The organism is Serratia sp. A07, assembly GCF_058725505.1.
On the sequence record NZ_JBZXDO010000006.1, the window covers coordinates 1 to 56825 of the forward strand.

The 56825-nt window shown below is 61.6% G+C and carries 53 protein-coding genes and 1 pseudogene (1 of these 54 running past the window's edge); 19 read left to right on the top strand and 35 right to left on the bottom strand.

The window, feature by feature from the left end:
• Together AC4PR2_RS08315 and AC4PR2_RS08320 are read right to left on the bottom strand one after the other, a co-directional pair.
• On the bottom strand, nt 1-3122 hold a 3122-nt coding region (locus AC4PR2_RS08315; RefSeq protein WP_492175014.1), incomplete at its 3' end, for a PAAR domain-containing protein.
• Nucleotides 3123-3153: 31 nt separating this feature from the next.
• A complete protein-coding gene (locus AC4PR2_RS08320; RefSeq protein WP_033634486.1) occupies nt 3154-3585 on the bottom strand; it encodes a DcrB-related protein in 432 nt (143 codons plus the stop codon).
• A 232-nt stretch (nt 3586-3817) separates the two neighbouring features.
• Between AC4PR2_RS08320 and AC4PR2_RS08325 the strand changes: the two genes are divergently transcribed.
• On the top strand, nt 3818-4819 hold the full coding sequence (locus AC4PR2_RS08325; RefSeq protein WP_319856939.1) for an alpha/beta fold hydrolase: 1002 nt from the start codon (nt 3818-3820) through the stop codon (nt 4817-4819).
• A 69-nt stretch (nt 4820-4888) separates the two neighbouring features.
• Entirely contained in the window at nt 4889-5539 is a 651-nt protein-coding gene (locus tag AC4PR2_RS08330; RefSeq protein WP_319856937.1) for a dihydrofolate reductase family protein, read from the top strand.
• 42 nt (nt 5540-5581) lie between these two features.
• Here AC4PR2_RS08330 and AC4PR2_RS08335 read toward each other — a convergent pair whose 3' ends face one another.
• Nucleotides 5582-6778, bottom strand: coding sequence for a M10 family metallopeptidase C-terminal domain-containing protein (locus AC4PR2_RS08335; protein ID WP_492175015.1), 1197 nt, complete (start codon nt 6776-6778; stop codon nt 5582-5584).
• 12 nt (nt 6779-6790) lie between these two features.
• A complete protein-coding gene (locus AC4PR2_RS08340; RefSeq protein ID WP_492175017.1) occupies nt 6791-7198 on the bottom strand; it encodes a hypothetical protein in 408 nt (135 codons plus the stop codon).
• Nucleotides 7199-7609: 411 nt separating this feature from the next.
• Between AC4PR2_RS08340 and AC4PR2_RS08345 the strand changes: the two genes are divergently transcribed.
• A complete protein-coding gene (locus AC4PR2_RS08345) occupies nt 7610-7963 on the top strand; it encodes an AprI/Inh family metalloprotease inhibitor (RefSeq protein WP_060419020.1) in 354 nt (117 codons plus the stop codon).
• A gap of 4 nt (nt 7964-7967) precedes the next feature.
• Here AC4PR2_RS08345 and AC4PR2_RS08350 read toward each other — a convergent pair whose 3' ends face one another.
• Together AC4PR2_RS08350 and AC4PR2_RS08355 are read right to left on the bottom strand one after the other, a co-directional pair.
• Nucleotides 7968-8489 carry a chromate transporter gene (locus tag AC4PR2_RS08350; RefSeq protein WP_033634482.1) on the bottom strand — a complete coding sequence of 174 codons (522 nt, stop codon included), beginning with the start codon at nt 8487-8489 and terminating at the stop codon, nt 7968-7970.
• Complete coding sequence (locus AC4PR2_RS08355) at nt 8486-9052, bottom strand: chromate transporter (protein ID WP_033634481.1); 567 nt, start codon at nt 9050-9052, stop codon at nt 8486-8488. Before AC4PR2_RS08355 ends, AC4PR2_RS08350 begins: the two co-directional genes overlap by 4 nt.
• Nucleotides 9053-9155: 103 nt before the next feature.
• On the opposite strand from AC4PR2_RS08355, the pseudogene AC4PR2_RS08360 reads away from it, so the two are divergent.
• Nucleotides 9156-10065, top strand: a pseudogene (locus AC4PR2_RS08360) (LysR family transcriptional regulator).
• Between the two features lie 290 nt (nt 10066-10355).
• A complete protein-coding gene (locus AC4PR2_RS08365) occupies nt 10356-11525 on the top strand; it encodes a cupin domain-containing protein (RefSeq protein ID WP_197808488.1) in 1170 nt (389 codons plus the stop codon).
• A gap of 42 nt (nt 11526-11567) precedes the next feature.
• On the opposite strand, the gene AC4PR2_RS08370 is transcribed toward AC4PR2_RS08365, so the two are convergent.
• Nucleotides 11568-12488, bottom strand: coding sequence for an alpha/beta hydrolase (locus AC4PR2_RS08370; RefSeq protein ID WP_443014477.1), 921 nt, complete (start codon nt 12486-12488; stop codon nt 11568-11570).
• A 151-nt stretch (nt 12489-12639) separates the two neighbouring features.
• Between AC4PR2_RS08370 and AC4PR2_RS08375 the strand changes: the two genes are divergently transcribed.
• Nucleotides 12640-13551 (top strand): LysR family transcriptional regulator, encoded by a 912-nt coding sequence (locus AC4PR2_RS08375; RefSeq protein WP_149560084.1) that lies wholly within the window; start codon nt 12640-12642, stop codon nt 13549-13551.
• 20 nt (nt 13552-13571) lie between these two features.
• On the opposite strand, the gene AC4PR2_RS08380 is transcribed toward AC4PR2_RS08375, so the two are convergent.
• The 4 genes from AC4PR2_RS08380 to AC4PR2_RS08395 all read right to left on the bottom strand — a co-directional run bounded on the left by AC4PR2_RS08380 (nt 13572) and on the right by AC4PR2_RS08395 (nt 17952).
• Nucleotides 13572-13982 (bottom strand): GNAT family N-acetyltransferase, encoded by a 411-nt coding sequence (locus AC4PR2_RS08380; RefSeq protein ID WP_443014476.1) that lies wholly within the window; start codon nt 13980-13982, stop codon nt 13572-13574.
• 271 nt (nt 13983-14253) lie between these two features.
• Entirely contained in the window at nt 14254-15219 is a 966-nt protein-coding gene (locus tag AC4PR2_RS08385) for a nucleoside hydrolase (protein WP_102984727.1), read from the bottom strand.
• The gene (add, locus tag AC4PR2_RS08390; protein WP_330113531.1) at nt 15216-16271 is read right to left on the bottom strand and encodes an adenosine deaminase; all 1056 of its coding nucleotides are present in this window, start codon (nt 16269-16271) and stop codon (nt 15216-15218) included. The genes AC4PR2_RS08385 and add overlap by 4 nt, the downstream gene beginning before the upstream one ends.
• Nucleotides 16272-16749: 478 nt before the next feature.
• Nucleotides 16750-17952 (bottom strand): MFS transporter, encoded by a 1203-nt coding sequence (locus AC4PR2_RS08395; RefSeq protein WP_443014475.1) that lies wholly within the window; start codon nt 17950-17952, stop codon nt 16750-16752.
• 225 nt (nt 17953-18177) lie between these two features.
• Between AC4PR2_RS08395 and AC4PR2_RS08400 the strand changes: the two genes are divergently transcribed.
• The gene (locus AC4PR2_RS08400) at nt 18178-19092 is read left to right on the top strand and encodes an AraC family transcriptional regulator (protein WP_060439999.1); all 915 of its coding nucleotides are present in this window, start codon (nt 18178-18180) and stop codon (nt 19090-19092) included.
• A 39-nt stretch (nt 19093-19131) separates the two neighbouring features.
• On the opposite strand, the gene AC4PR2_RS08405 is transcribed toward AC4PR2_RS08400, so the two are convergent.
• The 6 genes from AC4PR2_RS08405 to AC4PR2_RS08430 form a co-directional block, all read right to left on the bottom strand.
• On the bottom strand, nt 19132-20595 hold the full coding sequence (locus AC4PR2_RS08405) for an aldehyde dehydrogenase family protein (protein WP_193159050.1): 1464 nt from the start codon (nt 20593-20595) through the stop codon (nt 19132-19134).
• 22 nt (nt 20596-20617) lie between these two features.
• Nucleotides 20618-21367, bottom strand: coding sequence for an SDR family NAD(P)-dependent oxidoreductase (locus AC4PR2_RS08410; protein ID WP_060440000.1), 750 nt, complete (start codon nt 21365-21367; stop codon nt 20618-20620).
• Between the two features lie 127 nt (nt 21368-21494).
• Complete coding sequence (locus AC4PR2_RS08415; RefSeq protein ID WP_060440001.1) at nt 21495-22127, bottom strand: LysE family translocator; 633 nt, start codon at nt 22125-22127, stop codon at nt 21495-21497.
• 67 nt (nt 22128-22194) lie between these two features.
• A complete protein-coding gene (locus tag AC4PR2_RS08420; RefSeq protein ID WP_443014474.1) occupies nt 22195-22992 on the bottom strand; it encodes an AraC family transcriptional regulator in 798 nt (265 codons plus the stop codon).
• A 185-nt stretch (nt 22993-23177) separates the two neighbouring features.
• On the bottom strand, nt 23178-24128 hold the full coding sequence (locus tag AC4PR2_RS08425) for an MBL fold metallo-hydrolase (RefSeq protein WP_070914948.1): 951 nt from the start codon (nt 24126-24128) through the stop codon (nt 23178-23180).
• Nucleotides 24129-24188: 60 nt separating this feature from the next.
• Nucleotides 24189-24932 carry an SDR family oxidoreductase gene (locus AC4PR2_RS08430; RefSeq protein WP_060419041.1) on the bottom strand — a complete coding sequence of 248 codons (744 nt, stop codon included), beginning with the start codon at nt 24930-24932 and terminating at the stop codon, nt 24189-24191.
• Between the two features lie 110 nt (nt 24933-25042).
• Between AC4PR2_RS08430 and AC4PR2_RS08435 the strand changes: the two genes are divergently transcribed.
• A complete protein-coding gene (locus AC4PR2_RS08435) occupies nt 25043-25933 on the top strand; it encodes a LysR family transcriptional regulator (protein WP_080432940.1) in 891 nt (296 codons plus the stop codon).
• Here the strand turns inward: AC4PR2_RS08435 and AC4PR2_RS08440 are convergent.
• The 7 genes from AC4PR2_RS08440 to AC4PR2_RS08470 form a co-directional block, all read right to left on the bottom strand.
• Nucleotides 25919-26188, bottom strand: a complete 270-nt coding sequence (locus AC4PR2_RS08440; RefSeq protein WP_443014473.1) for a hypothetical protein — start codon at nt 26186-26188, stop codon at nt 25919-25921. The genes AC4PR2_RS08435 and AC4PR2_RS08440 overlap by 15 nt on opposite strands.
• Before the next feature lie 66 nt (nt 26189-26254).
• Nucleotides 26255-26536 (bottom strand): hypothetical protein, encoded by a 282-nt coding sequence (locus tag AC4PR2_RS08445; RefSeq protein ID WP_060419045.1) that lies wholly within the window; start codon nt 26534-26536, stop codon nt 26255-26257.
• 316 nt (nt 26537-26852) lie between these two features.
• Complete coding sequence (locus AC4PR2_RS08450) at nt 26853-27053, bottom strand: lipoprotein (RefSeq protein WP_089185938.1); 201 nt, start codon at nt 27051-27053, stop codon at nt 26853-26855.
• Nucleotides 27054-27166: 113 nt separating this feature from the next.
• The gene (locus tag AC4PR2_RS08455) at nt 27167-27313 is read right to left on the bottom strand and encodes a hypothetical protein (RefSeq protein ID WP_193159046.1); all 147 of its coding nucleotides are present in this window, start codon (nt 27311-27313) and stop codon (nt 27167-27169) included.
• 123 nt (nt 27314-27436) lie between these two features.
• Entirely contained in the window at nt 27437-28741 is a 1305-nt protein-coding gene (locus AC4PR2_RS08460) for a cytochrome c (protein ID WP_060419047.1), read from the bottom strand.
• An 11-nt stretch (nt 28742-28752) separates the two neighbouring features.
• Nucleotides 28753-29211: a (2Fe-2S)-binding protein gene (locus AC4PR2_RS08465; protein WP_060419049.1), complete on the bottom strand. Its 459-nt coding sequence runs from the start codon at nt 29209-29211 to the stop codon at nt 28753-28755.
• A complete protein-coding gene (locus tag AC4PR2_RS08470; RefSeq protein WP_492175019.1) occupies nt 29211-31433 on the bottom strand; it encodes a xanthine dehydrogenase family protein molybdopterin-binding subunit in 2223 nt (740 codons plus the stop codon). Before AC4PR2_RS08470 ends, AC4PR2_RS08465 begins: the two co-directional genes overlap by 1 nt.
• A gap of 360 nt (nt 31434-31793) precedes the next feature.
• On the opposite strand from AC4PR2_RS08470, the gene AC4PR2_RS08475 reads away from it, so the two are divergent.
• The gene (locus AC4PR2_RS08475) at nt 31794-32933 is read left to right on the top strand and encodes an acyltransferase family protein (protein WP_060440005.1); all 1140 of its coding nucleotides are present in this window, start codon (nt 31794-31796) and stop codon (nt 32931-32933) included.
• 13 nt (nt 32934-32946) lie between these two features.
• On the opposite strand, the gene AC4PR2_RS08480 is transcribed toward AC4PR2_RS08475, so the two are convergent.
• The 3 genes from AC4PR2_RS08480 to AC4PR2_RS08490 all read right to left on the bottom strand — a co-directional run bounded on the left by AC4PR2_RS08480 (nt 32947) and on the right by AC4PR2_RS08490 (nt 35708).
• Nucleotides 32947-34011, bottom strand: coding sequence for a P1 family peptidase (locus AC4PR2_RS08480; protein WP_060440006.1), 1065 nt, complete (start codon nt 34009-34011; stop codon nt 32947-32949).
• 395 nt (nt 34012-34406) lie between these two features.
• Complete coding sequence (locus AC4PR2_RS08485) at nt 34407-34673, bottom strand: hypothetical protein (protein WP_049199419.1); 267 nt, start codon at nt 34671-34673, stop codon at nt 34407-34409.
• A gap of 288 nt (nt 34674-34961) precedes the next feature.
• Nucleotides 34962-35708, bottom strand: a complete 747-nt coding sequence (locus AC4PR2_RS08490) for a sulfite exporter TauE/SafE family protein (protein WP_492175020.1) — start codon at nt 35706-35708, stop codon at nt 34962-34964.
• 106 nt (nt 35709-35814) lie between these two features.
• Here AC4PR2_RS08490 and AC4PR2_RS08495 point away from each other — a divergent pair, with 106 nt between their 5' ends.
• On the top strand, nt 35815-36720 hold the full coding sequence (locus AC4PR2_RS08495) for a LysR family transcriptional regulator (protein ID WP_492175021.1): 906 nt from the start codon (nt 35815-35817) through the stop codon (nt 36718-36720).
• Here AC4PR2_RS08495 and uilS read toward each other — a convergent pair.
• The 5 genes from uilS to AC4PR2_RS08520 form a co-directional block, all read right to left on the bottom strand.
• Complete coding sequence (gene uilS / locus AC4PR2_RS08500; protein ID WP_060419068.1) at nt 36704-37564, bottom strand: UilS family quorum-quenching N-acyl-homoserine lactonase; 861 nt, start codon at nt 37562-37564, stop codon at nt 36704-36706. The genes AC4PR2_RS08495 and uilS overlap by 17 nt on opposite strands.
• Before the next feature lie 99 nt (nt 37565-37663).
• Complete coding sequence (locus tag AC4PR2_RS08505) at nt 37664-41236, bottom strand: molybdopterin cofactor-binding domain-containing protein (RefSeq protein ID WP_492175022.1); 3573 nt, start codon at nt 41234-41236, stop codon at nt 37664-37666.
• Nucleotides 41229-41771, bottom strand: coding sequence for a (2Fe-2S)-binding protein (locus tag AC4PR2_RS08510; RefSeq protein WP_060419070.1), 543 nt, complete (start codon nt 41769-41771; stop codon nt 41229-41231). The genes AC4PR2_RS08505 and AC4PR2_RS08510 overlap by 8 nt, the downstream gene beginning before the upstream one ends.
• A gap of 85 nt (nt 41772-41856) precedes the next feature.
• The gene (locus AC4PR2_RS08515) at nt 41857-42330 is read right to left on the bottom strand and encodes a MarR family winged helix-turn-helix transcriptional regulator (RefSeq protein WP_033634451.1); all 474 of its coding nucleotides are present in this window, start codon (nt 42328-42330) and stop codon (nt 41857-41859) included.
• 66 nt (nt 42331-42396) lie between these two features.
• Nucleotides 42397-43455 carry a 2,5-dihydroxypyridine 5,6-dioxygenase gene (locus tag AC4PR2_RS08520; protein WP_015377796.1) on the bottom strand — a complete coding sequence of 353 codons (1059 nt, stop codon included), beginning with the start codon at nt 43453-43455 and terminating at the stop codon, nt 42397-42399.
• A gap of 327 nt (nt 43456-43782) precedes the next feature.
• Here AC4PR2_RS08520 and AC4PR2_RS08525 point away from each other — a divergent pair, with 327 nt between their 5' ends.
• The 5 genes from AC4PR2_RS08525 to AC4PR2_RS08545 all read left to right on the top strand — a co-directional run bounded on the left by AC4PR2_RS08525 (nt 43783) and on the right by AC4PR2_RS08545 (nt 48585).
• Nucleotides 43783-44934, top strand: a complete 1152-nt coding sequence (locus AC4PR2_RS08525; protein WP_084826295.1) for an FAD-dependent monooxygenase — start codon at nt 43783-43785, stop codon at nt 44932-44934.
• Nucleotides 44931-45725, top strand: coding sequence for an alpha/beta fold hydrolase (locus tag AC4PR2_RS08530; protein WP_492175023.1), 795 nt, complete (start codon nt 44931-44933; stop codon nt 45723-45725). Before AC4PR2_RS08525 ends, AC4PR2_RS08530 begins: the two co-directional genes overlap by 4 nt.
• 15 nt (nt 45726-45740) lie before the next feature.
• Nucleotides 45741-46493, top strand: a complete 753-nt coding sequence (locus tag AC4PR2_RS08535; protein ID WP_016927838.1) for a maleate cis-trans isomerase family protein — start codon at nt 45741-45743, stop codon at nt 46491-46493.
• A gap of 9 nt (nt 46494-46502) precedes the next feature.
• Nucleotides 46503-47132, top strand: coding sequence for an N-carbamoylsarcosine amidohydrolase (locus tag AC4PR2_RS08540; protein ID WP_055312376.1), 630 nt, complete (start codon nt 46503-46505; stop codon nt 47130-47132).
• 142 nt (nt 47133-47274) lie between these two features.
• Complete coding sequence (locus AC4PR2_RS08545) at nt 47275-48585, top strand: MFS transporter (protein WP_492175025.1); 1311 nt, start codon at nt 47275-47277, stop codon at nt 48583-48585.
• Between the two features lie 72 nt (nt 48586-48657).
• Here AC4PR2_RS08545 and dcp read toward each other — a convergent pair whose 3' ends face one another.
• A complete protein-coding gene (gene dcp, locus AC4PR2_RS08550; protein WP_060419080.1) occupies nt 48658-50859 on the bottom strand; it encodes a peptidyl-dipeptidase Dcp in 2202 nt (733 codons plus the stop codon).
• A 106-nt stretch (nt 50860-50965) separates the two neighbouring features.
• Complete coding sequence (locus AC4PR2_RS08555; protein ID WP_060440012.1) at nt 50966-51880, bottom strand: LysR family transcriptional regulator; 915 nt, start codon at nt 51878-51880, stop codon at nt 50966-50968.
• Nucleotides 51881-51983: 103 nt separating this feature from the next.
• Between AC4PR2_RS08555 and AC4PR2_RS08560 the strand changes: the two genes are divergently transcribed.
• Nucleotides 51984-53147, top strand: coding sequence for an MFS transporter (locus AC4PR2_RS08560; protein WP_492175026.1), 1164 nt, complete (start codon nt 51984-51986; stop codon nt 53145-53147).
• Here AC4PR2_RS08560 and guaD read toward each other — a convergent pair.
• Nucleotides 53132-54448 carry a guanine deaminase gene (guaD, locus tag AC4PR2_RS08565; RefSeq protein ID WP_087763465.1) on the bottom strand — a complete coding sequence of 439 codons (1317 nt, stop codon included), beginning with the start codon at nt 54446-54448 and terminating at the stop codon, nt 53132-53134. The genes AC4PR2_RS08560 and guaD overlap by 16 nt on opposite strands.
• A gap of 429 nt (nt 54449-54877) precedes the next feature.
• On the opposite strand from guaD, the gene fecI reads away from it, so the two are divergent.
• From fecI to fecA, 3 genes are all read left to right on the top strand, one after another.
• On the top strand, nt 54878-55402 hold the full coding sequence (gene fecI / locus AC4PR2_RS08570) for a ferric citrate uptake sigma factor FecI (RefSeq protein ID WP_102984742.1): 525 nt from the start codon (nt 54878-54880) through the stop codon (nt 55400-55402).
• Nucleotides 55399-56355 carry a ferric citrate uptake sigma factor regulator FecR gene (fecR, locus tag AC4PR2_RS08575; protein WP_060419088.1) on the top strand — a complete coding sequence of 319 codons (957 nt, stop codon included), beginning with the start codon at nt 55399-55401 and terminating at the stop codon, nt 56353-56355. The genes fecI and fecR overlap by 4 nt, the downstream gene beginning before the upstream one ends.
• Nucleotides 56356-56470: 115 nt before the next feature.
• Nucleotides 56471-56825, top strand: the 5' portion of a protein-coding gene (gene fecA, locus AC4PR2_RS08580) for a TonB-dependent Fe(3+) dicitrate receptor FecA (protein WP_492175027.1). Its footprint extends 1997 nt past the window's final position; 355 of the gene's 2352 nt are visible here — the first part of the coding sequence; it begins with the start codon at nt 56471-56473; the stop codon falls past the right edge of the window.

Below are 56825 nucleotides of genomic sequence, written 5' to 3' on the forward strand. Positions count from 1 at the left end.
TCGCTCTGCGGGCTGCGCTCGCCCAGCAGGTTATCCGCCAGATCGTACACCAGCCGCGCGCCCGGTTTGCCCTGATTAGGTTCGCGGTGTTGCAGCAGGCGGCCTTCGGCGTCGTAACCGTAGTGCACTTCGCCGCGCAGCGCGTCGCTCACCCCGGCCAGCTCGCCGCGGCCGGTGTAGCGATAAGCGCGCCACAGCACGCCGTCTTCCGGCCGGGTCAGTTTGTCGTGGCCAAAGGCGCTGCTCTGCCAGCTGCGGCGGCCCATGGCGTCGTAACGCCGCTGCTGCTGCAGCGCGCCCTGGCTGCGGCCGGTTTCCCGGTGCAGGCGATCGCGGGTGAACTCGCTCACCACCTGCTGGTTGAATTTAATGGCGCTGGCGTGGCCGGAGCCGTAATACAGCCACTGCAGGCGATCGCCCTGCGGCAGCGTCAGCGCCTGCAGATTAGCCAGTGCATCCCACTGGTATTGCAGCTCGCCGTTCACGCCCTGCTCGCCGAGCAGCCGCCCGGCGGCGTCATAGCGCATCTGCACGCTGTCCGGCTCGATGCCCAGCGCCGCGCCGCTCGCCGTCGGCAGGCGGTTCAGCTCGCGCAGCCGTCCCATGGCGTCGAAGCGGTAATGCCATTCCGCGCTGGCGTTGCCGCGCCAGACCAGCTGCCCGGCCTCGTCGAAGCGGAAGCGCTGTTCGCGCTGCGTCAGCTCACCCGCGCTGCCAGGCAGGCCGACCTCTCGGTGCTCCTCCAGCAGCCCGGCTGCGCCGTAGCGATAATAGTGGCGGGTGTCGTCCGGGCGCTCTTCGGCCAGCACGCGGCCCACCGCATCGTAGCTGAAGCGGTATTCGCCGCCGTTGCCGTTCTCCAGCCGCGTCAGCCAGCCCTGCGGGCTGTAGTGATAGCGCCGGGTGCGGTTAATGCGGTCGGTGATGCTGACCGGCAGCCCCAGGGCGTTGTACTGCCAGCGGGTCAGGCTGCCCAGCGCGTCCTGATGTTCTGCCAGCTGGCCGTGCGCATTCCAGTTAAAGCGCTCTTCGCCGCCGTCCGGGTGGATCAGGGTGTGCAGGCGCCCGCCGTTATCCCACCGGTAGCGCGTCTGGTGGCCTTCGGCATCGGTCTGCGCCGTCAGTTGCCCCAGCGCATCGTAGGTATAAGCCGTCACGCTGCCGGAACAGTCGGTGTAGCGCGTCAGCTGGCCGCGGGCGTCCCACTCCAGCTTCACTTCCCCGCCCAGCGCGTCGATCACGCCGGCCGGCAGGCTCTCTTCGTCATCCGGGTAGCGGTACAGCGTGGCATTGCCCAGGGCATCGACATAGCGCGTCGGGCGCCCCAGCGTGTCCCAATGCTGCGCCTCGCTGCTGCCGTCCGGGTACGCGACGGCGAACAGCCGGCCGCTGTTGCGCGAATATTGATAGCGCGTCACGCGGCCGAGCGGATCGGTCTCCGACAGCAGGCGGCCATAAGAGTCCCATTCGCTCTGGCGCTGCGCGCCGCCGGGCAGCAGCACGCTGCACAGCTCGCCGCGTTGGTAGATAAAACCGTAGCGGCGCTGGTCGAAATCGGTGTACTGCGCCACGTTGTCGTCGTCATCCAGCCGCCACTCCGCCCGCTTGCCGTCGCCGCACACCGCGCTGCGGCGCCCGCCGGCGAAGTCATAGCCGAACTCAAGGGATTCCCCGGCGCTGTTGCGATAGGCCGTCACGCGCGGCACGCCGTCGATCTCTTGCCATTGGTATTCGTTCAGCAACCCGGCGGCGTCCTGGTGGCTGATCATCAGGCCGTCGCGCCAGCCAAAACGGCGCGTTACCTCACCGGCGCGGTTGCTCACCGTCGTCAGTTGGCCCTGCTCATCGTAGCCGTAGCGCGCCAGCGTCCGTTCGCCTTCGGCGGTTTGCAGCGCCACTTCGCGCAGGCGGCCCTGCGCATAGCGGCACATCAGGCGCTGCCCGGCGCTGTCCACCAGTTCGCTCAGCAGCCCCTCGTCGTCGTAAAACAGCGAGGTGGCGTTGCCGATGGCGTCGGTGATCATGCTGAGCCGGCTCGGCTGGTCGCCCGCCAGCGGCGGGTAGTGGAAAATCTGTTCGCCGACGTCAAACAGCTGCCAGCTGCCGTCGTCGTTGTGCATCAGCCAGCATTTTTCGGCTTCGCAGTAGGTTTTGTGGCCGCGCGGCACCTGCGGGAAAGCGACGAAGTCGCCGGAAGGGGCGCGCCACACCAGGCCGTCCTGATACGGCTGCAGGCTGCTCTCCCAGAACAGGTTCCAGCCGCGGCCCAGTACGCCGTCGCCGGGGTTGCCGCTGCGCCAATAGCGCTGCCAGGCGACCGGCAGCCGCGAAGGCAGCACGAAATCGAGTTCGTCTTCGCCGTCGAGGAATTTCTGGCCGCTGACGATATCCACCGGCCGGGCGATAATGCCGACGGCGGCGGTGGCGGTCATCAGGGTGCCGGCGCGGCAGGCGATGCGCGCCAGCTTGTTGATGCCGGGCAGCTTGCCCAACAGTTTGCCGAGCGCCCCCAGCTTGCCGGCGGCGCCGCCCACGCCACCCACCAGGCCGGCGAACAGCAGCGTCAGATCAGAGACCTTGTACAACCAATCCGGCACTTCGGGCTTGATCGGCAAGGTGGTGACGGTGCCGCCGCCGATAAACACGTTGGGCGAGCCTTCCATTACCTGCGCGTCGCAGTTGGTTTTGTCCCCCACGCGCGAGGCGGGCTGGCCGTTGATGCTGACCTTGTCGGAACCCTGCGCCATCTGCATGCTCGGGCCGTCGTCGCTGCAGGCCACCTGGCTGTTGGTGGCGAGCGCGGCGGGTTTGCCGTTGATGAAGACGTTGGGGGAGCCGGTGACGATATTGCCTTTGGGGGTCAGGCTACCGGCACCGGCGTCGGCAATGCCGTCGCGCGCCGCGGTGGCCGCCTCCCCGGTGAGATACCCCACCGCCAGGCTGGCGCCGATGAGCAACACGCCAACGCCAATACAGGAAGCCGCCAGGCCGGCGACGAACAGCGCACCCGCCGCCACCGCGCCTGCGGCGGCGATCAGGCCGCCGACAAGGGTGCCGGCAATCATGCCGGCCAGGGCATGGGAATGCCCGATGGTATCGCCGACGCGGGCCGCTTCGGTCATCGTAAGGTCCTTTTACGTGAAGGGTTCATCGTTATGCCGCCCGGTAGCTGCTCAGCACCTGCAACAGCAGCGCGTCGTCTTGCGGCGTCAGCTTGCGCGCCATCGCCAGGGTGAACACCAGCACCCGGCCCTCCGCCAGCGCGAACACCGCCTGGTTTTGCCAGATGCGCTTGCCGTCGCGCAGGTAGCTGGCGCGCACCCATTCACCGGCGGTTAATCCATCACCCAGCGTCGCCGGCTCGCGGCTTTTGAACGCCCAGCCTTTCAGCCCCTGCGCCAGCGCATCGAGCTGGCGGGTGACGTAGCCTTCCAGGTTTTCCGCCGGCTGCAGCGCATCGCGGGAAATATTGATTGAGGGGGAAACATCATCGCCGGCCAACAGCACGTTGACGGTGCGATCGGCATAGCCTTCCGGCAAAGCGACGCTGCCTTCGCTGAAAGCGCAGCGGGATAAAGCGGACATGCGAGGATCCTTTTGCATAAATAATGCTTAAGCATCGCATAACTTAGCCTTGAAATAAAACCATCAGGCACCGCCAATGTTGCGCGGCGTGACCGCGTTCACTGTGTGCAAGGCCGTGGCCGGAACCTTGCCCGGGATCGGGCCGTAACATTACAGAATTATCTGAAACCATCGGCGCGCCGACGCCCTGATTATGGCTATACTCGGCTATCGCCCTTTTCAGGAGATCAGGATGCTGAGATTCACCCGTAGCGCGCTGCTGTGCGCCACGCTGGCCGCGTTCCCCGCCGCCGCCGAAACGCCGAAGTTCGGCCCGGAGCTGCAGGGTTTTCACTACCCTTATCCGTTGCAGCAGTTCAGTTTCACCTCGCAGGGGCAGGCGTTAAAAATGGGCTATATGGACGTGCCGCCGGAAGGCGCCGCCAACGGCCGCACCGCGCTGTTGCTGCACGGTAAAAACTTCTGCGCCGCCACCTGGCAGGACACCATCAAGGCGCTGAGCAAGGCCGGCTACCGCGTGATCGCGCCGGATCAAATCGGCTTTTGCTCCTCCACCAAACCTGCGCATTACCAGTACAGCTTCCAACAGCTGGCGCAAAACACCCACGGCCTGCTGCAGAACCTGAAAATCAGCCGGGCCATCGTCATCGGCCACTCCACCGGCGGCATGCTGGCCACGCGCTACAGCCTGATGTATCCGCAGGCAGTGGAGCAATTGGTCATGGTCAACCCGATCGGCCTCGAGGACTGGAAGGCCAAAGGCGTGCCATGGCGCAGCGTCGATCAATGGTTCGAGCGCGAGCTGAACACCACCGCCGAGGGCATCCGCAACTATGAGCAGCGCACCTACTACGGCGGCCGCTGGAAGCCGGAGTACGATCGCTGGGTGGATATGCTGGCCGGGCTGAACAACGGGCCGGGCCATCGCCTGGTGGCGTGGAACTCGGCGCTGATCTACGACATGATCTTCACCCAGCCGGTGTATTACGAGTTCAAGGAGCTGCAAACGCCCACCACCTTGATGATCGGCACCGCCGACACCACCGCCATCGGCAGCGATATCGCCCCGCCGGCGGTCAAGGCCAGGATCGGCCAGTACGCGGAGCTGGGCAAACAGGCGGCGAAGCTGATCCCGCACGCCACGCTGATCGAGTTCGCCGGGCTGGGCCATGCGCCGCAAATGGAGGAGCCGGAGCGTTTCCATCAGGCACTGCTCAAGGCGCTGCAGCCCTGAGCGGCCGGTTGGCGTAGCCGCCGCGCGGCGGCTAAACTTTCAGCTGGCACTCAACGGCAGGAGACAGCCATGCGACAGATTATTGCCAGCGCCTTCGTCAGCCTCGACGGCGTGATGCAGGCGCCGGGCGGGCAGGACGAAGATCGCAGCGGCGGCTTTCAATTCGGCGGCTGGACAGCCCCCTACTGGGATGACGCCATTGCGGAAACGATGGGCGATCTTTTCTCCGCGCCGTTCGATTTGCTGCTGGGGCGGCGCACCTACGACATTTTCGCTGGCTACTGGCCGCAGATCACCGACGAGGCCGATCCGTTTTCCGCCGATATCGCCCGCGTATTCAATCAGGCCACCAAGTACGTCGCCACCCACCACGGCGAGACGCTGGCGTGGCAGAACAGCCAGTGGCTGGGGCGGGACATCATCGCCCGGCTGCGCGAGCTGAAGCACACCCAGGGGCCGGTGCTGCTGGTGCAGGGCAGCAGCACGCTGATGCAGCAGCTGCTGGCCAACGATCTGGTGGACGAACTGCGCCTGCTCACCTACCCGGTGCTGCTCGGCGGCGGCAAGCGGCTGTTCGATGACAACGCGGCGCCGGCGGCCTTTACGCTGGCCCAATCGGTGGTCTCGCCCGGCGGCGTGATCGTGGCCCACTACCGCCGCGCCGGCGCGGTGGCGACCGGCTCCTTCGTGGCGGAAAGCGCGGCGGCGGCCCAGGCGTAAAAAAAGGGCCGTTCGGCCCTTTTCTCTTTTCCTTCCTCACCCTCAGGCAAACAGAATATCGCTCTGCTCCACCTGCCCGACCACATGGATCTTGAAGTCGGCGGCGTAGCTGTTGCTGTGGGTGTTCATCAGCAGATCGGTGGTGCCGTTGAAGGCGTCGAAGTTGAGCTGGATCTCGCCTTTCTGGCCGCTGAAGGCGCTGCCGCTGTCGATAAAGCGCAGCTCGCTCAGGCTGTTGTTGAAGCGCAGGCCGGAGAGATCGATCTTGTCGATGCCGTGCTCGAAGTCTTCAATCACGTCGAACGCCGCCACCGTGGACTCTTTGGCATTGAGATAGACGAAATAGTCGGTGAAGTTGTTGGCGTCTTTGCCGCCCCACAGATGATCCGCCCCCATCCCGCCGTACAGGATGTCCGAACCGGCGTTGCCCGCCAGCAGGTTGTCCTGATCGTTGCCGATGATCACATCGCGCCCGCTGCCGCCGATGGCGTTCTCGATGATCGCCCCGCGCGCGATGGCGACGTTCTGCGTGCCGCCGCCGACGCTGGAGAACGCGCCGTCGTTCAGGTTGATCATCTGCTGCTGGCTGTAGCCGGAGAAGTCCAGCGTGTCGTTGCCGCCGGCGTCCCACACCGCGAAGTTGACCGGTTTGCCGTTGTCCGCCGTGGCGGTCAGGAAATCGCGCCCGGTGTTGGAGTTGAAGCCGTACACCGTATCGCCGGTGCGGGTGCTCATGTTGGCGCCGTACAATTTTTGGATCGCGGCGATGTCATCCACCATCGGGCCATAGCCGTACACCCCTTTGGTGTCGGCGCCGGTATAACCGGCGTTGAAATAGCTCATGATCGAGTATTGCAACGAATCCTGATAGTAAGCGGCATCGTTCTGGTAGCTCGGGTTGCCCAACGAGGCGTCATAAGATCCCGGGTGCGCCAGCCCCAGGGCATGCCCCAGCTCGTGGGTGAAGGTCTGGCTGCTGAAGTCACCGCTAACCGGCGCCTGATGGGTGGCGAAGTTTTTGTTGAACCACACCGTGCCGGCAAAGGCGTTATCGCTGCCCGGCTTGGAGCTCGGCGGGTAATAGGCGTACGCGTTAATGGCATTCGGGCCGCTGCCGGCGGCGGTGCTGCCGTCGGCGCGCTGGGTGAAGTACGCGAAGGTGATGTCCGCGCGGTGGTTGATATCGGTGGACGCCGCCTCGGTAAAGGTCACATTCGCCACGTCGGCCCAGGCCTGCATCGATTTCAGCGCCTATGTCTGCGCCGCCTGAGTCAGCGGTTGCAGCCCCTTGTCACCGTCACCGGTCTGGCCGATGCGGTTCAGCGCGCTCTGCGTCAGGAAGGAATAGGTCAGCGCCACCGGCTGGTGATAGACCTGATCGCCGTTGTGCGTCAGGCCCGGCCGCGTCAGCTGATCGGCGGCGCGATCGAAGCTGAAGTTATCGCGGATTTTACCCAGGTTGTTGATGGCGGCTCCGCCGCGCTGGTTGCTGTACAGGTTGGCGTTGTCCAGCGTAAACAGCGCACCGTAGCCTAACCCATCATAGAGGCTGCCGGGCTGGTGATAGTAAAATTGATAGTTATGATCGTTGGGGGATGTGGCGGACAGGCTGGTGAACTCATCGTCATCTTGCAAAATATCGTTGTGGCGGCTGCTCATTGCATTCTCCTTTTACACAGTAGGAATCCACTCGCTTTGTAAGACTATTCATCAGTCGTTCTAATCTAAGCCAAGGCTTAGGATTGACCAGTATAGTAATTAACCCCGACGGCGCGACCCGACGCCGCCGTGCATCATCGCGCCGGGCGTTAAGACGGAAATAATCATAACGATTTGTATTAGCGCAGTATTAATGAGAAAGATAAGCGTATCGGCGGGCTAATGACTCGTCTTTATGGGCATGTTATCGCCGGTTAGATCAGAATTATCGAGGATTAAAAAACCTAATCCTTGCCTCATCATCCCGCAGGGAACGTGCTAAGGTGTGAACGGACAGCCGAAAGGAGTGACCCGATGCCAACCCATTTCTTTATGCGTGCCTTGCGCCGCGCCAGCCTGACAGGAGTCGTTATGAGCGTATTGTGCAGCAGTGCCCTGGGCAGTTCACTGCCGTTGCTGGAACCCGCCGCGCTGAAGGGCGACTGGCAGCTCGCCGCCATCGGCGACGGTAAAACCGTCTGCGAGGTGCAGCTGAGCGACGAAGCGGTGGCCAACACCAACGCCTTCCGCTTCAGCGCCTCCGCCCAGTGTCTGCAGCCGCTGGCGCTGCAAACGTTGCCGGTCGCCTGGCGGCCGACGCCGGACGGCATGACGCTGACCGACGCCGAAGGCAGCATGGTGGCGTTTCTGGCCCTGACCGCGCCAAAGCGCTATGAGCTGATCGATCGCGGCGGCCCTTCGCGCTTTGTGCTGATCCCGCGCTAATCCCTCAGGCGAACAGCAACCCGAGCAGCGCGCCGCCCGCCAGCACCCACAGCGGATGGAGGCGCTTGCTCATGCTCAGCCCCGTCGCCAGCGCCACGATCGCCGCCAGCCTCCAGCTGGGTGCGGAAGCCTCGGCGATCAAGATACCGCTGGCCGCCACCAACCCCACGGTCAGCGGCACCAATCCGGCCTGCACAATGCGGCGCCACGGGCGATCCTTAAAGCGCCGCCAGGCGCCCATCACCAGCAGCGTGACGATCGAAGACGGCCCGAACTTGGCGACCGAAGAAACCAGCAGCCCCGCCCAGCCGGCCACATGCCAGCCGACCAGCGGCACGATCATCATGTTCGGCCCCGGCGCGGCCTGCGCCATGGCGAACAGCGCGCTGAACTCCTGGGCGCTCATCCATTGATGCACCTCCACCACCTGCCGCTGCATTTCCGGCAGAATGGTCATGCCGCCGCCAAACGCCAGCAGAGAGAGCTCGGTAAAGATCAGCGCCAGTGCAATCAGAACCCCGCTCATGACGGCCACCGCCACATCAGCAGAATGCTCAGCGGCGCCAGCACCAGCATGGTCGGCAGCAGCGGCAGGCGCAGCCAGGCGATGGCGATCAATGCCAGCGCGACGATCGCCAGCGCCGGCCATTTACCGCGCAGCGGCAGCAGCATCTTGATCCCGGTCGAGAGCAGCAGCCCGGCCGCGGCGGCGGCCAGCCCGGCGAACACATGCTGCACATGCGGATCGTTTTGGAAGCGGGCGTAGACCACGCCCAACCCCACCACGATCGCCGTCGGCGCGCTGATGAGGCCCAGCAAGGCGCACAGCGCGCCGCGCAGCCCGCGAAACTCCATGCCCACCGCCACCGACAGGTTGATCACGTTGCCGCCGGGCAGAAACTGGCACAGCCCGAGCAGCTCGGTGAACTGTTCGCCGCTCAGCCAGCGCCGGCGCTCCACCAGCATGCTGCGCGCCAGCGGCAGCACACCGCCGAAGCCGATCAGCCCCAGCCACAGAAAGCCCACAAACAGCTCCGCGTTGCCCGGCGCTGCCGCCGGGTGCGGTTTTAACGTATTGATATCTGACATGACATTGCCATTCCACATCGCTTGTTTTGATGTCTGGTATCATGCGCGCCGCCGTGCCATGATGTCTAATGCATTCCAGAACAACCAAAGATACCTTTGAGGTATGGCAATGATCGAACTGCGTCGCCTGCGGGCGTTCGTCACCGTGGTGGAAGAAGGCAACATCACCCGCGCCGCCGAGCGGCTGTTTATCCAGCAGCCGCCGCTGACCCGCTTGCTACAGGGGCTGGAAGATGAACTGGGCGTCACCTTGTTGCAGCGCCTGCCGCGCGGCGTGCGCGTCACCGAAGCCGGCGGCGTGCTGTTCGAAGAGGCCCGCGCCCTGCTGGCGCGCGCCGAACGCCTGCGCGAAGCGGTGCAGCGCGCCGCTCGCGGCGAGCAGGGGCACATCGCCATCGGCTTCACCAGTTCCGCCGCGCTGCACCCGTTCGTGCCCAACCTGCTGCGCCGCTACCGCGACATCCTGCCGGGCATCACCACCCAGTTGGAAGAAGCCGGCAGCGGCGAACTGATGGAGGCGTTGCTGGAACAGCGCCTCGACGCCGCCTTCGTGCGCTCGCCGGCCAGCGGCATTCCCGGCCTGAGCGTGGAGCCGGTGCTCAGCGAGCCGATGATCGTCGCCCTGCCGCTGGGCCACCGGCTGGCACAAGAAACGCAGCAGCCGCTGCCGCTGGCCGAACTGGCCCACGAGTCGTTTATTCTCTATCGCCGCCCGGCCGGCCAGGGGCTGTACGACGCCATCCTGGCCGCCTGCCACCGCGCCGGCTTCAGCCCGCGCATCGTGCAGGAAGCGCCGCGCCTGCCGGCCACCCTCAGCCTGGTCGGCGCCGGGCTGGGGCTGTCAGTGGTGCCCGGCTCAATGCGGCGGCTGGGCGGCGACGGCATCGTCTACCGCACCCTCGCCGAAGAAGCGCAGCTCAGCGCCCCACTGTCTGGCGCTGCGCCGCAGCCCGGCTTCGCCGATCGTCGAGCGCTTTCGGCAACTGGTGCTGGAGACCGTGGGGCAGTCATAAAAAGCCCGAACGGCCAATAAAAAATGCCGTTCGTTTATTATTTATTTAAACCGGTCGGCGACTAAAATTAATTCCAATTAATGACTATTCAACTTCCGGGGAATTAATCAAACCCGCTCTCACTTAGTAACAAACGCAAACAAATAAGCGCCTACCCAATAAATTCCAGCCGCTAGGATTTAAGGGTCACAGCCTGTTCCCGCCGATGACAAAAAATCATTTCAATGGCGCTCGCGCCTTCCCTGTCGCCTGCCTCTGCAGGCGCACGGTTTTATATTGGAGAAAATGCTATGCTATCGCGTCGTGATATATTGAAAGTGTCCGCCGTCAGCGCGGCCGCCGCCGGCATGATCGGCGGCATCGCTAAAAATGCCGCTGCCGACGACCACCGCAATATCGTGCCTCCCAGCAGCTACCAGCCGCCTGCTAATGCGCAGCATCTCTATAAGTACAAATTCACCGACAGCAAGAAACGCAGCCTGCCCAGCGGCTGGGCGCGCGAGGCCACCGTCGAGCAGTTTCCAATCTCCGAAGGCGTGGCGGGCGTCGACATGACGCTGGAGCCGGGCGGCGTGCGCGAGCTGCACTGGCACGCCATCGCCGCCGAATGGGCGTTTATGCTGGAAGGCCATGCGCGCATCACCATCCTCGATCCCGAGGGCAAATGCGAAGTGGCGGATTTCGGGCCCGGCGACGTGTGGTATTTCCCGAAAGGCTACGGCCATTCCATTCAGGCGCTGGCGGACGGCGCGCATTTTATTCTGGCGTTCGATAACGGCCATTTCTCCGAATTCGGCACCTTCAGCATCACCGACTGGGTAGCGCATATGCCGAAAGAGGTATTGGAAAAAAGCGTCGACATGCCGGCGGCGGTATTTTCCAAGGCCAAACAGGGTGAGGCCTATATTGTTGGCGGCGCCATTCCGCCCACTTTGCCATTGCCGAAAAACGACGGCGGATTAAATAACGCCCCGCTGACCCACCGCTATGAATTAATGAAGCAAAAGCCGTTCTTTGAAAATGACGCCGGCAGCGTGCATTTGGTGTCATCGAAAGAATTTCCCATTTCCACCACCATGACCGGCATCATCGAGATCGTGAAACCCGGCGCGATCCGGGAATTGCACTGGCACCCCAATGCCAACGAATGGCAATACTATATTGCCGGCAAAGGCCGCATGACGGTGTTCAGCTCGCACGGCCACGCGCAGACGGAAGAGTACGCCCCTTCAGACGTCGGCTACGTGCCGCAGGGCTTCGGCCATTACATCGAGAACATCGGCGATGAGGATTTGAAGGTGCTGATCGTGATGGACAACGGCATTTATCAGGATATTTCGTTGTCCGACTGGCTGGCGAAAACCCCGGCCTACCTGCTGGCGGATAACTTCAACAATCAGGTTGAGGACTGGCAGGATCGGCCGAAAGACAAGCGGGTGATGTCGCGGCGCAGCCGCTGACGCCACGGCGAGGGAGAGACTCCCTCGCCCTCCGGCCTGCGCTTACAGCGTGGCGTTAAAGAACGGCACCAGCTTCTCCAGCGCCTGGGCTACCGGCTCCGGTTTGTCGTAGAGATCGTAATGCGACCAGCCTTCCACCACCACCAGCTCTTTGTGCTGCGATTTGGCGCGGCGCACGATCTCATAGCCGTCGCGCAACGCGCCGAACAGGCCGGGTTTGCTGCCGACGATCACCAACAGCGGCTGGGTCAGCAGCACTTCCGCCAAGTGGAAAGCGTCCCAGCCCACGGCCACCGCGTTATGGGAATACAGCGTCTTGTTTGCGCCGTTCGGCTTCTCGCCGCGCGCCGTCCGGTAGTATTCCGTCGCCTCGCGCAGATCGATATCGGCGCCGTCTTTTTGCGCCGCCTCAACGCTTGGGTACAGGCCTACGTCCACGCGCAACGCCGCGCCGCGCGCCTCTGCGGTGCGCTGCCGGGCAATATCCTCCAGAAAAGCCACAGGATCGCCATTGGCCAACATGCCTTCGCGCATTACCCGGCCATAGTTGGCGCCGGTGATGGTCGCCACCGCTTTGATGCGCCGCTCCGTCATCGAAGCGTTGATGGCGTAACCGCCGCCGCCGCAGATGCCGAGCACGCCGATACGCTGATCATCAACGTAATCCAGCGCCACCAGATAATCGGTCACGACGCGAAAATCTTCCACGCGCTGAGCGGGATCTTCAATAAAGCGCGGTTCGCCGCCGCTCTCGCCCTGGAAGCTGGCGTCGAACGCGATGACCACAAAGCCGGCTTTCGCCAGCGCCGCGCCATAGACGTTGCCAGAGGTCTGCTCTTTGCAGCTGCCGATCGGGTGGGCGCTGATGATCGACGGGTACTTTTTCCGCTCGTCGAAATCCGGCGGGAAATGGATATCCGCCGCGATGTCCCAATACTGACGCTTGATTTTGACCGTTTTCATCATGAGTTCCTCACAGGGTTGCTGGCTCGGGAAACGCGCTCGGCATCGCTTCCGCTGGGATAACGCTTACTTTAGACACCGTATTGTTCTTTGAGAAGCACAGGGAATGGACTACAGTGTTAAGCTGTGGTTTACAATGCGGAGCGTATCGATGGATCCTTCCCTGCTTCCCTCACTGGCGTGGTTCGCGCATATCGCGCAGCACCGCAGCTTTACCAAAGCGGCGGCCCAAATGGGCGTTTCCCGCGCCGCGCTGTCGCAAAACCTGAAGGCGCTGGAAAAACAGCTGAACGTCAAGTTGCTCCACCGCACTACCCGCGATATGTCGCTCACGGAGGAAGGACAACGCCTGCTCGAGGCCCTGGCCCCCGCCCTCAGCGCGATCGAACACGCCGTCGGCACGCTGGAAGAGAGCCGCCACGAGCCGGCGGGGCTGCTGCGGATAAACGCCTCGCGCACGGCCGCCAAGCACTTTATCGAACCGCATGTCGGCGAATTTCTGGCGCGCTATCCCAGATTGAAGCTTGAACTGGTGATGGACGACGGCATGGCCAGCATCATTTCCGAAGGCTACGACGCCGGCGTGCGGCTGGGTGAAAGCCTCGCCGAGCATATGGTGGCGATCCCCATCACCCCGCAGGTGGAACTGGTGGCGGTGGCCACACCGCAATACCTCAGCCGTTACGGCACGCCCGCCACGCCGGCGGATCTGGTCAACCACAACTGCATCGCTTTTCGCCACGCAACCAGCGGCGCCATTTATCAATGGGAGTTTTCCACTATCGAGCGGCACGCGCGCCATACCTTTTCTGTCGAGCCGCAAGGCAGCATGATCACCAACGACGACGACGGCATGATCCGCGCCGCGTTGCAACATGTCGGCATTATTCAGCACTTTGATTTCGCCGTGAAGGCGCTGGTGGAACGCGGTGAACTGGTGCGGATCCTGCAGCCCTGGTCGCAGCCGTTTCCCGGCTTCTACCTGTATATCCCCTCCCGTGAGCACATGTCTTCCAAGGTCAGGGCGCTGCTGGACTTTCTGGTCGAGAAGCGCGCAGGCTAAGCCGGTTTATCAGTTGAACATTACAGAGATTTTTTCAGATAGGAGCGTGTTATTTCATTGCCGCAATCCAACTCGCCAATCATTTGAAAACCCTGTTTCAGGTAGAAATTGGGCGCCTGAAAGCTAAACGTGTCCACGGAGACGCTGGCGCATCCCAACTGTCTGGCATGAGCCTCTGCAGCTTCCAGCAGACGGTGGCCTAAACGCCGGCCGCGCTGCGCTTCATCAATCCAAAGATAATGGATGTAAAAAACGGCCCCGTAAGACTCTGCATAAAGTCCCGCGACTATTTTCTCATCGCCGTCTTTATAATAAACACCATACTCGTGAGCATTTAACCCCATGAACTTTGAATTAAATCTATCGAGCTGGCCCTCCAGAAAGGAGCGTGCATCATTGTCATGATGCAACGTTAAATTTTCATTTCCCACAACATGTTCCGCATATATAAAATAAAAAAGGAAGATTGGTTAATACTTTATGGCCCGGATTAATTCGGCAAAACGCATCAATAATCAGACTGCACAGGGGAAACACTGTACTCAACATGCGCTAAACAAATACCAAACGCATCCATCGATTTGGATTCGCACTTCTGCGGATCGATAAATCCAGCCCGATCTCTTTCCCCCTTCTTCAGTGCTCATTCAGAGGCCTCCGGAAAGGCCTCTTATACACTCAGACGTTGTCGATAGAGACGAATTACGCCAACGACAACAGCTTCGCGAGCAGCAACTCCGACATATTAAGCTCGGTGCTTAATACCACATGGCAGTTGGCATCGGGCTGCGGCGGATAGTTCATATATCGTCCCCGCATATCGCACAGGGTTTGCCCGCGGCCTGGCCCGTCGGAATCATCGATCGTCACCTTCACGTTAGGCGCAAGGCAGGCGCCGATGCCCTGCACCGCCAACACCGCAGCCACCGGATCGTGCAGCGCGCAGGCTTTGCGGCCGTAGGTATTGATATAAAACTGGATATACCGCTCCAGCATTTGCCCTATCGCCTGCGCAAACCGGCTCTCGGCCGACAGCAGTTTGAGCCGATCCGCCTCTTCAAAGGTATGCGACATGGTGACATCAAGCGGCACCATCACGATATTCTTCATCGCCTTAAACACCATGGCCGCCGCCTCCGGATCGCAGGCAATATTCGCCTCCGCAACGGGCGTTCGGTTGCCGGGCGCCAGTGCCGCACCGCCCATGATCGTCAGCGTGCCGATAAGCTCTCCTAGCGCGGGCTCAAGCTGCAAGGCTTTGGCGATGTTGGTCAGCGGGCCGGTCGCCAAGATGTCCAGCTCCCCCGGGTGCGCTCTGGCCAGCTCAACCAGCAGGTCGGGGGCCGGCAGCGGCGCCAGCTTGGCGTGTGAGGCTTCCAGCGCGATGTCGCCGATGCCGTTGTCACCGTGTATATGCTGCACATCGCAAAGATACGCCTGGCGCAGGTAGTCCCGTTCCCCCACGGCGACGGGGATCGCGGGAAAACCGGCCAGGCGGGCAAGCTCCAGCGTATTTCTGGCTCCGGCATCGGCGGCGACGTTGCCGCAAACCGTGCCGATCGCCAGAATATCCACCTTGTCGCTTTCTGCGAGCAAATAGCCCAGCGCCATCGCATCATCGATGCCGGTATCGCAGTCAAAATATAATTTTATTTTCTTCTCGCTCACCGCTTGTCTCCATTTTCTGTATTAAGAGAGGCAACCCAAAGATCCATTTTCTTCCGATACTCCGTTTTTGCCTCGTCGCCGGCGAAACTGGCGGCAAAAGCATTCAGGGCCACATCGACGATATCCTGGCTGGAAAATGCAAACTCGCTCTGACAGATCAGATATTCATCCACCAACGTGGTGTGCAATAAGACCGGGTCGTCGGTATTGATGGTCGCGATGACCCCGGCATCCCGCAGCCGGCGCAGCGGATGTTCCGCATAGCCGGGATAGACGCCCAGTTTGATGTTCGAGGTCAGGCATACGCCGATGGGGATACGCCGCTCAGCCAACAGTTCCACGACGGCCGGGTCGGCTATCGCCCGAACGCCGTGATCGATGCGGTCGGCCCCCAGCAGCAAGATGGCGTCGCGCACGCCCTCTGCGCCGCTGGACTCCCCGGCATGCACGGTTCGCTTCAACCCGGCCCTGCCCGCCTGGGCGAAAGCCTGCGCGAAACGCGCACCGCTGCCTTTGGTGACGGCCTCATTGCCATCGACGGACAGCGCGACCACTCTGGGGTGCCGCAGCGCGGTTAAAAAATCCACCAGCTCACTCGCTTCGGCGGCGGTTTGCCGGCGGAGCAAACTGACGCATAGCCCAACGGACGCCAATCCATCCTCTTCGGCCGCACGCAAACCGGCGTCAATCGCGTCGATCATGTCACCGAGCCTGCCGCGCCACGCTTTCCAGTGGGTCGGGTTGAAAATCAGATCGGCGTACAGCCCGCCATCCCGCGACAGCCGTTGTGCATAGGAGTAGCTTAACTGCGCCAGGCGTTCGCGGCTGCTCACCAGGCTGCAGGACCAATCGAGGAAATCGAGAAAGTCGGCAAGCCCGTTAAAATTCAGCAGCTCGTCCTGCTTTCTGGGCATCGGTATCCCCGAGGATAACGCCCAGGCCGAGAGCTGTTCCGGCTCAAAGCAGCCCTCCAGATGCACATGCACTTCCGCCTTCGGCAGGGAAACCATCTGCGCTCGAGAGAGCGTGGTTTGGTTTACATTCCATTCCATAAAATGGCTCCCAAGGGTTATTTATGCAGGCCAACGAGCACTTTTTCGCGCGACGGCATGGGTGCGAAAGACTCGTTGAAGAGGGAGTGAATGCGGTAAAAAACGCGGTGAGACGAGGAATGATCTAGGGTAAGCATCGCAATATGTTAATCCTGTAATGAGTCAGACGGCAGGCCATCCAAAAATTCATCAACAGGTCAGTAACCTATGCGTGCCGGCTTCGGTGACACCTCTCATCACCGAAGCCGGCACGGCATCACCCCATCCTCACTGCAACGCCCGACTTCTATGGGCGCCGGCAATCATCGATGGGGCCGTTCTCTTACCTGAACCTATGTAAAACATGGCGTGTTAAAGCAGAGTGTTCGCCGGCAGCCGCTGTTATGCGCGGCCATCGCCAGCCATCAGCGCCAAAACACGCCGCCAAGCTTATGAAAGCCAGGGGGTCTTGTAAAGCCCTTCCCCAACGCCGGAAACGTCAGGCCTTTCTCAGCAACAGCGCCCACAGCGCCAGCACGGCAAAGGCGATGTATATCGCCATAAAAAGGACAATGGCGGCGAACAAGGCGCCCACTACCCCTATTTTATCCGCCAGCCAACCTGCGGCCGGCGGCATGATATTGAACAAATAGACGATAAAGTAAAACTTCGACACCGCGTTCCACCCTGGCGCCGCTAGCGAGAGCTTATTGACCAGGATGGCACCGCCCACAAAAACCGCGCCGTACGAGAAGCCGGACAGCGCCAGACTCACCGCCGCGCTGGCCACAGAACCGCTTTCGAGCGCCATGGTCATCATCACCATAGAGAAAACCTGCGCAATCAGCCCTAGCACCAAAGAAAACTCAGGCTTCAGAAAACGCGGGATCGTGAACTGCACCACGCCGGCCACCAGTAAATAACCGGTAGCGATATAGCCAAAGCCCGCGGGTGACTGGAGCCCGAAGACCTGGATCGCGGCCGTCGGCCCCAACGACAGGATCAGCGCGGCGTATGACCAGGAGATAAACACGCACAGCGCAAGCAGATAGAACAGCGGTTGGCTAAAACCGGCGCCCTTTTCTGCCGTTGTCGTGTCCGCAACGCCGAGGGTAGGCAATCCTTTCTTCGGCCAAAGCAGGACGATGGCGATCGCGGAAAGGAAAACCAACGCGGCGATGGTCACCGCCGGCGAAGTGAGCGGGTAAAACGCCAGCTGGGCGTAAACGCTGCTGATCACCGGGCCCAGCGCCAGGCCGGTCACCAAAGCCAGGCTGCCCAACAGCGCGGCGCGTTTGGCGCTGTCGCCGCGGCTGACGTTAATCAACAAAATGTTGATGATGGCCGTGGCCGTACCGGCCCCTAAACCGGAGATAAACCTGAACAGGCACAGCGCCTGCAAAGAACGAGCAAAGGAAAAGCACAGCGTTGGCACCACCACCACCATCAGCGACACCACCACCAGCAGCCGGGCATTTTTATCGGTGATGGTGAGCCTGCGTGATAAAAACAAGGCCAGCAATACGCCAAACCCATAGGAAGAGAAAATGAAGGTCAGGTCGATATTACTCAGGCCAAGGGTTTCTTGATAGAGGGGATATAACGGCGTAGGAGAGCCGCTGTTCAACAAGATAAAAAATAAAGCGATCGTCAACGCCGCCAATAGGCTCACCTGGCTGCGGTTTGTCTGGTTAGAAGTCATTATGCCACCATCATGGAAAATACCGATCGTAGCACCCGACCGGATCGCGAACTTTCGCGTTCGCACTTTTTTTCTTATCGTTCGGACAGGACGGCGAGATAGCCTGTACACCGGCTGGCGCCTCACCCATAATGCGTTCACCTCGCCGCACTGCCGGGATCATGCATAACCCTGGCGCAATAGCGACTATGCTCAACAGTAAACGCATCAGACAAGCAGGTAATAATGGATCCGCTATCCGATATTGTTTCCAGGCTAAAAATCAGCAGCCAGAAAATTGTGACGTTTGACATGAGCGCTAATACCAAAGCGCTGTTTCCCGACTATTCCGGGATGAAAATTTATATCGCCAAGCGCGGATCTTTTTTCATTAAACTGGCGGGCGACGCCAACAGTTACCCGATTGAACAAGGCGATGTGCTGATCTTATCCAGCGGGCGCGAATTCAGCATTTTTGATCACCCTAACGCGCCGGCCATCGATATAACAAAAATTCACGTGATGAAAGACCGCTCATCCTGCTTCAGCAACGGCGGGTGCGATTTCTCCTTTGTGGGTTGCCGCTTCGTATTTCAGATCAACGATACCTTCCGCTTTATCACCAGCCTGCCCGAACCCATCGTGATCAAAACGCAGCGGGAGGAGAACGCCGGCATCAAGGATTTCCTGAGCCGCCTCTCGTCGGAGATAGAAAATCCCGGCCCGGGCAGTGAACTCATCACCGAGCATCTGCTGCAGATCATTTTGACGCAGGCGCTGCGCATGCTGCTCTCTTCCGGCGCGCTCGGCCGCGGTGAGGGCTGGTTTTACGCGATGGCGGACAAACATATTGGCCTCGCGCTGACCCGCATACACGACCAACCGGGCAGAAAATGGCGCCTGGACGAGCTCGCCGGCGTGGCCGGCATGTCGCGCACCGCCTTCACCACCCGCTTCAGAAAGCTGGCCGGCTACAGCGTCAACGAATACATTCGCATCTGGCGTTTTAGCCTGGCCATCGAGCGAATGGTCGCCAATAAAGAAAAAATATCCCAGATCGCCTTTGACCTGGGATATGAATCGGAAAGCGCCTTCAGCACCGCGTTCAAGAAAAGCATGGGCGCGTCGCCAAGGAGTTATATCGGCAGCCATATTTCCTGAAGCGGCCAGCGGCGGCACGTCCCTGTGCCGGTCTTATCCTTATTCTGCAAACCAGGCCGCGGGCAGATCCGTCTGCAGCGTGATGGTTTTTATTTGCGTGTAGGCATTGAGCGTTTCTTTGCAGAACTCGCGGCCGATCCCGCTGTTCTTGTAACCGCCGAACGCGGTGCCATCGGTAATGTTCGAGTAGCGGTTGATCCATACGGACCCGGCTTCCAGCCGGTCTGCAGTCGCCAGGGCGTTTTTCAGGCTGCGGGTGTAGATCCCCGACGCCAGCCCATATTCGCTGTCGTTAGCCTGGGCGATCATCTCGTCGTAGTCTGACCATTTGATCAGCGTCAGCACCGGCCCGAAAATTTCTTCCTGGCAAATGCGCATGCCATTTTCCGCAGCAAAGATCGTCGGCTCAATGAAGTAGCCATGCTCGCAGCCGGCGACGGCGCGGCGTTTGCCGCCGGTCAGCAGGGTGGCACCCTCCTCGAGGCCGGTCCGAATATAAGCCAGCACCCGCTCGCCCTGCTTTTCAGAAACCAGGCAGCTGACCCGGGATTGCTCGGCCAGCGGTGAACCGACGCGCACCCGTTCGAAAGCCGTCACCAGTTTGGCGCTGAAACGGTCGTAAATGTCCGCGTGAACGAACAGCCGGGTGCCCGCCAGGCAGGACTGGCCGTTATTGTGGATGGCGGCAAAGGTCACGTTGTCCACCACCGCGTCCAGGTCTTCGATGTCCGGGAACACAATATTGGGGCTCTTCCCGCCCAGCTCCAGCGTGACGGGCACCAGCCGCTCCGCGGCGGCCTTGGCCACCCGCTTGCCCACCTCCGTGCTGCCGGTGAACGAAAGCTTGCGCACTTTGCGGTTGCCGGTCAGCGCCGCCCCCGCCACGCTCCCGAGCCCGGTAATGATGTTGACGACGCCGGCAGGGAAAATGTTGGCGATCATCTTGCCCAGTTCCAGCGTGGAGAGCGAGGCGTTTTCATCGGCCTTCAGCACCACCGTGTTGCCGGTCACCAGCGCCGGTGCCAGCTTGAACGCCGCCATGATCGCCGGCGCATTCCAGGGGATAATCTGCCCGCAGACGCCGAGCGGCTCGCGTTTCGCCAGGCTGTAGCCGTCCGCGATGCTTCTGCCGCTGTCTTCGTGCCCCATGACAACCGCGGCGAAATAGCGATAGTGTCTGACCGCCGTTTGATAATCGCGGCGCACTTCGCTGATACAGCGGCCCACATCCCGCGCGTCGATTTGCGCCATTCTTTCCAGATCGCTTTCCAGCACATCCGCCAGCTGCGCCACCAGGCGGGCGCGGGCCTGCTGCCCTAATGCCTTCCAGACGGGGAAAGCCGCTTCCGCCGCCAACACGGCGCGCTCGACGTCCCGTTCGTTGCAGTAGTGCAAATCCGCCAGGCGCTCCCCGGTCGAGGGGGAAATCACGGGATGAATGTCCGTGCCATCCAGCTCGAATACGCCGTTAATCAGTGGCCCGTAGGCTTTATCTAATGTCATTTCTGTTCCATTCTTCGCTAAATTAATGCAAACCGCCGCCGACGATCAGGCTCTCGCCGGTCACCCAACCCGCCTCGTCCGAGGCGAGATAGGCCACGGCCGGGGCGATATCCTCCGGTGTGCCGATGCGCCCCAGCGGGGTGATGGATTCAATGTGCGTTTTGAAATCGGTATCGAAAAAGCCGCTGTCATGCACGCCTTCCGTGATGACCAAGCCAGGATTGACCGCATTGACCCGGATTTTGCGCCCGCCAAGCTCGTTGGCCAGCGTCTTGGTGATCGAGTCCACCGCGGCTTTGGAAGCGGTATAAACCAGCGAATTGGCCGGCGTAAACGAGGTCACGCTGGAGCTGATATTGACGATGCTGCCGCCCGATTCAGGCATGGCGGCGACCGCCGCCTTGCAGCAATAAATCAGCCCTTTGACATTTAAATTGAAGTGCCTTTCATATTCCGCGTCGCTGAAGGCTTCCAGGCTATTGGTGGCATAAACCCCGGCGTTATTGACCAGCACGTCCAGGCGACCATACTGCTCGACAATGTTTTGCATCAGGTCGTTGACTTCGGCCTCAATGCCGACATTGGCCTGCAGCGGAAAAGCGACGCCGCCCTGCTCATTGATCTCTTTAACCAACCGGTTAGCATCTTCACGCCCGCGGGAATAGTTAATGAAAACCACGGCGCCTTCCGCCGCCAGGCGTTTAGCAATGGCGGCGCCAATGCCCTTTGAACTGCCCGTCACTAGGGCAACTTTATTTTCAAAGCGTTTCATTCGTCATTCTCCTCAGTGTCTGTGAAACTCGGGAGAAGATTACGGTAAATGCTCGCCGTGCAGCATAGCGGGGCGAACATAAAACCTTATCGAACGAACAACTTTGCCTAAAAGAGAAGTGGCATTTTTAGAGTAAACGCGCGGCCAAAATGGTGCAGGCTAATAACAGAATGACGCCACCGAAGCATTTATTGATATAAATCCCAATGACCGGACGCCGTTTTATACTCAGCGCGATCTTTCCCGCCAGAAATACCAGGGGAACTTCGATCAGAAACATGATGACGATGAGTTCAATGCCTAATATCAGCATCTGCATTCCCGGCCTGCCCGCCTCCACCCGAATAAACTGCGGAATAAACGCCAGCATGAAAATAATGGCCTTGGGGTTAAGCAGGTTGGTCAGCAATCCTTGCGAATAGAGCCTTTTGCGGCTTTTGCGCTCGCCGTGGCTTTCCAGGCCAATCGCATTTGCCTGGGTAAAAATGCCCAACCCGACCCACATGATGTACAGCGCGCCGCCGATGACGAAAAGCTGATACAGCAGCGGCGAAGAGGCGATCAGTGCCGTGACGCCGGCAATCGCAAAACAGACGTGGCATATCACTCCGGTGACCGCCCCCAATACGGTAATCAGCCCCGCTTTCGTTCCCTGGCTGACGGCATTGGACAGTGCGCAAAGCATATCGGCGCCGGGAATAAGCGTTAAGACGGCGGCCGAAAGGGCAAATAAACCCAGCGTGGATAATTCGATGACCATGATTTTCTCGCGTCGTAAATAGGCGCATTGTCGGCCCCCGTAAGTCGGCGAGATAGAACGATATTGCTCACAGGCAGCGATCGCGATAGCCGCGCGGCGTCACGCCGTAACTCGACTTGAACGCCCTGCCCAGGTGCGACTGATCGGCGAACCCGCAGGCGACGGCGATTTCCGCGATGTCGCCGCCCCGGGATAGCAAAACCTTCGCCTGCTGCAGCCTAAGCTGCCGCTGATAGCGGCTCGGCGACAAGCCGAATGTTGCCGAGAACTGGCGGCAAAGGTGAAACCTGGACAGACCGGCGGCCTGCGCCAGCCTCTCCAGACGCACTTCCCGCGCCGGGTTATCGTGCAGATACTCTTTCGCCCTGCGCAAGCCCGGTGCGATGCCGGCGTCTGCCAATGGCGCGCGCCGCGGGGAACACACCGCCAGCAGATCCGCCACACAGTGGCTCCAGGCCACCTCCCGGTCGAAACGGCTGGATTGCGCCGCGGTCAATACCGTCGCGGCCTCACACAGCCGGTTGGCGAAAGGCGCATGGTCGATATGCTTCCCCTTCACTGCCGCTGGCAGAGGCATCTCCATGTTTTCCGCCACGTCCAGCAGCATCTCGTGGCTGGGGTAAAACATGAAATAATGGCATCCCTCTTCTCCCAGCACCGTCCCGGCATGCATCTGCCCCGGCGCGATGAGGCTGACTTGCCCACGGCTGACGATACCGTCGGCATCGCCTTTGGCGCTGTTGTTATTGGCGCCGCGCAGGACAACGCCAATCGACCAGGTATCATGCCAATGCACGTCAAACCGATGGTCTGAAAAGTCCGCGACGAGCAGTTCAAGCCCGCCCAATGCGTCAAAACGATGCATAAATGCCGAATTGCCCATCCTCTTTTACCCGATTGCCGGTTATCCACAGCGGCCAAAATAACACACAACGTACGGCGTGAAAGCCCTGCGCTCTGCGCGGAAGCGGCTTTCTGAACGTCGGAAAAAAGGGGCCGCCTGGCCCCTTCACATTGTTCGTCTGCCTTCTTGCCTTGCTCTCATGCCGATTAATGTGGATTCATCGCGCCATAGTTCAACGGCTGCCAGTCGTAACCTTTCCCCTGTTTATTGATGTAGCCAAGGCCCGGGAAGGACAAATGCGCCCCTGCGACCAGCGCCCTTTGCTGCGCGAGGTCATCGAACAGCCGCTTGCGCTGCGCAACCGCGGCGGGGACGTCGATGTCATAGGCGATGGCGACATTCGGATCGGGAAACTGCACCGAGCCGACGTGGATCATATCCCCCAGAATCACCATCTTTTGCCCTTTGCTTTCGACGGCGAACACGCTGTGCCCTGGCGTGTGCCCACGCGTGTCGATAGCCGAAATGCCCGGGGTGAGCGCCTGATTGCCTTCAAACGTTTTGAGTTTCCCCGCCGTGACGTAAGGCTGCAATGAGGCGATGGCGGCATCGAAGAAACGTTTATCTTTCTCTTCCGCCTGCCGTTTTTTCTCTTCGCTCAGCCAAAAAGCGACTTCGTCCTTTTCCACCCAGACGGTGGCGTTCGGGAAGGCGAGACGCTTGTCCGCCATCAACCCGCCCACATGGTCGGGATGCAGGTGCGTTAAATAAATCTCATCCACCTGCTCCGCCTGATAGCCGGAAGCGTTCAGGTTTTTCATCATTTTGCCCAGCGCTTCGCCATGCAGCGCGCCGGTGCCTGCATCGACCAGAACCAGCTTGCTTCCGGTATTGATCAGGTAGGCGTTCACCGAGGTCGGTAACGGCAGCGACAGGTTGTTGGCCGCCATCGCCTTTTCAAGCTGCTGCGGCCGGGTGTTGATCAAGATTTTATCGGCGGGCATCGGGCTGATGCCGTCAGACAGGGCCGTCACTTCCACATCACCCAGCATGATCCGGTAGAACCCGGGATTGTCTATTGTAGAAAAAGGCGCCGCGGCCATTGCAGCGGCAGAAAAAGCGGCGAAAAAGGCGCCAATAAGCAGATTGCGACGCATAGAAAACCTCATAACGATAAGAAGATACGGCTAAAAGCCCTGGGAATGCCCCCTGGCGATTTAAAACTCCTGCACGGTCGGCCTGATGACAATCTCACTCACATCCACGTCCGAAGGCTGTTCGATCGCATAGGCGATGGCGCGCGCGATGGCATCGGCGGAAATTGCCTGGCTCTGGTAGAGTTCGCCGACGGCCTGCAAACTTTCCGCATGCGAACTGCCCTGTTTCAGTTCGGTGTCGATCAGGCCGGGGGCGATCGTCGTGGTTCTGATCTTTCCGCCAACTTCGTGACGCAAACCTTCGGCGATCGCGCTGACCGCGAATTTAGTGCCGCTATAGACCGTGCCGCCGGGGCTGAACACCTTCTTGCCGGCAATGGAGGAAATGGTGATGTAATGACCGAATTGCTGCTTTTCGAACAGCGGCAAGGTTGCCGCGATGCCGTACAGCACGCCTTTCACATTGATATCGATCATCCGTTCCCATTCATCGACCTTCACGGCACTCAGCGGTGCGATCGCCATCAGCCCCGCGTTGTTGACCAGGACATCAATCTTGCCAAACTGCCTGACGGTCTGGGCGATCATCGCTTCGACCTCCTGACGCTTCGTCACATCCACCTGCAGCGCCAACGCGGTGCCGCCGTCGCCAACGATTTGCCGAACCAGCGCATCAAGACGATCTTTCCTGCGCGCCGCCACCACCACCGTCGCCCCTTGCGCGGCCAGATGTAATGCGGTCGCCTCGCCCAGCCCGCTGCTGGCGCCGGTAATCACCACCACTTTGCCTGAAATACGGTTCATCTCTCGTTCCTCTTGTTAGGGTCAGTGCGAATACTTTATCCGCCGTTTCCGCCCGGTAAATGGAAGTGTTATGCTTTGAGAATTCCATTTTTTGGAACAAAGAGGTCAACGTGCAAAACAGACAAGAAGCCTTGCGCATTTTCTGCGCCGCCGCCGAGGAGATGAACTTTAAACACACGGCGACCAGGCTCGGCATTTCCCCGCAAAAAGTCACCCGAGCCATCAAAGAGCTCGAGTCGGTGCTCGGTGAGCAGCTGTTCCACCGCAATACCCGCAGCGTGAGAATCACGGATTTCGGCCTCGGCTTTCTTGAGCAGGCCAAAACGGCGATGGATCAGGTGAACAGGCTGTTTCAGCCGCAGGGGAAAGCGGCGGAAGATCTCGGCGGCGTGGTGCGCCTTACGGCGCCGCATACCTATGGCAGCGAGGTCGTCATGCCGATACTGGCGGAATTCGCGCGCCAGTATCCTGCGATTACGATCGAGTTCCACCTGTCGAATATCCACAGCGATCTGGTCGAAGAAAGAATTGATATCGGCATTCGCATCGGCTTTCTGCACGACCAAACCTGTATCGTTCGCCAGCCCAGAACCATGCCTTTCCATCTGGTTGCCTCGCCGACGCTGCTCGATCGCCTGCCGCCGCCGGAGCAGGTAGACCAACTCGCCCATCTGCCGATTGTCGCGCTGGTGAACCGCAAGACCGGGCGCTACTGGCCCTGGGAATTTAGCCAAAAACGTTATCTCTACCCGAAGTCCGCCGCCTTCGTCACCGACACGCCCGATATAGAGCGTAAAGCGGTGCTCGCCGGTTTAGGCTTTGGCCAACTGGCCGGGTATTTGGTTGAAAAACACCTCGCTGCGGGTGAGCTGGTAGCCGTTCTGCCGGGCGACGCCCCGCCGCCCTGGCCGGTCAACCTCTATCATACGCATCAGCACGCCTGCCCGGCGCGCGTGCGCGTGGTCTTTGACTATCTTTTCAATCAATTAAGCCAGGGCTAACCCCGCCTTGCCCACCCAATATTGCGCACTGCCGCCGGTGGTCATCTGGTCAGCTTTAGCGACACGTGGCAGAGTGCCAAGAGTTAAGCCTGTAGAACCGGCCTGGTGCTCGAGTTTTGATAAGCTGGCCTCTGCCTTTCCTGACTGTTTTTCCATCTTCTCAAGAACAACAGATGCCCTACGGCTCCCGGTGATCATTTTTGCAGTGTCGATATCGACCTGATAGACGAGGCTGCCGCCGTTTTGTTCTGACATTTAGTGTTCTCCGGGCATAAAAAAACCCCGCCGAAGCGAGGTTATAAATAATTTTTTCGAGAGAGATTATTTCTCTAGGTGGTCAGCTAAGCCATTCTTGATATTTTTCAAGATGTCTAACTTTTCGTTTTCTCTTTTTTCCAAAAACTCAGCAATCACCCCAGTCATAGCAACTAAGGTGCCGATAATAGCCGTTGCACTACCTGCAATTGTGTAAATCTCTCGGTTTGCCATCAGCCCACTGTTGTAAACCTTATCAACGTAGCCAACAGTAACTTCCATGCCGATAGCGTAACCAACAGTAATTGCACCAACTAAAATCAGCAGCCCACCAATCAACTTAAGCATTTCGTCCTTTTCCATAGACAAGTAACAAGTCGTTACATGGTAGCAGAGAGCATGAAGTAGGCAACGAAAAGCGGTTTTCGCCCGCGATTTGTCGGGCTTTTCCCTGGAATCAAGTGTGGTCAGCGTGACAACATGGCTTCTGGCTAAATAGCTATGAGGTCACTATGCAAAAGAAAATGTTGATACTGGTTCTGGCGGCAGTCGTGCTCGCGATAGCTTTTAACCCTGAGTTCATAGCGAATTTTGGGAGTGATATACCATTAAAAAAACACTAATGCCAGAAAGCAAAAATCCCACTCAAATGGGCTTTTCTCTGTTAGTAGTTTCTCTCAGCACGCTTCATCAGTCTGTCTTGTGGTGATTGCGTTTTGGTAGACAGAGGAGCAACAAACTCCTTCCACTCTTTGCTGTCTTTCTGAGCAGACGATTGTTTGCTATTCAATTGATAATCATCGTTCTGGCCTGCACATCCTGATAGAACTATCACCCCCAGGGCAACCAATAGTGACTTTTGCATTTCTACATCCTTATAGTAACAATCAACCAGGCAAATGATAACGAATCTCACTTGCTGGGTAAAGCACCCCCTAGAAAGCAAAAAAACCACCTCATCGGTGGGTTTGTTTACTGTTATCCTTCAGCATCAAAGACGGCCTGCAGCCCATAGTTAACGCTATCACGCAGATGGTTGGTATCGGCCGTAACGATGAAGAGTAATGCTGCTACAAGACAGGCCAGGTAGTTTTGATTGGTTAACAACGTTACGATTTTTATCACGGTCCCCCCTCTGATTTTTGATTGAGCGTCACACTGCCGCCGGCATGCCGGCAATAAAAAAAGCGGCAATATCCGCGATATCGCCGCCTTTAACCTGCACGCCGCCGTGGCGGCCGCGATGCGCTACTGCTTGCGCTGCTCCGCCACCTGTTTGGCGGTGACGTTGCCCTGCTTATCGCCGAAGTGGCCGACCACGAAGTTGGCGACCGCCGCCACTTCCTCGTCGGAATAGGCGCTGCCGAACGCCGGCATCATTTCATGCCGATCGCCAATGCTGATGCTCGTCCCCTTCAGGATGGCCTGCACCACGCTGCGCCCCTGCGGATCGTTCACCGCCGTGCTGCCTACTAGCGACGCGTACTCGCTCTGGCGGCCCGGCCCGTTCCACTGGTGGCAGCCGCTGCAGTCGTTGGCAAATACCCGGCGCCCGAGCGAACTGTCTTGCCCGCCCGGCAGGATCGGCGTGGAGGCCCCCGCGCCCTTCGGCTGCAGGTTCACCGCCGCTGCGCCGTCGCCGGCGATCGGTTCGATATCGCGCAGGTATTTCACCAGCGCCAGATTGTCTTCCGGCGTCAGGAACTGCAGGCTGTTTTCCACCGCTTCCGCCATCGGGCCGGCGGCGCTGCTGCGCCCCGGGGCATGGCCGGTGGCCAGATATTGCGACAGCTGCTGGTCGCTCCAGCCGCCGATGCCGGTCTGCTTATCCGGCGTGATGTTGGCGGCGAACCAGCCCTGCACCACTTCACCGCTCAGGTGCTTGCTCTGGTTGAGGCCGAACCCCAGATTGCGCGGCGTATGGCACTCGCCGCAGTGGCCGAGCGCCGTCGCCAGATAGGCGCCGCGGTTCCACTGCTCGTCCTTGTTGAGATCCGGCGCAAAGCGCTGCTCATGGAAGAACGCCAGGTTCCAGAATTTCATGCCCCAACGCTGGTTGAACGGGAACGACAAATCGTTTTGCGGGTTGGCCTGCTTCACCGGCGGCAGGCTGAACAGATAATCCTTGATCGCCAGCACGTCGTCGCGGCTCAGTTCGGTGTACGAGGTGTACGGCATCGCCGGATACAGGTTGCCCTGCGGGCCGATGCCCTCACGCACCGCGCGCACGAACTGATCGTCGCTCCAGTTGCCGATGCCGGTCTCCTTGTCGGCGGTGATGTTGGTGCCGTAAATGGTGCCGAACGGCAGTTTGAAGGCGAAGCCGCCCGCATACGGCGTGCCGCCCGGCGCGGTGTGGCACGCCACGCAGTCGGCGGCGCGCGCCAGGTACTCGCCGCGCGCCAGTTTATCGGTGATGCCGGCCGGCGCCCCGGCGATCGGCGCCGCAGGCTCCGCGCCGGTGGGCCGCAGCAGCGTGTACAGCGCGTATCCTCCCGCCAACACCACCACGGCGATAATCAGCCATAACAGCCCTTTCAAGGCATTGCTCATCGCATCTCTCCCTAACCCAACGCCTTGGCGGCCTGGTGGATGGCGGCGCGAATGCGCACATAGGTGGCGCAGCGGCAGACGTTGCCGCCCATCGCCGCGTCGATGTCCGCATCGCTCGGATCCTTGCTTTGCGCCAGCAGCGCGGTGGCGCTCATGATCTGGCCGGACTGGCAGTAGCCGCACTGCACCACATCCAGATCAAGCCAGGCTTCCTGCACCGCCTTGCCTTCCGGCGTGGCGCCCACGGCTTCGATGGTGGTGATTTTTTTGCCGACGGCGGCGGAGACCGGCGTCATGCACGATCGTACCGGCACACCGTCCAGATGCACGGTACAGGCGCCGCACATGGCGATGCCGCAGCCGAACTTGGTGCCGGTCAGGCCGGCTTCGTCACGCAAAAACCACAACAGCGGCATGTGCGGATCGCCCTCGAAGGTCAGCGGCTGCTCGTTTACGGTTAATTGAATCATCAGGTTCTCTCCTTGTCAGACGCCGGGTTCGCGGTAGGATTATGCAGCGGCAGGCTCAGCGAGGTGCGCGGCCGCCCGAGCAGCGCCAGCGCGTTGCCGACCGCCGGGGCGATGGTCGGCACCCCCAGCTCGCCCACGCCGGTCGGTTTCTCGCTCGAGGGCACGATGATCACCTCGATCTCCGGCATCTCATCGATGCGCAGCGGGCGGAAGTTATTGAAGTTGGACTGTTCGACCACGCCATCTTTCAGCGTGATATTGCCGTACAGCGCCATGCTCAGGCCGTAGCCGATGCCGCCCTCGATCTGCGCGCGGATCACGTCGGGGTTCACCGCCACGCCGCAGTCCACCGCGCACCACACCTTGTGCACTTTCGGGATGCCGCCTTCGCCGATCGAGACCTCGGCCACCTGCGCCACATAGGTATCGAACGCCTTGGCGACGCCCACGCCGCGCGCGCGTCCGTCCACCACTTTCGCGCCCTGCCAGTCAGCGGCTTTCGCTACCGCGCGCAGCACGCCCGCCGCACGCGGCGCATCGCCCATCAGCGCCAACCGCCCTTCGACCGGATCCTGCCCGGTTTCCTGCAACAGCTGATCGATAAAGCTCTCCACCGCGTGGCCGGTGTGGGTGCTGGCCACCGACCGCAGCGAGGTGGTCGGCACCTTGCCCGGCACAATGTGCGCATCGCAGCGGAAGGCTTCGAAGGTGTATGACACCTCGCTGGCGCCCTCGACCATCATCTGATCGAGGCCGTTGACCACCAGCGCATCCATCGCGCTGTGGCGCGTCCAGGAGTGGCCGACCACGGTATCGGTCCAGCCCACCACCTTGCCGCCGCGGATGGCCCCGCGCAGGCGGTGCAGGATCATCGGGCGATACCAGCCGTTGCGGATGTCGTCCTCGCGCGTCCATACCACCTTCACGCCGTGGCCGGGGCCGATGCCCTTGGCCGCCGCCGCCATGTCGGCCGCCAGATCCGGCCCCAGCGTCGGGTTGCCTAAATCGATGCGCCGGCCGAAGCTGCCGCCCGCCAGAATGGTTTCAATCTGCACCTTGTCCGGCGGCAACTCGAACAGATCGCACAGCTGCTTGTGATCGAGGGTTTGGATTTGGCAGCCGTAGCGCGCCTTGACGCTCTCGCCGTCCCAGAACAGATAGCCGTCCAGCGGCTCCATCGGCGCGTGGGCGACATAGGGGAAGGTGTATTCGGCCTCGATCACCTTGTCGGCCTTGTCGAACACCTCGTCCGGCTTACCGAGACTCTTCGCCACCACGCCGGTTTTCTGCGCCACCTGACGGAATTCGGCGTAGATCTCCTCGGTGTTGCGCCGTTCGGCCTGCGCGTCGTCCCACGTCACCTTCAGCCGCTCCCGCCCCTGGATCGCCGCCCAGGTGTTTTTGGCGTAAACCGCCACGCCGGTGGCGATTTGCTTCACCGCCACCACCCCCGGCACCGCCAGCGCCCGTTCGGCGTCGAAGGTCGCCACCTTGCCGCCGAAGCGCGGCGGCTTCTTGATGGTGACGGTCAACATGTCCGGCTCATGGATATCCTGCGAGAACTGCGCGCTGCCGTTGGTTTTCGCCAGCGAATCGACGCGGTGCAGGCCGCGCGTTTTGCCGATCAGGGTGAAATTGGCCGGATCCTTCAGCGTCAGGCTGGCGGGATCGGGCGGCGGCAGCGAGGCGGCCAGCGCGGCGAATTCGCCGAAGCCCGCCTCGCGCCCGCTGGCGGCATGGCGGATCTTGCCCGCCTGCACGGTAATTTCCTGCGCCGAGGTTTTCCAACTCTGTGCGGCGGCCTGCACCAGCAGCGCACGCGCCATGGCGCCCATGCGCCGCATCTGCTCATAGGCATTGGCCACCGAGCTGGAACCGCCGGTGCCCTGGAATCCGAAGGTCAGGTTTTTGTAGATATTGGTGTCCACCGGCGCGGCGACGACCCGTACCTGCGCCCAATCGGCATCGAGCTCTTCGGCGACCAGCGTCGCCATGCCGGTATAGACCCCCTGGCCCACTTCGGTGTGTTTACTGATCACGGTGACGACGCCGTCGGCGCCGATCTGAACGAAGGCGTTGGCGTCAAACGCCGCCGCGCCGGAGGCGGCCGGGGCAGCCGAACGCGCCAGCGCGCCGGTGGACGGCAGATAGGCGCCGATCACCAACGCCCCGGCGCCGACGATAAACCGCCGCCGCGAAAGCGGAACTTGGGATATGCTCATTGCTCATGACTCCAAAAAAGCCGAAGGCGTCACTGCCTTCGGCGAAACAAATCTTGTTATGGAATGGCTTGCCGCGCCCGTCAGGTGATATAGCGCAACAGAGCAATAATTAGCGTAGCCTATTATCCAGCAGGCCTAATCTTGATAAGGGATTTTTCGTTGAGAAATCGTGCGGTGCACCGGCGGGGCTGCTATCAGCGCGCCGTCTGGCCATAAATCTGATCGACGCCGTGCACGGCTTCTGGCCCGTCGAGCAACAATGCGTTGCATTACCTTCAGGTTTACGTTCCCGGCCTTGGAATAGGATATACTCCCGGCCAAAATACATCGTCACCATTTGGTTAATTTTGGATGTTTTTCATGCAGCAACCCGCCATATCGAAAAAAAATCATGATATTGAAGTATTGAGAACCGTCGCGATCGTTTTCGTCATTCTGGCGCATGTCGCGGGGATACTCAGCCCGGATTCGCGCTACTGGCGAATTCTGGACTATGCACGCTTCGGCAGCGGCGTCGATCTCTTCTTCTGCGTATCGGGCTTTATTATCACTTCGTCAATTTTGTCAACGGTGCCAAAAGACAAAAGCCTCAGTGCTTTTGTCAATTTTACCGTGCCATTCTGGAAAAAACGTTTTTGGCGACTCATGCCTTCGGCTATTTTCTGGATCGTTATCGTTCTGCTGCTGGCCTCTATTTGGGGCGGGAAAGGTCAGATTATTCCCTTTGAGAGCATGTCCTCCTCGGCGTTGCATGCCCTTACTCAAACGCAGAACTTTTACTTTATCGAGTGTCGGCCGGCGGGCACCTGCGGCGAACTTGGCATTTACTGGAGTTTGTCATTAGAGAATCAGTTTTATCTGCTCTTACCCCTACTCGCTTTCTTCTTGACTGACAGGAAGCTTGCGCTCTTTTTCTTTATCGTTTTCATCACCCAAGTTTTCTTGCCGAGAACATTGAACGCGGCAACGCCAGTCATGTGGCCGTTACGAACGGATGCGGTCGCACTGGGCGTCATTATTGCCATCTTTGCACATAACGCCCCCTCGTCACGCCCCTGCCCCAGACTGCTTGAGAGCAAAACCTTCTGCGCCGGGGCTTTCATGATCGCATTGCTCTTACTGGCGTTGCTTTCCAGCCCTCAACCGCTCCTCAGTTTTTCGGTCGGTATCACCGCCATGGTTTCCGGCTTTTTAGTGTTACTCGCCAGCTATAACCGCGGTTGCTTTTCAAGCTATCCCGCCGTCCGCGTGTTTTGCGATTACATCGGGTCCCGATCGTACTCTATCTATTTAACCCATGTGGTCGCGCTGGCCCTAACCAAAATCCTCTTCTTTTCCGCCGCCACCCGCTACGACGGCCTGCATACTGCCCTGTACCTGACGTTTTTCTTGACCGCAACGCTGCTGATGTCGGAATTCAATTACAGAATCATTGAAATGCCGTTAAGAGCGCTTGGCAGGAAGAGTAAGCCGAAAAAACCGGTAGCACCTTTCGTTTAGCGCACACCGAGCGTCAGGCTGTGCCGCCCGCCGCCAGCCGGTCGAGCAGCGGGCCCAGCGCTGCGCGCGCATGCTGCTGGAAGCCGCTGACGCCTTCGGCGCTCAGCAACGCATCCAGCACCGCGTATTCGGTGGCGTCCGCCGCCGCCGCAAACAGCGGCTCCAGCCTTTCGTCCGGCAGCGTGGCCCCCAGCAACCGGGTGGAAAACGCCAGCGCGATATCGCCGGAGCCGTGTCCCCAATGGCTGCCCACCCGCCCCAGGCCCGCGCCCGCTCTGCGGGCGATGCGGTTCAGCTGGCGACTGTCCAGCGCGCGATCGCAGGCGATGATGATAATGACCGAGCCGGCGTCCACCTGCGGCGGCGGATCCGCCAACAGCTTGCCCAGCGCCGGGCCAACGCGCACGCCGCTCAGCGTCAGCGAGTCGAGGGTGCCGAAGTTGGCCAGCACCAGCACGCCGAGCATGGTGCCTAACCCCGGGCAATAGCGCGAGGCCGTGCCGATGCCGCCCTTCAGGCCGAAGCTGCTCATGCCGCGCCCGGCGCCGACGCTGCCGCGCGCAAAGCGGGTGGAATGGTTATCCAGCGCGCTGAAGACGTGCTCCTCACGCACCGCCATCGCCTGAATATCGTTGAGGTAGCCGTCGTTGCACTCCAGTACCAGCGGGTTGATGGTGGCGCTGCCGCGGCCGATCTGTGGGTAGCGCAGGCAGCTGCGCCGCACCATGGCGTTGAACAGCGTGCCGACGGCGAAGGTGTTGCTCAGCAGAATAGGCGTCTGCAACTCCCCCAGCTCATTCAATTGCACCAATCCCAGCGGCTTGGCGAAGCCGTTGAGCACCGCGCTGCCGCACGGCAGCGGCTGGTTGAACAGATCGCCCGGCGGCACGATGGCGGTGACGCCGGTCTGGCATTCGCCGTCGGTCAGGGTGTGATGCCCAACGCTGACGCCCGGCACGTCGCACAGGCTGTCGGTCGGCCCGGCCGGATAGCGCGCGCCCGGCAGGCGGCGATGGCGCCGCCAATAGCTCAGCAGATTGTCGAGGCTTTGTTGTTCAAACACCTGGCTGTCTGTCATGGTTCCCTCATCTGCCGTTAGCCCATCAGAAAACCAGAATATCGCGCAATGCGCCGCGCCGTAAATTGAAAACAGGAGCGGGCAGAAAAAATAGCCTGGCCCCATCACCGTTCATTGCCTGCACCACTTTTTTGCCGCCTCTACGGCCAGGGCGACGCCGCTATCGAGTGAAACAACGGGTGTTGAAAGCGTGCAAGCGCTGCGACCTCACGCACGGCAAAGGCAGGGTCATCGCCCACGGCGGGTATGAAGAACGGGAGAGCAAAATCGGCGAAAGTCTCCTCTCCGGCATACAGGAGACCAGTTGGAGTGGGCCGCAGGCCTGAGCCTTATTGGGGTTTTAGCGGGCAATCGTATAGTATAAAAAATTGAATGATTCAAAACTGGATTATGGCTCATCTGAATAAATAAACCATGACCATAGCAATGACAAAAATAGAACAGAGTAATAAATCACCGGAAAAGTTTCTCAATGAGTCCAAATAGTCATTGCTGTTCTTATTTAGTTTGTTAATGGCATCATTCTCGTTCTCAGCGTCTACTTCAACATGATGCTTTCTGAACCCCTTTTGCTTCATATCTTTAATTATTTCTCGTGTAACCACTTCCTTTCTCAGCACCCTTGACTCATCACTCTTTATAAAAACAACATATTTACTCATCATATCCCCCATAAAAGCACAGAATTTTACTTCTGTGCTAGGATTGCAGCGGTTAATTAGCGTTTGGTTCCGGATTCTCTGGCCTCTCTCGGTCCAGTGCCATTGCCGCCATACCCATTTCCTGTAGAGCTGCCATTACTCCAGAAACCACTGGCTCCGTAACCGCTGCCACAAGGGCTGTTTTTTGACAAGAATGACTGAAAGTGTATTCTCAATGCTGGAAATAATCATATTAGAATAAAATACAGAATAATATACCTGACCTAATTACACATAAATGCTATCGATTTAATTAATTGAACGCCAAACAATCTCAATTCCCAAGATTAATAACCCGATAAAGAAAAGGCGGCGAAAAATCAGCGGGCTGCTGTGACGACGCACGATCCCGCCCAGCCACATGCCGCCCAGCGCCGGCAGCAGCGCCAGCAGCGAACCGCCGAGCAGCGCGCCGGGCAGCGCCTGATGCCAGGCTAATCCGGCGGCCAGCGCCAGCGTCGAGACGGTGAACGACAGCCCCAGCGCCTGCACCAGATCGTCACGCGCCAGGCCCAATGCGTTCAGATAGGGCACCGCCGGTATGACGAATACGCCGGTGGCGCCGGTCAGCGCACCGGTCACCAAGCCGCACAGCGGCCCCAGCCAAGGCTCCGCCGTGGCGGAAACGCGCCAGTCGAAACGGGTGAATCCCAACAGCGCATAACCGATCAGGCAAACGCCCAGCGCCAGCGGCGCCAGGCGGCCGTCGGTGGCGGTGAGCGCGCCGGAGCTCAGCAACGTGCCCAGCGTGACGCACAGCATCATCGGCCAGAGCCGGCGGCACAGCGCTCCCAGCCGCGGCCCGCACAGCAACTGCCACAGATTGGTGACCAGTGAAGGCAACAGCAGCAGCGCGGCGGCCTGCCCCGGCGGCATCATCAGGCTGAGCAGCCCCATCGACACCGTCGGCAACCCCAGGCCGATCGCCCCCTTGACCGTGCCGGCCAGCGTAAAAATGCCCGTCAGGGCGATATTCTCGAGTAACGTCAGCGACATGCGTCTATCCTTATGGCAATCAACGGCCCGATTGTGGCCGGCGGCACGGCGCGGCACAATGCGGCAATGGCAGAGCCTGCCTGCGGCAAAGACAGAGGAAGAACGCATGCATTTTGACTTTATCGATCTGCGGCTGTTGGCGGCGGTGCTCGAGACCGGCAGCATCACCGCCGGCGCCGAGCGCGTCGGGCTGTCGCTGGCCGCCGCCAGCGCACGCATGCGCGGGCTGGAGCAACAGGCCGGCGTGGCGCTGCTGACGCGCAATCCGCGCGGCGTCCAGGCGACGCCGGCCGGTGAACGCCTGTTGCAGCACGCGCGCGCGCTGCTGCAACAGCGCGACCGGCTGCGGGGCGACATGGCCGAGTTCGCGCCGGGCCAGCGCAGCCAGCTGCGCATCGTCGCCAATACCGTCGCCGCCGACGCTTTTCTGCCGGAGCTGCTGGCGGATTTTCTGGTGCTGCACCCGCACACCGACATCGCGCTGGAGGAGCTGCCCAGCCCGGTCATCGCGCAGGCGATCGCCGAACAGGCGGCGGATATCGGCATCGTGGCGGATCACGCCGATCTGCGCGGGCTGGCAAGCTACCCCTTCCGGCAGGATCGTCTGGTGCTGGCGCTGCCGCCGGAGCATGCGCTCAGCGGCCGCCGCACGGTCAGCTTCGCAGACACCCTGTCTTTTGAGTTTATCGGCCTGCCGGAAGAGAGTGCGCTGCAACAGCATTTGGAACGGCTGGCGATACGCAGCGGCGGCCCGATGCGGCTACGGGCGCGCGCCGCTAATTTCGACGCCATCTGCCGCATGGTGTGGCGCGGCGCCGGGCTGGCGGTGGTGCCGGAAGAGAGTGCCCAACGCCATCCGCAGATCCGACACGGCGCCCTGCCGCTGACGGACGATTGGGCGACCCGGCGCCTGTCACTGGTGGTGCGCGAATGGGCGCTGCTGCCGCTGCCGGCGCAGCGGCTGGTGGCGTTCCTGCGCCAGGGGGAAGGCGGTATTACAGGTGATCGTTGAACCAGGCGATCTGACGGCCGATGATGCCGGCGAAATGCGGGCCGGCGTACATGTCATAGTGCTTCGCATTCTGCTCGACATGCAGCGCCTTCTTCGCGCTGCCTACCGCCTCATACAGCGCGATGCCCTGCTCCGGCGGATTCACGGTATCGCCGCCCGCCACCACCACCAGTACCGGGCATGTGACTCGCGCCGCATTGTCACGCGGCTGATAGCGCAGCGTTTCGCGCACGGTCAGGAACGGGATCTTGATGTCCATCGCCGGGTAACGCACCTTGTTCTCCTCGAAGAACGCTTTCGACTCGTCATCGCTCAACACCCGGGTGACGGCGACAAACATCTCTTTGCCGGTGGCCTGCTTCTTCTCCGCCATTTTGTCCAGCGTGGCGATGAACGCCTGTTTTTCGTCGGCGGCCATTTTCCCCGTCACGATGGTTTCCCCGTCGGCGAAGGCCAGCTGGCTAACGACGCACTTGATGGCCGGCTCGGCCGCGGCAGCGCCGAACACGTGGCAGCCGCCAAACGACGTGCCCCACAGGCCGATGCGCTCGCTGTCGATCTGCGGCTGCGTTTGCACCCACCGGCTCACCGCCAGGATATCCTCAATCTGCAGCGCCGGTACCAGCCGCCCGCGTTCACCCTCGCTGGCACCGAAGCCGCGATAGTCAAACGTCACCGCCGCAAAACCGGCGTTGACGAAGGCCTCGGCAAAGGCCGGCAGCAACAGCTCCTGAATGCCGCAGAAGCCGTGGCACAGAATAATCGCCGGAACCTTGGCCGGGTTATCAGGTAAACGAACTGTTACGGCCAGGCCGCTTTCCATTTTATGCGTGGTTAATGTCATGTTAACTTCCTGTTTTTTATAGGTAAGGTAAAAATCAGGCTAACATTAATCCCCGAATGAGCGCCGCCAGTCAATAACCCAATGTAACAATTTACAATGTTAATGATTCCCCGGCTCCGCGCGCAGCCGCGCCACCTGCGCCTCCACGTCGCGCCAGGCCGGTTTGTCGCCGGCATAGCGTTGGCGCAGATAATTCACCAGCGCCGTCACCTGCCGATCGGAAAAGCTGTCCTTAAAGCCCGGCATAAAGCCCAATTCGGCGGTGGCCGGTTTGGGGATCCCTTGCAGGATCACTTTGATCAGGTTATCGGGGCGATCGCTGAAGATATTGGTGTTATTGGCCAGATCCGGGCTGACGCCGAACAGCTGCGGCCCACCGGCAGCGGCGCTGTGGCAGGCCTGGCAAGCGCCCTGGAACAACCGCTCGCCGGCCAACTGCCCCGCCACCGGCAAGGCGCGGGCCGCCAACTGCGCCTGCGGCTCCACATTCAGCGTCGCCTTGGTGCTCAGCGACATCACATAGTTGGCCATCGCCCGCAGATCGCTCTGCGGCAACGTCGCCAGTTCGCTGACCACCGGCCCCATCGGCCCGGCCGCCACGCCGTGCTCGGCGGAATGCCCGCTGCGGAAGTACTGAAACAGCTGCTCCTCGGTCCAGGGCTTGTCCGCATTGGCCAATTGATTCAGCGCCGGCGCTTCCCACCCGTCCACCATCCCCCCCGCCAGGAAAGCCGCGCCGCCCTTTTCTGCCCCCAGCAGATTGCGCGGCGAATGGCAGGCGGCGCAGTGGCCGAGCCCATTGACCAGATAGGCGCCGCGATTCCACTGCGCGCTTTGTTGCGGATCGGGTTGAAATTCCCCCTGGCGCAGGAACAGCGCGTTCCAACCCGCCATCAACGGCCGCAGGTTAAACGGGAAGCGCATCTGATTGGCCGGATTGCTCTGGCGCACCGCCGGTTGCGACATCAGATAAGCGTACAGCGCCTGCATGTCGCCGTCGGTCATTTTACTGAATGCGGTGTAGGGAAATGCCGGATACAGATGGCGGCCGTCGCGGGCGATGCCCTGGCGCATCGCCCGATCGAACGCGGTAAACGACCAGTTGCCGATGCCGGTTGCCACGTCCGGGGTAATGTTGGTGCTGTAGAGCGTGCCGAACGGCGTCGCCATCGCCAGCCCGCCGGCGTTGGTCGCCCCTTCCGACGCGGTATGGCAAACCGCGCAGTCTCCGGCGGCGGCCAACTGGCGGCCGCGCTCCAGCGTGGCGGCCGACCAGGTGCCGGCGCCGGGCGTCGCCACCGGTGCGATCTCCGCCCGCCATGGCAGGGCGCTGCCCGCGATGCCCAGCACCGCGCCGAACAGCCCCGCCGCACCGCCGAACCACCATTTGCCGCGCTTCTTTTTCTTGGGCGGGGCGGCCTGCCGCTCGGCGTCCGGCCCGTTCAACGCCTCTCGCAGCTTATCCGAGGTGATCGGCAGCTCGCGAAAACGAATGCCGGTGGCGTCGAACACCGCGTTGGCGATGGCCGCCGCGCTGGGCACCGACGCCGACTCCCCGGCGCCCATCGGCGGATCGTAAGGGCGCGGCATCATCACCACGTCCACCTCCGGCACCTCCGGGAAGGTCAGGATCGGGTAAGCCCCCCATTCTTTGGCGGAGACCGTTGATTCCTCAAAGGTCACGCGCTCTTTCAACACCCGGCTGGTCGATTGCAACACGTTGCCGTGAATTTGGTGGCGCACACCGTCCGGGTTGACCATCATGCCCGCGTCGTGGCCGACCACGATGCGCGTCACCGCCACTTCGCCGCTGGCTTTGTCGATCGCCACGTCGGCCACCCAGGCGGCCCAGGCCGCGCCAAAACCGGGAAACTTGCTGTGGATGTAACGGGCGTAGGCAAAGCCGCGCCCGCGCAGCACGCCGTCTTCCGCCGGGGTCTGCATCGGTTCGGTATGCGGCGTCCAGCCGGCGCGCTCTGCGGTGCTGCGCATCAGCTCACTGGCGCGTTCGTCATGGATATAGCGCAGCCGGTATTCCAGCGGATCGACGCCGGCGGCGTGGGCCAGCTCATCGATATAAGATTCGTGGGCGAAGGTGTTCGGCAAGGCGGAAACGCCACGCATCCAGGAGGCGCGCACGATCGGCGCCATGTCTTCGATGCTGACACGCAGCGCCGGATACTCATAAGGCGGCACCGAGGTGCGGTCTCCCATTTCATAGGCCACCGGCAGCGGCTCGACCCGACCGGTCAGCAGCAGCGCCAGCGTCGGCGCGCCGTTGGAAGGGTAATAGGTGCGAAAGTCGTAGGCGACCGGGTGCCCGGCGGCGTCCAGCCCGCCGTCCACCTCCATCAGCTGCGCCGTGCCCTTCGGTTCCCACACATGTTCTTGTTCGCGGGTCAGCTGCACCCGCACCGGCCTGCCCACCGCGCGCGACAGCAGCGCCGCGTCGGCGCAGACGTCATCGGCGCAATTGCGGCCATAGCAACCGGCCGCCTCCATGCGCACGATCTCGATCTGCGCTTCCGGGTATTCCAGCAGCCAGGCCAGATCGGCGCGCAGCAGGTGCGGGTTCTGGCTGCCTGACCAGACCTGCAGGCGCTCCGGCCGGTAGTCCGCCAGCGCGCAGGAAGGGCCAATCGAGGCATGCAGCTGATACGGCCACAGGTAGCTGCGGGTGAAACGCCTGTCGGCCGCCGCCAGCGCCGCGTCCACATCGCCGGTATCGTGCACCACCCGGGTCGAATGCGGGTTGTCGCGCAGCGCCTGCGCCACGTCGGTCATCTGCGGCAAATTGCGCCGCCAGTCTTTCCAGCTGACCTGCAGCGCCTGCGCCGCCTTGATCGCCTGCTCTTCGCGCTCGGCGACAATGCCGATGAAATCGCCGATCACCACCAGTTTGACGATGCCGGGAATATGCGCGATCGAGGTTTCGTCCACCGCCAGCAGGCTGGTGCCGACAAATTCGCCGCTGTCGTAACCGGCATAGGGCGGCCGCACCACCCGGCCGTGCAGCATGTTCGGCAGGCGCATATCGTGTACGTAGGTGGTTTCGCCGGTCGCCTTGGCCGGAATATCGACGCGCGCGGCGCTGGTGCCCACCAGGCGATACTCCGTCTGAGGTTTCAGCGGTGCGTCGCCGGAAATCGACAGCTCGACATGACCGCCGGCCACCAGCTCGGCGTAGCTGAGCGCTTGCCCCTGCGGGCTGCGGATCACGCCCTCCTCCAGCGTCAGCCGTTCCACCGGCGCATCGAAGCGCTGCGCCGCCTGGCGCAACAGCCAACGGCGCGCTTCGGCGGCGGCGTTGCGCAGCGGCACGGCGGAGATCTGCAGCGTGGCGCTGGCGATGGTGGCGCCCTGATTCGGCGCGCGCTCGGTATCGCCCAGCACCATTCGCACCTGATCCATGCGCAGGTATAGCTCTTCGGCGACGATCTGGCCGAGCGCGGTGCGCACGCCGGTGCCGAGATCGACATGGCCGTTAAAGGCATAGATTTCGCCGCTGCCGCACAGGGCGATAAACAGCCCTTGCTCCCTGGGCTTCAGCACCGGCGTTTGCCCTTTGGGCACCGGCCCCGAAGGCGGTTGCACGCTGTCGACGATCAGCAGCACGCCGTCGCGCTGCAGCAATTCGGCCTGGCTCGGCGATGAGGGACGGGAATCAGTCATGAGCGTGGGCGTCCTCATCGCGGCAGAGAATGATGGCGCGCTGAACCGCACGCAGGATTTCGAGATGGGTGCCGCAGCGGCACAGGTTACCGGACAGCGCCTGACGGATCTCCGCCTCGCTCGGGGCGGGATTGCGATCCAACAGGGCTTTGGTGGTCATGATCATGCCGTTGAGGCAGTAGCCGCATTGCGCCGCCTGCTCTTCGATAAAAGCACGCTGCACCGGGTGCAGGCGCTGGCGATCGCCAAGGCCTTCCAGGGTCACGATCGCCCGGCCGGACACGCCGAGCGCCGGGATCACGCAGGAGCGCGCCGCCACGCCGTCGATCAACACGGTACAGGCGCCGCATTCGCCCAGGCCGCAGCCGTATTTCGGGCCGTTGAGCGCCAGATCGTTGCGCAGTACCAGCAAGAGCGGCGTATCCGCCATCACCTGCGCATGAAGCTGTTCGCCGTTCACCGACAGCATCAGCGGATGCTCCGTCAGCGTGGTGTTCGCGCCTTCCCTGGGCGACTGCACTTCAGATATCGCCATTGTTCGCGTCTCCGCCTGCACTTGATGGTCTTATGGGCTGGCCTCTCGCCACCGACCACCAGGCAACCGACGTTGCGCGGGCGAATCAGCCGGTGGGCGGATCTTCCAGCATTTTATTCAGCAGGAATATCAGCGCTATCCGTTCGGCCGGGTTGAGCGTGCCGAACGTCAGCTCTGTAATTTTCGCCGCCTGCGGCACCGTTTCCGTCAGCAGCACGGCGCCGGCGTCGGTCAGGCCGACCACCACCTTACGCCGATCCACCGGATCCGGCGTCACCGTGATCAGATCGCGCGCCTTTAGCCGCTCGACGATGCCGCGTATGGTGGCCTGATCCACCGCCGTCACCTGCACCAGCTCGGTCAGCGAGCTCGGCCCCATATCGCGCACCGCGCACAGGGTGATGAACTGCACCGCCGTCAGCTGCGAGTCGCCGACGTTTTGCTGGAAAATCGCCAGGTGGCGCTGATAAACCTTGCGCAGCAGGTGCCCGACTTGCTCGGTAAAATGATAATTTTCGGGTTGGCCGCTCACGGCTGACGGGTATTCGGGGGGCGTCATTGCGTTACTCTCACCATCTATGGAATCCACGAGAATAGTACAAACCCCCGCCGTTGGCAGCAACGATTAAGCCCGGCGCACGCGCGAGGCCTCCGGTGCCACCACTTCCCCGTCCGCCACCACCGTTTGCCCGTCGAGGCGGATGTCGCAGCGGCGCAGCGCGATGTCCATATGGCAAGGCGTTTTGCGCGTGCCGCCCACTTCGGTATTCGGCCCGGTGGAGAACAGGAAGTTGCCGTAAAACGCGCGCGCGTCCATGCACATGCCGTCGTTCTTGTCGTGCAGGCCCATCGCCGTCCACTGGGCACGCGGCTGCAGGCCCCAGCCGATGTGCGAGATGCCGTACACCTCCGGATCGTCAAAGTATTTCATGTATTCGCGCAGGTATTCCGCCTCGAAACCGCCGTGAATGCGGGTAACGAACCCTTGTTCGATCTCCAGCGTGATGCGTTCGCGCGCATAGCTTTTAAACGGCAGCAAGATATCGCCGACCTCCAGCACCAGCACCCCTTCCGCCTGCTCCTCATTCGGCCAGGTGAACAGGAAGCCGCTCGGCCAGTGATCCCAGCGCCCCGGTTCATCGGCATAGCCGTACTCGGTCACCGTCGGGTATTGCCCGAGCGGCGCGCGGAAATCGCTGCCGGCGGCGGAGGTCACCTGCATCAGCTTCGCCTGCTCCAGTACGGCGGCGGCGGCCAGCACCCGCGCCTTGTCCTCCGCGTTGGGCAACATGCGCGCCAGCACCTCCGGCGGCTCCACCGCCAGCAGGATGCGGGTGCCGGTTTTCAGAATCTGCTCCTGCTCCGGCGAATGCAGCAGCATCATGGTATCGACGATCAGATCGGCAGCCTCCAGCGCACGCTGCGCCGCCAGGTTGCCGGTCAGCGCGGTATCGCCGCAATAGGCGGTCATGTCGTTGCCCATCGCCCGCGGATGGTTGAACGCCGGCAGCTCGACGGCATACACCCTGGCACCCAGCCGCAGCGCCGCGTCGGTCGCGGCGCGCACCGTGCGCGCATCGGAATAATGGCTTTTCAAAATCGCCACGCTCTGCGAAGCATCGACCTTCGACAGCGTAAGCACCTGCTCGAACAGCTGTACCAACTGGGTTTCATTGACCGCCATGGCCTGTCTCCTGTCTCGTCAAGGGGGTCCGACGCCCGCAAGGCGGCGGTGACTTTTCAAACAATTTAAAGTGAACACACTCGTTTTTATCTAAGTCAAAAAAGCAAAGGAAAGCAAGTTGCGACTATCCATCATAAGAAAGTCCTATTTCATCCCTCTGCAATCCTGTGATTAACATGAGTTTAACAGTAATGCGCCGTCAATTAGCGTGAGCAAGATCTGATTTAACACTTTTGCAACTTTGCGTTATCTAGTGCATACACTATAAATCGATCGTCCAGCCACGCGTTGGGCCTACGCTGAAAAAAGCCAACAGACAGGGGAAACATGATGAGCAAACAACCACGCATCGCCGTCGTCGGCGCCGGGCTGGGGGGCGCCGCCGCCGCCGGGCTGCTGCAAAAAGCCGGCTTTACCGTCGATCTGTATGAACAGAGCCCGGCGTTCTCGCGCCTCGGCGCCGGCATTCACATGGGGCCGAACGTCCTGAAGATTTTCCGCCGGCTCGGCATTGAGCAGCGGCTGGAGCAGATGGCGTCTCATCCTGATTTCTGGTTCAGCCGCGATGCCGAGAGCGGCGACTATCTGTCGCGCATCGAACTGGGCGCCTTCGCCCGCCGGGAGTACGGCGCCGCCTATGTGACGGTGCACCGCGGCGATCTCCAGGCGTTGCAGCTTTCCGCGCTGCAGCCCGGCACCCTGCACTTCGGCAAATGCCTGAGCAAGATTGAAGATCGCGGGGACGAGGTGGTGCTGAACTTCGTCGACGGCACCTCGGCCCATGCCGACATCGTGATCGGTGCCGACGGCATCAATTCGCGCATCCGCGAACATCTTCTGGGGGCGGAAGCGCCGACCTACAGCGGCTGGGTGGCCCACCGCGCGCTGATCCGCGGCGAGAAGCTGGCGAAATACAACCTGACGTTCGAAGACTGCGTGAAGTGGTGGTCGGCGGATCGCCATCTGATGGTCTACTACACCACCCAACGGCGCGACGAGTATTACTACGTGAGCGGCGTGCCGCACCCGGCCTGGGATTTCCAGGGCAGCTTCATCGACAGCAGCCGCGAAGAGATGTTCGAGACCTTCACCGGCTACCACCCGATCGTGCAGGCGCTGATCGAATCCAGCGAGCAGGTCACCAAATGGCCATTGCTGAACCGCAAACCGCTGCCGCTGTGGAGCGAAGGCCGTCTGGTGCTGCTCGGCGACGCCTGCCATCCGATGAAACCGCACATGGCGCAGGGCGCGGCGATGGCGATCGAAGACGCCGCCATGCTGACCCGCTGCCTGCAGGAAACCGGCCTCGGCGACTACCGCACCGCCTTCCAGCTGTATGAAGCCAACCGCAAGGAGCGCGCCTCCAGGGTGCAGGCGGTGTCCAACGCCAACACCTTCCTGCGCACTCAGGAAGATCCGGCCTGGGTCTACGGCTATGACCTGTACGCGCAAGCGCTGAAATCGGAGAACGCCGCATGAGCACCTTCCTCTACGGCGCCCACGCTCACGCCAATGGCATTCGCCAACACTACCTGCGCTACGGCGGCCACGGCCCGGCGCTTATCCTGATCCCCGGCATCACCAGCCCGGCGATCACCTGGGGCTTCGTCGCCGAGCGGCTGGGAGAAAAATACGACGTCTACGTACTCGACGTGCGCGGCCGCGGTCTGTCATCCAGCGGCCCGGAACTGGCTTATGACGCAGAGACCTGCGCGCAGGACGTTAACGCCTTCGTCGCCGCGCTGAACCTGGCCAGTTACGCCCTGCTCGGCCATTCGATGGGCGCCCGCTTCGCCCTGCGCGCCGCCGTTTTGCAGCCCGCCGGCGTGCGGCGGCTGGTGCTGGTCGATCCGCCGGTTTCCGGCCCCGGCCGCCGCGCCTATCCCGGCCAATGGCCGTGGTACGCCGACTCTATCCGGCAGTCGCTGCCGGGCATGAGCGCCGAGCAGATGCGCGCCTTCTGCCCGACCTGGAGCGAGGAGCAACGCCGGCTGCGCGCCGAGTGGCTGCATACCTGCTACGAGCCGGCGATCCAACGCGCCTACGACGATTTTCATCAGGTGGACAGCCACCGTGACTACCCGCTGCTGGCCATGCCGACGCTGCTGATGGTCGCGGGCAAAGGCGGCGTCATTCAGCCCGAAGACCGGGCGGAGATCCGCGCGCTGCAGCCGGAGATCGCCATCGTCGAGGTCGAGAACGCCGGACACATGATCCCGTGGGACAATTTCGACGGCTTCTTCCGCGCCCTGGGCAATTTTCTGGATTAACTGAGGAACACCGACATGAGCAACCACTACCGCATCGGACAGATCGTGCCCAGCTCCAACACCACGATGGAAACCGAGATCCCGGCGATGCTAGGCGCGCGCCAGCTGATACGCCCGGAGCGTTTCACCTTTCACTCCAGCCGCATGCGCATGAAACACGTCAATAAAGAAGAGCTGGCGGCGATGGACGCCGAGTCCGATCGCTGCGCGCTGGAACTCTCCGACGCGCGGGTCGACGTGCTCGGCTACGCCTGCCTGGTGGCCATCATGGCAATGGGGCTGGGCTACCACCGCGAATCGCAGGCCCGGCTGGCGCAGGTGACGAAAGACAATCAGGCCGCCGCGCCGGTTATCAGCAGCGCCGGCGCGCTGGTCAACGGCCTGAAGGTGATCGGCGCCAAACGCATCGCGCTGGTGGCGCCCTATATGAAACCGCTGACCCAGCTGGTGGTGGACTACATCCAGCACGAAGGCATTGAGGTCAAGGTATGGCGCGCGCTGGAGATCCCGGACAACCTCGACGTCGGCCGGCACGATCCGGCCAGGCTGCCGGGGATCGTCGCCGAGATGGACTTACGCGAAGTCGATGCTATCGTGCTGTCCGCCTGCGTGCAGATGCCTTCGCTGCCGGCCGTTCCGACGGTGGAGGCCCAAACCGGCAAACCGGTGATCACCGCCGCCATCGCCACCACTTACGCGATGCTGACCGCGCTGGAGCTGGAGCCGATCGTCCCCGGCGCCGGCGCCCTGCTGTCCGGCGCCTATTGAGGAGGCATGATGAACGACACCCTCAGCGACAATTATCGCGGCGTCTGGGGCCAGCGCCTCGGCTTCGGCCGGCGCCCGGCGCTGCTGGCGATCGACTTCATGCAGGCCTACACCACCGAAGGCGCGCCGCTGTTCGCGCCGGGCGTGGTGAGCGCGGTCGAGGAAAGCCGCGAGTTGCTGGCCTGTGCGCGCCGCACGGGAATTCCTGTGATCCACACCCATATCCGCTATCATGCAGGCCATTTTGCCGATGGCGGCCTGTGGGTCAAAAAAGCGCCGGTGATGAAGGACATGGTGGCGGGCAACCCGCTGGCGGCGTTCTGCCCGCCGGTGGCGCCGCTGGCCGATGAGGTGGTGCTGAGCAAGCAATACGCCAGCGCCTTCTTCGGCACCGCGCTGGCGCCGCTGCTGGTGGCGCAAGGGATCGACACGCTGCTGATGATCGGCTGCTCCACCAGCGGCTGCATCCGCGCCAGCGCGGTGGACGCGGTGCAGCACGGCTTTCGCGCCATGGTGGTGCGCGAGTGCGTCGGCGATCGTCACCCCGGCCCGCACGAAGCCAACCTGTTCGACATCGACAGCAAATACGGCGACGTGGTGCACAAACGGGAGGCGCTCGACTACCTGAACCGGTTATGAGTCAACGATTCACCTGCAACGAAAATAACGAAGGCGCAGACAGCGCCTCACGCGACCGCCCGAAACAGGGCGGCGCCCCTGCAACGCAAACACAACAGGCGCCTCCTGCGGAGGCCAACACGCACCACCTGGAGACAACATCATGGCCATTGTCGACACCCCGTTGGCGGGGAAAGCGGACGCAGAATCGCTGCTGCTGTACCGCAAAATCACCTGGAAACTGATCCCGTTTCTTTGCCTGTGTTACCTGGCGGCCTACCTCGATCGCATCAACGTCGGGCTGGCCAAGCTGCAGATGGCCGATGCGCTGCAGCTGAGCGAAGCGGCCTTCGGCCTGGGCGCCGGGCTGTTCTTCGTCGGCTATATTCTGTTCGAGGTGCCGAGCAACCTGATCCTGCAGCGCGTCGGCGCCAAGATGTGGATCGCCCGCATCATGATCACCTGGGGGCTGCTGTCCACCGCCACCATGTTCGTCACCACGCCCACCCAGTTCTACGTCATCCGCTTTCTGCTCGGCGTGGCGGAGGCCGGTTTTCTGCCCGGCGTGCTCTTTTACCTGACGCTGTGGTTCCCGACCTATCGCCGCGGCCGCATCATCGCGCTGTTCATGATCGGCCTGCCGCTGTCCAGCGTGATCGGCGGGCCGCTCTCCGGCTGGATCATGGGCCATTTCGACATGCGCCACGGGCTGCACGGCTGGCAGTGGCTGTTTTTGCTGGAGGGCATTCCCAGCGTGCTGTTGGGGGTGCTGACCTTCTGGCTGTTGCCTAACACTTATCAGCAGGCCAAGTGGCTGACGCCCGAGGAAAAACAGCGCATCGCCGACGATTTGGCGCGTGACGACGCCGAGGCCGATCACGGCAAGCACAGCTTCCGCGACGGCTTCTTCAACCTGAAAGTGTGGATGCTCGGCGGCATCGACTTCGCCATTTTGCTCAGCGCCTACGCCATGGGCTTTTGGATGCCGACCTTCATCAAAACCGCCGGCGTCACCGACATCACCACCATCGGCTACCTGACGGCGATCCCCAGCGTCGCCGCCCTGCTCGGCATGCTGCTGATCGGCAGCAGTTCCGACCGGCTGCGCGAACGGCGCTGGCATATCATCGTGCCATTTATCGTCGGCGCGCTGGCAATGGCCGGCAGCACCTTCTTCACCCACAATGCGCTGGCCACGGTGCTGCTGTTCTCCATCGCCCAGGCGGCGATCATCGGCGCGGTGCCGGTATTCTTCAGCCTGCCGGCCACCTTCCTGCGCGGCACGGCGGCGGCGACCGGCTTCGCACTGGCCTGTTCGCTGGCCAACATCGCCGGGCTGGTGAGCAATTCGCTGATGGGGCTGGCGCTGGATCTGACCGGCAAGAGCGGCGGCGCGCTCTGGGCCTTCGCCAGCTGCCTGCTGCTCAGCTCGCTGCTGGTGGTGGCCCTGCCGGCCAAGGTGGTAAACCGCTGAATGTCGGCCAAGCCGAAAAAGACGAAGGGCGCATAACGCGCCCTTTTGTTTACTTACCGGAAATGGCCGAACTTACTCGTCCTTCAGCCCGCGGTTGATCAGCATCGGTTCGATGCTCGGCTCTTTGCCGCGCCAGTCGATGTACAGCTTCTCCAGATCCTGGCTGTTGCCGCGCGACAGGATCATGTCGCGGAAGCGCTGGCCGTTTTCGGCGGTCAGGCCACCGTGTTCGGTGAACCACTGGAAGGCGTCGTCCGCCAGCATTTCCGTCCACAGATAGGCGTAGTAGCCCGCGGCGTAGCCGTTACCCCAGATGTGCTGGAAATAGCTGGAACGGTAGCGCGGCGGCACGTAGCTGAGATCGACCTTGTCTTTTTGCAGCGACTCGGCCTCGAACTTGTCCACGTCCTGCTGCGGCTGGTCGGCCGTCAGCATGTGCCAGTGCATGTCCAGCAGCGCGGCGGACAGCAGCTCGGTCATGCTGTAGCCCTTGTTGAACTTGTCGGCCTTCTTGATCTTGTCGACCAGTTCCTGCGGCATCGCCTCGCCGGTCTGGTAGTGCTTGGCGAAGTGGCTGAACACTTTCGGATCGCTGACCCAGTGCTCGTTGAACTGCGACGGGAACTCGACGAAGTCGCGCGCGGTGTTGGTGCCCGACAGGCTCGGGTATTCCTGATCGGCGAACATGCCGTGCAGCGCGTGGCCGAACTCGTGGAACATGGTGATCACGTCGTCATACGACAGCAGCGCCGGCTGGCCCGGCGCCGGTTTGGTGAAGTTGGCGACGTTGTAGATCACCGGCTTGGTGCCGTTAAGCTTCGACTGATCGACGAAGTTGCTCATCCAGGCGCCGCCGCCCTTGTTGTCGCGCTTGAAGTAGTCGGTGTAGAACAGCGCCAGCGATTTGCCGTCCTTGTCGAACACTTCATACACCTTGACGTCCGGCTGGTAGACCGGGATGTCCTTGCGCTCCTTGAAGCTGATGCCGTACAGCAGGTTGGCGGCGTAGAACACGCCGTTGTTCAGCACGTTGTTCAGCTCGAAGTAAGGCTTGATCTGCGACTCGTCCAGATCGTATTTGGCCTTGCGCACCTGTTCGGCGTAGAACTGCCAGTCCCAGGCCTGCACCTTGAAATCGCCTTTCTGCTGGTCGATCACCGCCTGAATGTCTTTGGCCTCACGCTCGGCGCGCGCGGTAGCCGCCGGCACGATGTTGCGCATAAAGCTCAGCGCGGCATCCGGCGTCTTGGCCATCTGGTTTTGCAGTTTCCAGGCGGCGTAGTTCGGGTAGCCCAGCAGCTTGGCCTGCTCGGCGCGCACCTTGGCCAGACGGGAGATGGTCTGGCGGGTATCGTTGCCGTCGCCCTTCTCCGCACGCGTCCAGGAGGCGTCGAACAGCGCTTGGCGGGTATCGCGATCTTTCAGGCTCTGCAGCAGCGGCTGTTGCGTGGTGTTTTGCAGCACCAGCAGCCACTGTTTCTCCAGCTTGCGTTCGGCGGCCGCCTGCGCCGCCGCAGCCAGCTCGCCTTCCGACAGGCCGTCCAGCTTCGCCGGGTCGGTTATCGCCAGCGCGCCGTTCTTGCTCGCCGCCAGCAGTTTGTTGGTGAACTGGGTGCTCAGCGTCGCCGCTTCCTGGTTCAGCGCCTTCAGCTTGGCCTTGTCGGCGTCCGACAGGTTGGCGCCCGCCAGCTCGAAGTTCTTGTAGGTCACTTCCACCAGCCGGCGCGATTCCGGATCCAGCTTCAGCGCATCGCGATCCTGATAGATGGCCTTGATGCGAGCGAACAGCTTGCCGTTGAGCATGATGTCGTCGTTCAATGCCGCCAGCTTCGGCGAGGTTTCTTCATCCAGTTTCTGCAGCGCGTCGCTGGTGTTGGCCGAGGTCATGGCGCCGAACACGTTCATCACCCGCGTCAGCAGCGAACCGGCCTGCTCCAGCGCCACGAAGGTATTCTTGAAATTAGGCTTGGCCGGGTTGTTGGCGATCTTCTCCACCTCTTCCCGCTTTTGCTTGATGCCCGCCTCGATCGCCGGCGCGTAGTCGCTCTCCTTGATCAGGTTGAACGGCGGCGCCTGGAACGGCAGGCGGCTTTGATAGAAGAACGGATTCTGAGTCTTTTGCTTGTCGTGCTGATTGGCTTCACCGGTCACGGTAGCCTCCTTCGCCTGGCCGCTGGGCAGCGCGCTATGGTCGGCGTGAGGTTGGGTTTCTGCTGCCTGTGCCTGCGAGCCCAGCGCCATGCCGATCGCCAGCACCAATGTGGATAAACGCATCAAATCGAAACTCCTCCATGTTCACGGAATAAGGTCTCGGGGAATCGCTCCCTCTGAGTCACCTCCTAGCTTAGGTGCAGTTGGCAGTTTGAGCAAAAACAAGTGATTAGAAGTTAGCCGCCTCGCCAACCTGCTGTATCAGGAACGTCAGCAACGCGCGCGTTTTGGCCGGCAGATAGCGGCGACCGGGGTAAACGGCATACAGCTGCAACGGCGCCGGCGGCAGTGCCAGCGGCACCTCAACCAAACGGCCGTCGGCCAGAAACGGCCGGCAGCCGAGTTCGGAAAGCATGGCGAACCCCACGCCGGCCAAGGCCGCCTTTAGCGCCATCTCCCCGCTGTTGACGCGATAGCGCGTATTGACCGGGACGGTAACGAAGGTTCCGTCCGGGCGGACGAACTGCCACGGCATCCCCTTCAGCGCATCCACCGTGCTGATGCAGGGCAATTGCGTGAATTGTTCAATCGCCGACGACGGCGGCCACTGCGCCAGCAACGCCGGAGCGGCCACCACGATGCAGGGGAAAGACGCCAGCGGCTGCGCGACATAGTCGCTGTCGTCCAGCATGCCCCGGCTGATCATCACCGCCAGATCGACATCATCGAGCAGTGACGCCATGCCCGCCAGGTTGGTCACGCAGCTGATTTCGATCTGCGGATGCTGCACGGCGAACGCCGCCAGCGGCTCGCCCAACAGGTATGGCCCCACTTCATTGGGCACGCACAGGCGCAGCGGCCCGCGCAGCTGTTGCTGCCGCTCGCTGAGGGTTTGCGCGGTGTGTTCCAGCGACGCCAGCAGCGGCTGGGTGCGTTCATGCAATAGCTGGCCGTTCGGCGTCAGCCGCATCGAACGGGTGCTGCGTTCGAGCAATCGCTGCTCGAGCTGGCGCTCCAGCTGAGAGATATAGCGGCTGACGTTGGAGGTCGGCATCGCCAGCGCCCGCGCCGCCCCGACGAAGCTGCCTTGCTCCACCACCGTCACGAAAATGCGTAGCAGGTTTAAATCCAATTTGGCGCGCATAATTATCCCTAATTTGATAACAAACCATGCCATTTCTACCATCTAATCCCGACCAACGCCAAACGCTACACTGCCGGCCTGATTCTGCAACCCATGGATGCTTATGACACCCGCGAGAAAGCTGACGGCGATAGCGCTAGTCATCGCCTTTATTCAGTTCACCAATGCCCTGGAATACATGGTATTCAACCCGATATTCCTCTACATGGCCGCCGATTTTTCCGTGCCCGTCAGCTTCGCCGGCTATGTCAGCGCGGCCTATACGCTGGCGGCGGTGATTTCCGGCATCGGCGCATTTTTCTGGATCGGCGGCGTTGAGAAGCGGCGCTTTCTGCTGCTCAACGTCACGCTGCTGGGCGTGACCACCTTATTGATCGCCACAACCCAGCAGTTTTACTGGCTGCTGGCACTGCGGCTGTTGGCCGGGCTGTTGGGCGGCACCACGATGGGTGTCGGGATCGGCCTGCTGCTCAACGCCGCACCGGCCGCGCTGCACGGCAGAATGTTGGCGACGGTGATCGCGTCCTTTTCGTTGGTGAGCATTGTCGGCATGCCGGGCATGCTGTACCTGTGCGAAGTGGCGAGCTGGCGCGCCGCGCTGGTGACTATCGGCGGGCTGTGTCTGCTGGCGGCCGTCTTGGTCGCGCTGTTCGTTCCCAGGGATGCGCCGCAGCCACGGGCTACCGCGCCCGTCGCGCTCGATCGCCGGTTGCTGCTGTTCGCCGCCGCCGCCGGCCTGACGCAGTTCAGCCCGATGCTGCTGATCCCGGTGCTGGCGCCGCTGCTCACCCAGCGGCTACAGGTGGCAGACGCGCATTTGCCCTGGCTGTTTCTCATCGGCGGCATGGCCGGCTATCTGGCGACCGTACTGGCGGGCCGCTGGCTGCAACGCTTTGGCACCGTGACGCTGACGGTGGGCGCCACGCTGTTGCTGCTGGGCAGCCTGTGGCTGGCGGCGCGCGGTGGCGATCGCGGCGAGCTGTTCATGGTCGCGTTTCTCGCGGCGGCCTATGCGCGGCTGGTGGCGATCTCTTCCCTGAGCCTGCGCTGGCCGGACGCTCGGCAGCGCGCCGCCTTTGGCGTACTGCAAACCGCCCTGATACACCTGAGCGCCACGGCGGCCTTCTTGCTCTCCTCCGCGTTGCTGAGCAGCGGCCTCACCCCGCTTAGCCTGCAACGCCTGTTATGGCTGTGCGCGCTGAGCGCGGTCGCCGTCGCGCCGCTCAGCGTTTGGCTGCAGGCGCGGCTGCGTCAGCGCGGCGCCTGATAAACCACCTTGCCGTCCACATAGGTGCGATAAATATTGCGATCGTCCCCCAGGGTCATCAGCACGAACCCTTGTTCCGCCGACGTGGCGCTGTTGGCGTAGCGCAACTGCTGCAGCGGCGTGATCGCCGGATCGAGCACCACGAAATCCGCCTCTTTGCCGACGTTGAAGTTGCCGATTTTGTCGTCCAGCGCCAGCGCGCGGGCGCCGCCCAGGGTGGCGTGATAGAACGCTTCTACGGCGGAGAGCCGGTAATGCTGCAGCTGGCCGACCTTGTATGCCTCGCCCAACGTGCGCAGCATATTGAAGGTGGTGCCGGCCCCCACGTCGGTGCCGATGCCGAGCTTCACCCGCTTGCGCCAGGCCTGCTGCAGGTCGAACAGCCCGCTGCCGAGGAACAGGTTGGAGGTGGGGCAAAACGCGATCGCCGAGCGGGTCTCGCACAGGCAGTCCCACTCCTGCTCCTCCAGGTGCAGGCAGTGGGCGAACACGCTTTTGCCGCCGGTCATGCCGTAGCGATGGTAAACGTCCAGATAGCTTTGGCTCTGCGGGAACAGCGATTTTACCCAGGCCACTTCCTGCGGATTCTCGCTCAGGTGCGTCTGCAGCCAAACGTCGGGGAATTCTTCGCGCAGCCGCTGCACCTGCGCCAGCAACGCCGGCGTACTGGTGGGCGCAAAGCGCGGCGTAATGGCGTAACCGAGGCGGCCTTTGCCGTGCCAGCGCTCGATCAGCTCACGCGTCTGGCGATAACTTTGCTCCGGCGTTTCCAGCAGCGCCTCCGGCGCATGGCGATCCATCATCACCTTACCGGCGATCAGGCGCATATTCAGCGCTTGCGCCTGGGTGAACAGCGCATCGACCGACTGCGGGTGCACGCTGCCGAACACCAGCGCGGTGGTGGTGCCGTTGCTCAGCAACTCCCGCAGAAAGAAGGCCGACATCTCGTCGGCGTGCTGTTCGCAGCCGTAACGGCTTTCGGTCGGGAAGGTGTAATTGTTTAACCACCCCAGCAACTGGTCGCCATAGGCGCCGATCATTTCGGTTTGTGGGTAGTGGATATGGGTGTCGATAAAGCCCGGCACGATCGGTTTGTCGCGATACTCCGTGACCGCGAAACCCGGCGGCAACAGCGCCTCACCCTGCTGCCAGCTGCCGAACCAGACGATGGTGCCCTCGTTGAGCAGCAACAAACCGTCGGGAATGTGCCGCAGGCGTTCGTCGAGCTGTTGCGGTTCCTCCACGCAGGCGGTGATATCAAAAAAATTGCCACGAATAGCCGTGGTGAATTGCAGTGCCATTATTTTCTTCCTTGTGACGACCGGCCAAGCTCACCCGCGTAATAATCTTCGCTGATGAAACAATGCCTTTTATTACCCAAACTCAAAGACCGGATTAAGCATAGCAAGCCGTGTGCCAATAGGCGGCCATAAGATACATTTACATTTAAAAACAGAGACATATTAATTTAATCAAAGAAAGCCAACCGATGAAAAAGAATAAAACGCGCGGCGATCTTCAACGGTAGACCAATAGCAACCGTTTGCTTGCCGGAATAACGCCGCGCCGCTGCACCTTTACCGGGCAAGCGGATAATTTCGCGGCCGCTGCGGTTATTTTAACGCGATGCAAAACGGTCTGCCCCATTCCGCAGGCCACCCGACAAACTTGAAACGATAACCATTCTCAATTATCATCCGCGCATCTTTTTGACCAGCAATGCGAAAACCATGTCCGCCACCGCTTCTGCCCCGCACGCCGCGCTGTCGCGCCTTTACGCCACCCACCATGCCTGGTTGCAGGGATGGCTGCGCAGGCGGCTGGGCTGCGCTTTCGACGCGGACGATGTGGCGCAGGACACCTTCATGCGCCTGCTGAAAAGCGACGCCGCGGCGACCCTGCGCGAGCCGAAAGATTTTCTGGTCACCGTCGCCAAGCGGGTGATGGTCGATCTGTTTCGCCGCAGAACGCTGGAGCGCGCCTATCTGGAGATGCTGGCGCTGATCCCGGACGGCTATGCCCCGTCGCCGGAGCAGCGCCAGAGCCTGCTGGAAAGCCTGCAGGAGATAGACGCCATGCTCGACGGCCTGGGGCCGAAGGTGAAACAGGCCTTCCTGCTGTCGCAGCTCGAAGGCCTGGGCTATGCGGACATCGCCGTGCGCCTCGGCGTGTCGGTCAGCTCGGTTAAAAAATACATGGCCAAGGCCACCGAGCATTGCCTGCTGTTCAGCCTGGAAAACGACGTTTTCTCATGAGCAACGCCATCACCCCCGAGCAGCGCCAGGCGCTGAAGATGGCCGCACACTGGTATGCCCTGCTGTGCGATGAACACGTCACCGACCGCCAGCGCCAACAGTGGCAAGCCTGGCATCAGCAGCATGACGATCACCGCTGGGCCTGGCAGCGCGTCGAAGCGTTGCAGAGCCAGCTGCAGGGCGTACCGGGCAAGTTCAGCTACCGTGCGCTCGATCGCGCCGGCCGCCAATCGGCGATCGATCGCCGCACCCTGCTGAAGAGCCTGCTGCTGTTGCTCGGCGTGGGCGGCGGCGGCTTCCTTTACCAGTCGCCGCTCGGCCGGGAGCTGCGCGCCGACTACCGCACCGCCACCGGCGAGATCAAACCCATAGTGTTAAGCGACGGTACCCAGCTGGTGCTGAACACCGCCAGCGCGGTGGACGTGCATTACGACGATCGCCAACGGCTGATCCGCTTGCACGCCGGGGAAATCAGCCTGGTGACCGGACGCGACCCCCGGCCGCTGTGGGTGCAAAGCCCGCAGGGAGCGATGCGCGCGCTCGGCACCCGCTTTTTGGTGCGTGAGAACGGCGGCGAGACGCGCCTGACGGTGCTGGAGCATGCGGTCGAAGCGCAGCTGGCGCAGGACGCGCGGCAAACTCGCCGGGTGGAAGCCGGAGAACAGATAAGCTTCAGCGCCGCGGCCTTCAGCGACAAACAACCGGCTGCGGCGGAGGACGGCTGGCTGCGCGGCGTGCTGAGCGTCAGCCAGTGGCGGCTGGACCGGGTGATCGCCGAACTGGCGCGCTACCGGCGCGGCCATCTGAGCTGCGATCCGGCCGTCGCCGGCCTGCGCGTCAGCGGCAGTTTCCCGCTCAACGATACCGATCGCGCCCTTGCCCTGCTCAGCCAGACCCTGCCGGTGCGCCTGCAGAGCTTTACCCGCTATTGGCTGAAAATCGTCCCCGCCTGAATCTTTTTAAATGAAAATGATAAAAAATCGCATTCTTGATTGTCCCTTTTGCTTTGCTCATCCGACTCCCAGGAAAACACTGCAGCAATAAATAAAAAATGATTCAGGAGAAGGTATGAACAACGCTTGGGGAAAGGGAGCGCCGGCTTCGCTTTGGGGAAAACGGGCCACGCCGCTGGCCGTGGCCATTGGCCTGGCCTTCGCCGCACCGCTGACGGCGAGCGCCGCCAGCGCCGCTGCAACCTATCACATTCCGGCCGGTGAGCTGGACGGCGCGCTGAACGCGTTCGCCGCGCGCGCCGGCATCGCGCTCTCGGTGGACGGCACGCTGACCGCCGGTAAGCGTTCGCCGGGCCTGAGCGGCAGCTACGGCGTCGATGACGGCCTGAACGCCCTGCTGGCCGGCAGCGGCCTGCAGGCTAAAGCGCTCGGCAACCACGGTTACACGCTGGCCAAACTGCCGCAGCCGC

Bases quoted from the DNA above. Each gene is read 5' to 3' on its own strand.
- AC4PR2_RS08320 (WP_033634486.1), bottom strand. From the start codon at position 3,585: ATGTCCGCTTTATCCCGCTGCGCTTTCAGCGAAGGCAGCGTCGCTTTG.
- AC4PR2_RS08325 (WP_319856939.1), top strand. From the start codon at position 3,818: ATGCTGAGATTCACCCGTAGCGCGCTGCTGTGCGCCACGCTGGCCGCG.
- AC4PR2_RS08330 (WP_319856937.1), top strand. From the start codon at position 4,889: ATGCGACAGATTATTGCCAGCGCCTTCGTCAGCCTCGACGGCGTGATG.
- AC4PR2_RS08335 (WP_492175015.1), bottom strand. From the start codon at position 6,778: ATGCAGGCCTGGGCCGACGTGGCGAATGTGACCTTTACCGAGGCGGCG.
- AC4PR2_RS08340 (WP_492175017.1), bottom strand. From the start codon at position 7,198: ATGAGCAGCCGCCACAACGATATTTTGCAAGATGACGATGAGTTCACC.
- AC4PR2_RS08345 (WP_060419020.1), top strand. From the start codon at position 7,610: ATGAGCGTATTGTGCAGCAGTGCCCTGGGCAGTTCACTGCCGTTGCTG.
- AC4PR2_RS08350 (WP_033634482.1), bottom strand. From the start codon at position 8,489: ATGAGCGGGGTTCTGATTGCACTGGCGCTGATCTTTACCGAGCTCTCT.
- AC4PR2_RS08355 (WP_033634481.1), bottom strand. From the start codon at position 9,052: ATGTCAGATATCAATACGTTAAAACCGCACCCGGCGGCAGCGCCGGGC.
- AC4PR2_RS08365 (WP_197808488.1), top strand. From the start codon at position 10,356: ATGCTATCGCGTCGTGATATATTGAAAGTGTCCGCCGTCAGCGCGGCC.
- AC4PR2_RS08370 (WP_443014477.1), bottom strand. From the start codon at position 12,488: ATGAAAACGGTCAAAATCAAGCGTCAGTATTGGGACATCGCGGCGGAT.
- AC4PR2_RS08375 (WP_149560084.1), top strand. From the start codon at position 12,640: ATGGATCCTTCCCTGCTTCCCTCACTGGCGTGGTTCGCGCATATCGCG.
- add (WP_330113531.1), bottom strand. From the start codon at position 16,271: ATGGAATGGAATGTAAACCAAACCACGCTCTCTCGAGCGCAGATGGTT.
- AC4PR2_RS08395 (WP_443014475.1), bottom strand. From the start codon at position 17,952: ATGACTTCTAACCAGACAAACCGCAGCCAGGTGAGCCTATTGGCGGCG.
- AC4PR2_RS08400 (WP_060439999.1), top strand. From the start codon at position 18,178: ATGGATCCGCTATCCGATATTGTTTCCAGGCTAAAAATCAGCAGCCAG.
- AC4PR2_RS08405 (WP_193159050.1), bottom strand. From the start codon at position 20,595: ATGACATTAGATAAAGCCTACGGGCCACTGATTAACGGCGTATTCGAG.
- AC4PR2_RS08410 (WP_060440000.1), bottom strand. From the start codon at position 21,367: ATGAAACGCTTTGAAAATAAAGTTGCCCTAGTGACGGGCAGTTCAAAG.
- AC4PR2_RS08415 (WP_060440001.1), bottom strand. From the start codon at position 22,127: ATGGTCATCGAATTATCCACGCTGGGTTTATTTGCCCTTTCGGCCGCC.
- AC4PR2_RS08420 (WP_443014474.1), bottom strand. From the start codon at position 22,992: ATGCATCGTTTTGACGCATTGGGCGGGCTTGAACTGCTCGTCGCGGAC.
- AC4PR2_RS08425 (WP_070914948.1), bottom strand. From the start codon at position 24,128: ATGCGTCGCAATCTGCTTATTGGCGCCTTTTTCGCCGCTTTTTCTGCC.
- AC4PR2_RS08430 (WP_060419041.1), bottom strand. From the start codon at position 24,932: ATGAACCGTATTTCAGGCAAAGTGGTGGTGATTACCGGCGCCAGCAGC.
- AC4PR2_RS08440 (WP_443014473.1), bottom strand. From the start codon at position 26,188: ATGTCAGAACAAAACGGCGGCAGCCTCGTCTATCAGGTCGATATCGAC.
- AC4PR2_RS08445 (WP_060419045.1), bottom strand. From the start codon at position 26,536: ATGCTTAAGTTGATTGGTGGGCTGCTGATTTTAGTTGGTGCAATTACT.
- AC4PR2_RS08450 (WP_089185938.1), bottom strand. From the start codon at position 27,053: ATGCAAAAGTCACTATTGGTTGCCCTGGGGGTGATAGTTCTATCAGGA.
- AC4PR2_RS08460 (WP_060419047.1), bottom strand. From the start codon at position 28,741: ATGAGCAATGCCTTGAAAGGGCTGTTATGGCTGATTATCGCCGTGGTG.
- AC4PR2_RS08465 (WP_060419049.1), bottom strand. From the start codon at position 29,211: ATGATTCAATTAACCGTAAACGAGCAGCCGCTGACCTTCGAGGGCGAT.
- AC4PR2_RS08470 (WP_492175019.1), bottom strand. From the start codon at position 31,433: ATGAGCATATCCCAAGTTCCGCTTTCGCGGCGGCGGTTTATCGTCGGC.
- AC4PR2_RS08475 (WP_060440005.1), top strand. From the start codon at position 31,794: ATGCAGCAACCCGCCATATCGAAAAAAAATCATGATATTGAAGTATTG.
- AC4PR2_RS08480 (WP_060440006.1), bottom strand. From the start codon at position 34,011: ATGACAGACAGCCAGGTGTTTGAACAACAAAGCCTCGACAATCTGCTG.
- AC4PR2_RS08485 (WP_049199419.1), bottom strand. From the start codon at position 34,673: ATGAGTAAATATGTTGTTTTTATAAAGAGTGATGAGTCAAGGGTGCTG.
- AC4PR2_RS08490 (WP_492175020.1), bottom strand. From the start codon at position 35,708: ATGTCGCTGACGTTACTCGAGAATATCGCCCTGACGGGCATTTTTACG.
- AC4PR2_RS08495 (WP_492175021.1), top strand. From the start codon at position 35,815: ATGCATTTTGACTTTATCGATCTGCGGCTGTTGGCGGCGGTGCTCGAG.
- uilS (WP_060419068.1), bottom strand. From the start codon at position 37,564: ATGACATTAACCACGCATAAAATGGAAAGCGGCCTGGCCGTAACAGTT.
- AC4PR2_RS08505 (WP_492175022.1), bottom strand. From the start codon at position 41,236: ATGACTGATTCCCGTCCCTCATCGCCGAGCCAGGCCGAATTGCTGCAG.
- AC4PR2_RS08510 (WP_060419070.1), bottom strand. From the start codon at position 41,771: ATGGCGATATCTGAAGTGCAGTCGCCCAGGGAAGGCGCGAACACCACG.
- AC4PR2_RS08515 (WP_033634451.1), bottom strand. From the start codon at position 42,330: ATGACGCCCCCCGAATACCCGTCAGCCGTGAGCGGCCAACCCGAAAAT.
- AC4PR2_RS08520 (WP_015377796.1), bottom strand. From the start codon at position 43,455: ATGGCGGTCAATGAAACCCAGTTGGTACAGCTGTTCGAGCAGGTGCTT.
- AC4PR2_RS08525 (WP_084826295.1), top strand. From the start codon at position 43,783: ATGATGAGCAAACAACCACGCATCGCCGTCGTCGGCGCCGGGCTGGGG.
- AC4PR2_RS08530 (WP_492175023.1), top strand. From the start codon at position 44,931: ATGAGCACCTTCCTCTACGGCGCCCACGCTCACGCCAATGGCATTCGC.
- AC4PR2_RS08535 (WP_016927838.1), top strand. From the start codon at position 45,741: ATGAGCAACCACTACCGCATCGGACAGATCGTGCCCAGCTCCAACACC.
- AC4PR2_RS08540 (WP_055312376.1), top strand. From the start codon at position 46,503: ATGAACGACACCCTCAGCGACAATTATCGCGGCGTCTGGGGCCAGCGC.
- AC4PR2_RS08545 (WP_492175025.1), top strand. From the start codon at position 47,275: ATGGCCATTGTCGACACCCCGTTGGCGGGGAAAGCGGACGCAGAATCG.
- dcp (WP_060419080.1), bottom strand. From the start codon at position 50,859: ATGCGTTTATCCACATTGGTGCTGGCGATCGGCATGGCGCTGGGCTCG.
- AC4PR2_RS08555 (WP_060440012.1), bottom strand. From the start codon at position 51,880: ATGCGCGCCAAATTGGATTTAAACCTGCTACGCATTTTCGTGACGGTG.
- AC4PR2_RS08560 (WP_492175026.1), top strand. From the start codon at position 51,984: ATGACACCCGCGAGAAAGCTGACGGCGATAGCGCTAGTCATCGCCTTT.
- guaD (WP_087763465.1), bottom strand. From the start codon at position 54,448: ATGGCACTGCAATTCACCACGGCTATTCGTGGCAATTTTTTTGATATC.
- fecI (WP_102984742.1), top strand. From the start codon at position 54,878: ATGTCCGCCACCGCTTCTGCCCCGCACGCCGCGCTGTCGCGCCTTTAC.
- fecR (WP_060419088.1), top strand. From the start codon at position 55,399: ATGAGCAACGCCATCACCCCCGAGCAGCGCCAGGCGCTGAAGATGGCC.